We start from the raw sequence: 40,509 nt of genomic DNA, 5'->3' as shown, positions 1-40,509 counted from the left end.
TCGCATCTATTGGCATACGTTTAATAGTGGTGTCCTCCGGTTGCAAGCGCTTGCACGCTGGATATAAGAAAAGGGGTCTAATGACCCCCTCAAGTATAATACCTAGCCAGTGTTTAGACAATCATGGTAATGGGTACGTCTCTACAGTAAATATAAGCTCGTCAACTATTACGCTAGTGTTTGCGTTTTCTTGCGTCCATAGTACTGGGAAAACTTTGTCCCCCTCCTTGGCACCTATAACACCTGTCTTACTAACTGGGTAGTACGGTGTCTGAAAGGTAACCTGTCTGGTATTCCCTTGACCCCTAGTATTATCGTAGAACCTAGACAGATATGTACCGTCTGGTAGCACCGCTGTAGACGTCCCTGCCATACTTGGCATGTTAGCTGGGTCACCTATACCCACCCCTAGGACTACGTTAGAGTTAGACGCAAACCTAGCCGTACACATTGACGTAACCGCAAGTGCCAGTACATCCCTGTTAACTGTTATGGTTCCGTCTCCGTTAGCCGTTAGACTGTCCCCCTTAAACTGGTCTGGTACGTCGGCTATAGTCACGTGCACGGGCGTAATGGCTACTAGTGGGTCTGCTGTTGCCACTAGGGTTATTGTCCTCTCTAGCTCTGTTAAACCAGTCGGCAAACTGATACCAGCTAGTGAGTCTTTGCCCCCGTATTCAACACCCCCATATCGCATAAGCTCTAAAAGCTCCTGCTCTATCTCACCACTATCGCTACCTCTGCGACCGTGTAGGCGCTCTTTAATAGCTGCTACACGGTTTAGGTACTCTGTTAGGTTGCTTGGTACTGCCATACTAACCACCTACACGATAGCGCCACGTCGGATTATCTTACAGTACCAACCGTTAACAACCACTGAACACGGTGCGTCAGACTCAATAATAAACTGAGCTGGATTGTCTAGTGTGTTGCTGTCACCCATGTAAATACCATTAAATCGGTTTACAGGGTGCGCCTTAGCCGTCTTATAGTTGGCACCAGTTAGGAATGGTATGTCATACTCACTACCCGACCCGATAGCCATACGCAAAAATGCGTTAACCTCTTGGTTTGGTTGGGTGGTGGTTACAACTATATCAAAACGAATATCGACCATATCACCTAGCTTTAGCTCTTGCCAGTCGAATTGGTCATTGATATTGTCCCACACTCCTGTCATACCTTGCGGTAAATACCCTGTGTTAGTAAAGGCACCGCCAGCGTCATTAGGTAACACTGTCTCTGTGCTTGCTAGTACGTTTAGTGGCGTTGTAGCCGTCGCTAAATCGTTGTAGTCCACAAAACCGCCATGGAAAATATCCGTTGACGGTACAGCTAGTGCTCCGGTGTTCTGGCGGGTATATTCCATTAGGTCTTTTACTTCCGTAAATATCTCGCCTTGGTCGCTGCCTATCTTGGCTTTTAATCGCCCTTCTAGGACTGCTAGCCTTGCTAAGTACTCGGCTAAGTCTATAGGTACAGCCATAAGTTACCCCTTTCGGTTTATGCCGCGTTTATTTCCTGCTTAGCGCCGTGCCCCATACGATGAGACATAGCGCCAGCAATAAGTGTGCCACCTTGTTTAGGGTCTACCCCGTAATAACGCCACACTTCCCTACGTGATGATACCACATAACCAGACGGTGACACAGCGTCGAAAATATCGTTTTTAGATACCTGCGAGTGGTCTATTTTTCCGGTCTCTGGGTCTCGTTCTAGGCCTTTTATCTCCTCAAATAGCTCTTGGTTGTTCGGTATAGTCCAGCATCCGTCATAGATAAGCTCTTTAAAGAACATAGGTACCCGTGGTGTGGTCACCGTTGATACTGCACCCACTATAAACCCAGCCTTGTAGAAACGCTGCAAGGTTGAGGTAGACTGGTATGTATCGGCGGTTATGAACTTGATATTTATACCACGCGCCTTTAGCTTGAATACCATTGCTTCAATCGCTGCGTAGTCTATCTCCCCGCCCGTCGGTTTCTCTACCCGTACTGCCAGCTCGGTTACTACGTTAGGCAACATTACTAAGTCCCCATCCGGTCGCTTAACCTGCCTAAACCCAGTTACCACACTCATTGCTAGGCCTGTCGCGTCACCTGTTAATGACAAGTCAATATGCACCGCCCTTGGTACATCTTTAGGTGCTGCTAGTTTGGTCATATCAATTGTTAGGCGTTTATCCCCGAAGTTAATAACGTCTGAGTTAACTTGGAAACCACAGTCACGTTCCATTGCTTCGCGTACTAAGTCAGTACGTAGAATGAATGGTGTAGAGCCTCGTGAGTTAACACCCGCTATTTCACGCAATGAGTTGTTTATGTCTCGCTCGAAATCATTTTTAAAATCCTGCGGTACATAGATTATTTCTGACGCTCGTAGTATGCCCTCTTTCGTAAGCAGATACTTTGGAGGATTAAGTAGTTCTGTATCCGTGAGTAACTTAGGTTGGTGCAGTTCATTACCTGTGAATACCGCGAAATATTCCTGTCCAAAAGAGCCTTTAGGTTTGACCTCCCACACTCTAAAATCATACACCCCAATACTACTATCTCGCTTAGCCATTTCCTCAATTTCGTCCGTGAGCTGCCCATCATAACAACGAGACGAAACGATACATAAAATCCCAGCGTAATGCCCAGTACTAAAACGAGACTTGATACGACGAGTAATAGCCTCGTAAATAGCGCGGGCTTGGTCATACTCGCCAGAATCACCACCGATAATTTTCTTAGAGTCCTTGACGCGAGCCATGTAGTTAACCTCATCAAGAATCCCGCCAACCACGTTCTGACCGATTGACGCATGGCTACCACCCCCTACTGGTACCAGTTCTAAACGATGCGGGAACACCATTTTATTTTTAAGGTTTTGGTCAAACATAAAATATTTTTGGAAGTACGGCGACCTCTCTATCATTGCCCGTAAGCGGTCGTAAGATACTTTCTTGGCTAGCTCTACCGTTTTATTGATAAATACTATCTGTATCTCTGAGGACTTATCTAGGTTGTATGTGGCCTGTGGACACTTTAGACAACTGATTAAATATGTTTGGTAAGCCTGTATGTACAGTGCACTAGTTGTCTTTGCCGAACCGATACCACCAGTTAGTACTAGCGTCTGGTACCCGCCCGTGCACATGCGTATGATTTGGTTTAGTACCTCGTCGTACAACTCCGCCCCTGCGTCCATGTATTCTTTTGAGGTTAGGAAAGTGTGTATGTCCACTGGGAACCTTTTAAACTGGGCGCATTGTTTTAAGTCTTTTAAGTTGCCCGTTAACTTGTACTCTCCTAACGCTGCACGTACGAACATCCTAAAGCTAGGATTTTCTATTTTGCGCAGACCGTACTCCAAGTCCTGCACAATTTTATTGCTCATTACGTTAATCATGTTAACCGTTCCTATAAACGACGAAATCCCCAGTTAAGGGGATTCGTTATTGTTGTTTGTATTTTGCGCTTTAAGGTTAGCACTTTCTCGGCATTAAGTCAGCCCCATTTTTATAGGCGTCATATAGCTCTATGTAACACTCTGGGTTTAGTTCTGGGTTAAACCCCTGTGGGTATGTGTCATACGCTATTACAAACTCAATGCGTTTAATTGTAAAATCTACGTCGGGTTCCCAATCGGTACCAAAAAGGAAATCCCATACCACCTCATTACTGCCGTAGTAAATGTCTGCATTTGGGTCTAGCCAGAATACGCGGGCTGTGTAGTCCATCCACCCCTTACTGTTGCTTGGGTCTAGTAACCCTGACCCTTCCATGGCACTAAAGCCAGCTAGACACATGCTAGTACCACATGGGTGCTTGCCGTGGTTACCCCGTACTATCGCTAGGGCATCTGGTAAAGCGTCGCCTAGGTTGTGCCCTTCCGAGTTAGTACTGTTACCGTGGTCGTAGAACAACTCATAGTCTAGGTGCTTCTCTAGTATGTCGCGCTTCTTTTGGATTAGTTCTAGCAAGGCCATTAGCGCGTAGGTGTTCATGCGCTTTTTAACTGGTGTTACTTTCTTGGTTACTTTGCGTTTCATAATTAGTCCCCTAGCCAAGGCTGGTCATTATCGAACATGTCTAGCTGCTTCTCTGGTTTAACTAGTGCTGCTTCCAATGCTTTGCAGCATGCTGGGCACACGTCCGCATACACGTGCGGGTTACTGAAATCCGCAGTTACTCGCCAGCCAGCGGCTACTAGGTCGCGTGAATCATCTTCTTGGCTTTGGTTTGCACTGGTAACTTTGACTGTTTGTGGCTTCTTACAACGGTCGCACGTAATGGTTATCACGTCGTATTCACTTGGTGTGTGTTCTTTATTCCCCATGCTGGTACCTCCCGTAATATGATTCTGGGTAGCATAACTTTATCTCGGCACTCTGGGTCTTACTGTCAGTGTAGAAAAATCCGTAGTCGTCGTCATCTTCCCCTACAGAGAACCCGAGCGCTAGCATAGTATGGGCTGATACGTAGGCAATCCCGCGCCCGTGCTCACCGTCCGGCGGTAGTATCCCCGTAACCACCACCATTTTAGGTAACTTAATTCCACACATGCCAACATAGCCGCCATTTGATACTAGTAGTCCGGTTGACAATCTTTTATGTGACGCCATATTAAAGAACCCCGTTGCAGCCGTGCTCGGATACCCCGAATAGTACCGCTTTTTTAAGTTTCATCTGTAACCACTTAATGTAGTCCCAGCGTCTTTGGGCATATAGTGACCAACCCCACATATAATTAGCCCTAAACTCTCGTTTATCCTTGCCACGGTGTAGATAGTAGGCATCACGTCCCGAGGTTTTACGGTCACCACTTGGCACTGGGTGTAATACCGAGGTCTCGCAATTTGGGTATAGTTCTGCCATTAAGTCTGCGTACATTTCACTATAGGCATCTAGAGTTACGTCCCAAAATATTAGGTTTGGGTTAGTGTTTGACTTGTCTATAACGTAGCAAACACCGCATGTCGCTGACTTAGACGCTATTAAGCCCTTAATGCCCTGTGGCTCAATGTTTAACATAGTAGGTAACACTCGCATAGGGTCGTTTCTAATCTGCGTCTCTTGGCGCAGTAGGCGAGTTACTACGGTCAGTATATGACGCTCTGCTCGGTAGGCTAAAATACTACGGTCGTGGGCGATACCTAATGCGTCTAGCTCGTCCATCTTTGCTGGCTTATTGTTCATCGTTCTTGCCTCCGTTAATTTCCCTGCTTATCTCCTGCACGGATAGGATACATAAGCTAATACTTTCTTTTGCTAGTGCTTCCGTAGAGTGGCTAACGGCGTTTCTAAGATTGTAAGTACACCACTCTAGTTTAGTCCTAGTCTCCTCGTCCACCGCCTCAATACCCACTAGGTCTGCTAGTTCGGTCTCGGCGTCCTGTACATTGTCCTGCACCCACTGGCTCTCGCCGTGAGTACGTAGTACGTTCTGCACCGTTTGTGTTATATACAGTGCAGCCCGTACCCGTTGGTCTAAGGTCATTTATAAGCTCTCCATTGTCCAGCCTTCTACGTCCACGATATTAGCCATGTCTGCTAGCTCGGCTTCTGTTGGGTCGCACTCTACGCAAGTAAAGTCACCGTCAAGAGTAAATAGAACATAAGCAAATGGGTTAGCTTGGTTGATGTATTTGTAGTCGTACATGGCTCGGTTTCCTTCCGGTTTGTTTGAGGTCAGCCCCTTGGCTTGAATAAATTATCGTCTAACTTTGCTAGTTCGTCAACCCATTTCAATAAAAAAGGGCGAAATAATCCGCCCAGTTTTGCAAACGCTTGCACTAGAAAACCATGATGGTACACGTAGGCTTGTAAGCAATAATAATTCTAGCCTGTAGCTTACCCCGCATGGTAACTGGCATGGCTATTGCAAGGTAGTCGCCTTTTTCTTCGTAATGGTCGGTATACAAGATAGCCCCGTAGCGCTCGCAGTGTATCGCGTACTTCTTGTCCTGTCGCTTCATTTCGTAGTCTAGCTGTGGCACTGGTTCCGTGAGTGTTAGTTCTTCGGCCTGTGCATCTTGCATACCCCACATATAAGCTACGGCTAGTGCTACTAGCAATAGTAAATATTTACCCATAGCCGCTCCTTAGTCTTCACCAGACCCTAAATAATCCACGGCATCGTCTTGCGACGGTAGCACGTAGTAGGCAATGAACGGTAACGCGACGTTAGGGTAGTTAGTGTCGTAATTGCCCCCTGTTTCTACGTCAATGTCCACGTTAGTGATACGGAAGTCACACCCATCCCACACTAATAGCTCGCACCCTACTGGGGATTCTTCTAGGCTATCAATAGTGGTGAAATTGTCCATAAAGTCCGAGTCATAAGTTTTAGTCATAGCCCTACTCCTTGTAGTACTGTTTCGCTTGGTAAATGTCGTCTGACAAGCTGGTTAATAGTTCAGCTAGTCGTACGTGGTTCGGCTCGTAAGGTACCGCCTTTAGTTGTAAAGCTTCGCTAGGCTTGTCGCAGCAATCGATAGTTAGGTGGTTGCGCCCGCGCTCGTTAGCCATGCTGTAGACCTTAACGTACTGGTCTGTGCGTGCGTTCTTGAACACGTAGTAAACTTGCTTACTGTCCATGTGCCATACCCTCCATAAAGGTCTCAAATACTCGCGGTACAATCAAACCGTAACGTCTAGCAATACCGTGCACCGCTTCATGTAGCTTTTCAGCGTCTACCCCAGATAGGGCTATCTCGTACTCTACATCATGTACTGCTTGTAAAGAGCCTAGTAATAATTTAGCGTCTTCGTCTAGGCTCCCTACTGTACACTCGATAGCGTCTAGTACGTGCTTGCTATGAGCTGGTTTAGACTCTAGGTCTACTGAGTATTCCGAGTCCGCGATAAAGTAGCCTACAGCACACTTTGTAGCATTATCGCCCCTGTATGAGCACAGGCCTCTAAACATGCTGGCCTCGTTCTGGCGTACTAGGTGTTGAATAGTCATGTTAAATAGTGTTTGCAGTTCCATGGCCTAGGCCTCCGTGATTTTGCTTAGGTGTGCTTCTAGTCGGGCTAACTGCTCCCATCGTTGGTCAGCGTACTTGCCCTCGCCCCACATTTCCTTAGCGTTGGCAGAAAAATACATGTCCCCGTTAACGCTCTCTGTGTTTTCCCCGTACTTAACTGGGAATGTATTAGCCCAACCTAAAGCACCGTGGCGGTCATGTAGTTCCATTTTAGCTGCGTAGAGTTCTTCGTGGGTCTTGAAGCTGAGTAGGTAACTGCACCAGCCTGATAGCAAGTCGAAACTACCTAGCCCGTCAATATCAGCTATGGAATGGTTGGGTATAGCCTCACATGCTGCCTGTCTAATCTCCGACTCTTTAGCTAATAAGTCACGGGTACGATTTAACAGGACGATACGTAGTTCTTTGGTGTTCATATGGCGATTCCTTCTCGCTAAGTGGTGGTTACTGGTTGGTTTAATCTAAATCTACTCTAACTTTGTGCGTTCGTCAAATAGAAATAATAAAAAAGCCTACAAAATAATGTAGGCTAATACTAGGGCACCGATAACGCCGCCCAGTAGGGTTCCGTAACTGAATCCCCACCAGTAGTCTTTATGATTCGCCATTGGTTACCCCCTGTTCTATGGCTAGGTCTTCCTCGGCTTTATCTAGTAGGTCTGCTATTAGGTCGAGCGATTCTCGCGCTTTGTATATAATCTCGGCACGCTTCTTGACGTCTATCTCTAACCAATCTTTCAGTATCCCGATACCAGTTTCAAATAGTACGTCTCGGCTCTCGTCTTGAACTGCCGCCATAGCTACCGCAGCCCCGATACTCTTAACCGTCTGCTTGTTCATGATTCTTCTCCCATGCTTTGGCGCAGTCTGGGCACAAGGTGATATTCCAATGCGCCTCCGGCACCGTGCTCATTTTATTCGGTACATCTACTCGGATTCGTCGCCACCCTAATACTTGAATGACGTGCATAACCTCATCACTATCTAGCGCTCGGTTTAGGTTAACGTAGTTATAGCAGCACGTATTATCGCAGTAGAGCGCTACTGTTCTTAACTTGGTCATCGTAAGTCCTCCAAGCGTGCTGCCCATTTAGTCGGTGGGAATCGGAAGCGGCGTAAGTACCATGTATCCCACATTGCCCAGCCCCATACTAGACCGTCCATACCGTTGTGGGCGTATCTGGCAATAACTGGTTTTACTAGCTTAGTTCTAATGCGGCTGGTCTTCTCGCGCTTGCGGGTAAATGAGTATGGTAGGTCTTTTGACATATTACGCTCCATTCGTACTACGTGGGGGAATGTGGCGTCCGGTATGGGATTTGAACCCATGACCTACGGCTTAGGAAGCCGTCGCTCTATCCTACTGAGCTAACCGGACGTGGTGCGCCCTGAGAGTTTCGAACTCTCGACCAATCGGTTATGAGCCGACTGCTCTACCACTGAGCTAAGGGCACTAATTGGTGGGTAGCCGTCGGCTTCGCGTTAAGACAGGTCGATACTTGGCGTAGGGCTTAATACCTAGCCGTTGTCTCCTCCCCTATGTCTCACTACCCATAATAGGTGCCTAGGTGGGCGGTGGGGTTCTGCGGACGGGGCTATGAATATGTCACAGTCACCCTTGTGTCCCCACCCCCTCCTAGGGCTTGTTCTTGGCTTGTTGCTATTGCCTTGGTGTACTATAAAGTTAAACTAACTTTGCTGGTTCGTCAAACTATTTTTTAAATTATTTTTTCTTTTTACCCGTCTCGTCTGTTAACTGGCCTTCTAGCTTTAATAGTTTACCACGTAGCTTCTTAAACTCTGTAATGTACTTTCGGAAGTCCTTAGCAAATAGCGAAATTATCTCGCTAAACTCCTTGTCGTACTTATTCTGCAAATAGTCACAGGTATTAAGCATTAGGTTGTCCACGCTGATACCCATATCTGTTTTAAGGTCGTCACACTCGCCTAGCAAGTCTTTACGCAACCTCGCAATATCTCGCTTTACTGCTCGAATGTCCGCTTTAAGCTTCTTAACTTTCGGTGAGTCTGCCATACAGTCCTCCTTTTTGCAATCGCTTGCACTGTGGTAACTAGAAAAATAGCCTAGGTCTTAGCATGTCGTGCGCTTCCCCTAGAACCTCTTTGATGCGCGGTGCTCCTGCCACCTCCACATATTTCCTAGCTCGGTAGGCTTTACGCTCGTCCATGGTCATGTTACGAAAGCTCCACGCGTTCTGGTCTACTACGTCCTCAAACTTGCGTTTACCTTTGGCACACTGTTGTACGTCATAGCTCCAATCGGGCTTGGACGAATAGAACCCTATAAGGGCTACGCGCACTCGTAGACGTGACCCGTCCGGTAGCTTAAATGTCTTCTCATGTGCTATGTGCATGGTCTACTCCTTTTTACCGTCTAGCTTATGCTCGGTCTTTTTACAGTCGTCCAATGGGATAAAGCCCGCTGGTGTAAAGATAGCTAGCCATGTGTGGTTACAGTTAGTGCACGTACGTTGGTCTGTACCATCTTCTAGTGGCTCCGTGTTAATCACGTTACCATCACTTTCCCACATTTCGCAGTTAGGGCAGCATGAGTCACACCCGTGCTCATCTAGATAGTCTGGCTTCGATAGTGTGCCTCGGCAATCATACCATGCGAACGCCCCTACCACTAACGCGGCTACAAACCAGATTACCAAATCAATATTATTCATAAGTGTCTCAAACATAGTTAGTCCCTCAATGTGTATCGGTGTGCATTATCGCAAACGAACTTAGTAAAGTCGTCATGGTCTTGGATGTGATGGTATAAGGTGCTACTCACTCCAAAGTATAGGCGCTTCATTTCGTCTATAAAGGCCATGTACTGCCACATCGGGTGCCCCTTACCATGCGCCTTAATAAACGCACTGTATCGAGGTTGTACCCTGTGCTGCTGCTTATAGGTTATAGCCATTTACTATATCCTTATCGAATTTGTCTAAAAGTTCTTCTAGGGTTTGGCCTAGGACTGAGTAGGAGCTACCCTCATGGCGCACTACGGCATGGTACCCCCACACTTGGTAGTTACCACCGCGTCGGCTCGGGTAGTTAGTGTATGTCACGGACACCACATCTACGCCCATGTCCTTGGCTTGCCTTGCTAGCTGCTGCTTGTTCATTAGTCAGCGTCCTGTGCTGTCGGTATCTGGGTGGTGATGTGGTGTACGTCGCGTAGGAAGTCCTGCAACTCTTGGACGTCTAATGCGTCTGGTAGGATGCGGTTAGCGAACCTTACTAAATCCGCCCCGTCTGCTGGCTGTACTGTTCTAGCCGCTAGGATAGCCTGTACGGCACGTGACGCGCCATTAGCGCTATGTGGTACGTAGGCCTTTTTTGTCGCCGCTTCTTGGCACTTGCGAAGCTCTGACAGTACTAGGTACATAGTTTGCATATCCATTGCGTGTCCCCTTACTAGTGGTTATGGCTAGGGATGGGGTCTAAGCCCCAGTCTCCATAATCCAGTTAGCGTGTAGCTCACGTGCGCGAGCGTTGTCCGCTAAGTTAATAGAGCCACCGTGCTGCTTTGACCACACTCGCACCCCATTAACATAAGCGAATGACCCGTATTCACCGTCGTTCACCTCGTAAGATGACCCGTACTTTGTTTGCAACCATTCGTTAAAGTAGTATGAAACTTGCATAGTGATTACCCCTCGTCCTGTCTATTAAAAGTATACGTTACCGAAAGTAGCTAGGCCGTCTTCGTCGTGGCCTTCGTATGTTACGTCCTCGTTTGCTTCTACTACTGGGCGTAGTTCCTCGGCTACCACTTCCGCAGCGTATTTAACCATGTCCTGTACACGCGCCTGTAGGGCTTCATTACTTGGGTACTGCGCTACAAGTGCCTCTACGCTAATACCTGTGTCTTTGCTGATTAGCATTAGAGCGTCTGACGTAGCGATTACTAGAAAGTCAGCGTTAGTTAGTAGAGTGTGTGCGTTCATGGTCATTTCCTTTGTACTGGGTGGTTTGTCTCTTGGTGTAATAAGAGTATCGCCTAACTTTAGTCGTTCGTCAACTAAAAAACGAAAAAAAGGCAACTAAATAGCTGCCTTTCTTCCCCCTACCACCGCCTCTGGTCTTACGTGGGTTCGGGTATATCCTCTAATTTGTTCTGCGCCCGCAAGCGTTACCTTACCTAATCGTTTCTCACTAGGGCGGTTACCCCTACCACAGCCGTGGGTAGGTTCTTTACGGTAACCAGCTCGGTTGGGCTTATTGGTGTGCCAACTTTCAAAACCATGGTGCCCTAGCCCATCGGGGAATCAGCCCTTTGGGTGCCTCTTTCTCAACGCTGTACTGCCAATGTGAGTTAACAGTACCAGAAAATGGGTATAGGCTTGGATTTAACCTCCTTAAAGTAGTTGTGCTTTAACTTCGTCTAGAAGTTCTTGAACTGTGTTAGCTTCTAGGTAGTACTCTGTACCTTGGTAAGCTACTTTCAAGTCCCAACACTTAAACATCGTGTTACGGCAATGTGGGTAATAGATAGCTGATACGAAGTCAAAGCCTAGTTGCTCGATTGCTGTTTTAAGTTGAGCCTTAGAGTTAACTTTGTTTAACATGCTATGTACCTTCTGTCCGTTTAAGTTGTTCCGTCTTGGTATGATTAAAAGATAAACTAACTTTAATCGTTCGTCAACTAAAAAAATAAAAAAAGGGTAAATTATTTTTTACCCCTTCTTCCTGTGCAAGCGTTTGCAATTTACAGCCTATGCTAGCTCCTGACCACGGTCTGTGGTTCTAGGTACTATCCGGTGCTGCTCTGGACTAGGCACCTTCGTTAGATGTACGGACGCAGTTAAGCGTCCAAAGTGCATGGCCTTTCGTGGGTTGAGTGTGTATACGGCCTTGCCCTGTTTCCACCCTTTAAAGCACCATAGGTTATACGCGATTAAATACCATGTCTTCATAGTAAAGCTCCTTCTAGCTATCGATTTATCGTAATGCGTTTAGTATGTCGTTAAATAGCTGCGCCGCCCCATACCCAGACAACACATATAATGTACCATAACATGCCTTGCTAATGGAAATGCTGGTATCCTTCTTTGGGCACCCGTTCTCGGCGTGCCACCTATCCCAATCCTCACCGCAATGGCTGCACGCTGGGTGGTATGGTAATTCCGCTGGGTCTGGTACGTCTGGTCGTTCTTCCCCAACAAGGGTAAACCGCTCCTCGAAGTACTCTACAGGCTTAGCCCATACCCTACCATCCTTGCCCATGTACACTACTGTAGGGTGCCATCCCTCCCTAGTAGCGTCTTTGTTAGCCACGTAAAGAACTAGGTAAACCTCACCGTTTGATTTCTTCGTGTAGTTCATCTTCTCTTTTATATTCATACTGGTTCTCCTACTGGTAACTTTAGGTCGCCCATTATCTCGTCAAAGCTCTTACCCTTCGGCGGCAGCTTCCGTAAGGCGGTCTCGTTCCACAGGTTGTTAAAGTTATGGCTCTCTACCCCCGCGAGCGTGTATGCCCATATGACGGTACGGGTGTTGTCCTCTTGGTTCCACCATTGGGTCATACCATCTATATAGTAAATGCCGTTCTTCTCTGGGTAGTCTTGACTAACTAGGCGCACTCTCTCCCCTAAGCTAAATTTAGGTTTTATGCTCGGGTCAATAATTGCACTGTCCATCCTGTGTCCTCCTAAAGTTTATGGTACTGCGTGGCTAGGTCGTTAAGCGCTTCTAGGTGGCTATCGTCCTCGCCCACTATATCGAATAGGTCTTGCTCTTTGTTCAGCTCATTAGCTACCACACTCATGCGGGCTTTAAATATCGCCTTGTCCGCTTCCTCTAGCAAATGGTGCCTAACCAATAATCGTGCCAAGCATGAGGTAAACGCCTCATATAAAGTAATCTGCCTTTCTCGATTAATCGGCCTCTTGTTCCATTCGTAGCGGTACTTCGATACCTGCCCCTGTGTTAGTGCCTCCTTGGGCGGTAGCTTCATTATCTGGTTAACGCGCGTGCATGCTGCGGTTAAGTTCTTCTCGAAGGCGACCTCACCTCGGATAGCGATAACATAGGACGTACCCTGCATGGCCTCTTGTCGGCGCTCGTGCACCATGATACCGATTATCGCCTTATCGCTGCGTAACTCTTTGCGCGTGCGCTTTAGATACTTGAAGCGGTCACGGCATAAGCCAAGCGACTTTAGACATTTGGTCAATGATGGGTAGACCTCTCCGCCGTACTCGATAACCCTAGCGGTTGGCACACTTCTTGCCTTAGCAGAATCCATGCCAGCTTTTTTTATCTGGGCTGTGGGCGCGGGTTGGGAAACGTTCGACAAGCACGTTATGTTTTCCTCGCTACTTACCCCGTAGTTGTTCTCTATCTCTGATAGGTCATCAAATAGATTATTGATTGGAGCAAATGGAGTAGCACTATCGTGCGGTTGAGTTTCTATTAGTTTATTACCCTGTGTTTCATTATCGGGCGCGAGCCTAACCCCCTGTTTTTTGGGCAGCGCCACCCTTATTGGGGTGTTGTTGGTATAAGTAATGGTCATTACGGGCGTCTCATCTGTTGTATTTATTTTGTCTTGTCTGGTGCAAGCGTTTGCACTCCCGCTCCTTGGGTAATATGCCGTGGTTGCATGCCTTTTATTCTAGTCCGCCTCGGGGTAATTTGTCAATAATACCTATTTTCGGGGTAATTCCCGTACACCAAGGCCTAGCGCCCTATTTTCTCCTCTAATCAATACTCGCGCCGTACTACCTATCTATCGGGGTAACAATTGAAATATAAGGGTTTTCTTTCCTTACACCCCCACGGCATATTTTAGGCATAAAAAAAGGCACTACCCCGAACTGATTACAGGGTAATGCCTACTGCATAAACATTGAATAGCTGACCAATGGGTACCACAAACAAATGAACACCACAAGCTATACAACGCGTGCACAATCTACAGTATGCCAGTACAGAATATCTAGGTTAGTACCACTGGCAAGGTACGCCTTTGGTTAATACTCAAAATGCCAATATAACTTTTTACTACTGTAGTACAGGTTAGGGTTGTCCTTAACGTACTTTAACATGTTCTTGTTGTATGCACGCCAGTTATTAATCATGACCATTAGTGGTAGCTTATAAGGTAAATAACCCTCGTCTACTTGATTTTGTACCAGTTTGTCGGCGTCAAATACTGTCGTTAATAAAGTGCCACACTCGGACAGCTCCACCCTTGTTATCGATGGGTCTTGCTTACGCATGTAGTCTTTGTCCACATGCTCTTGGGTTAAACGCCCTCTGAGTCTAGTAACGCGTGTTAGTAATAATCTAGGCATACTGCCCTCCTATGATTAGTTAGTTATAAGCCATAGCGCAAAGTAGACGCCGAAGCATAACCCAGCACCCCACCCCAAACCTTTAAAAAACTCGTCAAACATATTACCCCCTAGGCGTTTGCCGTGAACTCGTTAACAATTTCAATGGTCACCTTTTCGCCGTCTTTTAGTGCCTTACTAATCATCGGGTATAGGTGGCGGAATGTTGAACGGCTGGACAGGATAAAACCGTTACCCTTACTACGTATAACCTTAGTACCCACTAGAATACAGCCGCTAGTGTCCGTGGCCTTATTACCATGGTGAATGTACACGTACGTGTAGTTAGGTACATCCTTTAGTTCTAGGTGGAAATCAAACATCTTGCCGTAAATACTTCTGTACCTTTCGGTCATGTGACTTACCACCTTACGCTTTTTAATTTCGTAGGTTCCTTCTGGTATGCACGTGGTGTGCATGACCTTTTTATCGCGTGGTAGGTCTTCTAGGGTCGCGCAATACTTCTCCCAGCTACCATGTTCATTGCGAATCATCAGGGTGCCGCAACAAGCATCCCCCATTAGGTGCGTACGGATTAATCGTAATTCCATGCTTTTACTCCTGTGCAATAGAATGAGTCGGATAGCAGTCCACTGGTGCCGTACACCACAATAGTGCTACCTACTGGGTGGTTCTGCCATTCGGTCGATGGGATACGACACTTACCGTCTTTGGTTGCTGCATACCATGCTTCCTCGTAACACGTAGTGCTAGGTATCATAACCTGACCCGACATAATCATAGTGGTCGAGCAATAGGCTGGGGTATGCGAATAGCCTACCAGCTTAGTTGGTCTCGTATCGGTTGAGCCTAGTACACCATCAATTAGCACCACAAAGGTAAGCACTAGTATTAGGTACAACCCAACCAAGAAAACCGCCGCTATCTTACTGGCTCCACCTATGTCCCATAATTCAATCGGTAGCTCATAAAGGTCTCTAAATATTTTCTTAATCATCTTCATACTTCTAGTCCTCCGGCGGGTGCTGCGCCTCGTGGGCTTCTTTCATTGATTTGTAGGCCTCGCTAGGCTCTACGCTTAGGTCAATAGTGTCAGAATTAACCATACCCTCGCCCATACCTGCTTTATCTGGGTCAAAGCGATAATCTACCATGCGTTTGGCCTCGATAGGGTACCCCGCTTTTAAACGGGTTATTTGGTAGTATTGGTCGTGGTAGGTCATTGGGTGGCCTTGCTCTGTTACTGCTGGGACTAGATACGTAACGCCCTGCCACTCATATTCTAATGGCTCATTTTGGCGCTGTACGTAACTTACGAGGTTATCTTTTTGTGCCTGTTCTTCGTCTAGCTGCTCCTGTACCAAGGTGGACATTTTGTCCACCTCTGCTAGTTTGGCACGCTTCTTGCCTATTAGGCGGTCAGCTCTTTTACTCATCTAAATCACCTCCCTGTGCTAGCTGCTCTAGCAACTTCTCAAACTGTGCGCCGTCGTCCTGTAGTACAGTACTGTCACTGTTCTTAAACAGTCCTGACTTATTGGCGGTGTTCATTTCAAAGTAACCAGCCTCTTTACGTAGGGTCATAATGGCGCGTGCTGCCTGTACTGCCCTAGCCAATGCCGTGGACTTTGACTTAGCTGACACTTTGGCACCTTCCGCCCCTAATGCTATCCGCATCTGCTGCTCTACTATGGTACGTAGGCTAGCAAGCTCGCTACCTATGTCGCTGGCTACTGATACATTTAGCACGGCCTCGGCCTTTGACTGCTCTATCTCGCGGCGGTCTGACATTAATACCCACAAAGGAAACCTAGCTTGTAACGCGGTCTCAAGTGGGCTAATGGCTAAGGAGTCCTGTATACCCTGTTCCACCACTCGGTTAACCATAGTGCGTCGTAGGTCTACCTTCTTACGCTGGTTCATACCATCCTCGTAGACGTATCTTAGGTCGGGCAGCTCTACTACTTGTGGGGTCTGTGCTCGTTCGTTAAGTAGCTTTTGTGAGAATAGCCTAGTACCTGTCACACGCAGTTTAGGTGGTGTCTCGTGCTCGCCTTCTGTGTAGCGTAACCACAGTGGCATGTCGTTTGCATAGTCCGGCTTTGGTTCGGGTTCCCACATAGTAGAGGCTGTGGCCTTTAACTTTCCTAAGTCATCCGGTGGTGTATGGTCGCCCATAATAGCGCACCACACCTCAAGGCCTAATGGTGACGTACTATGCTCTAGGCTTAGTGTATTGGCTAGTAACGTACGCGCTTCTGCCATATCACTAATACCAACGCGCATAAGATACCCTGTGGCCTTGTCATAAGTGAACCACCATGAGTCATCGTACGGCTTGATGCCTATTGGAAAATGCCTTTCGTCTTCCGAGGCAAGAACCGTACCACGCACAAATTTATACTCACCAGACCCTAGTACTTTGCCTAGTAGTACATCCATCTGTATTGGGGTACCAGTCAATGCTTGTAGACCTAATTTAATATGGTGCGGTCTTGCTTTAGCAATCGCATCAAATTTTAACGTCCTGTTCTGCCTATTAACTATGGTATCCATTTGGTAAACACATGCCCCATAAAACTGTGCGGCTGATACCGTGGTAGAAAATCGTTTTTGACCTATATAGATAAAAGCAAACTCGATAGCTAAGGCCATGTGCGGTGTACTAGCTATACCGTCTACAAAGTACTCTACTATTTCGTCCACCTCATCGTACCCTGCCCTCTCTAGGTCATCGTATAAGTGCTCTAGGGCTACCCCAATTGGTACCAGCGCCTCTAGCACCGTGCGGGGTACTAAATCTGTTATCTTCACTAGTACACCTTCTCGTCGTTCTTAGCCTCTGCACATGTTCGGCTGTTAAAATACTGGTCGGCTTCTTCTTTGCTACACGGTTCTGCCTCGTACCAAATTTCCATAATACTAACGCCGCTGTCAGTGGCCTTGTTACCTGCGTACGCAATAAACGGGGGCATTTGGTAACCCCTAACGGAAGTATCTAGGCCTCGCACCGTGTAAAGTTCACGGTCACCCGTGTTGCGTGAGCGATGTACTAACCCTAGCTTGTCCGCTGCGGCCTTAACGTCTTTGGGGTGTACGTTCTCGTATACCTCTCGACGTCTTTTATATGGTTGTACATCCGAGCACCCGCCCATAAAAACATAACTAGCTGTAGTAGGTGTTAGTTTCATGGTTATTCCCCTTGATAGTTCTGTTTAACCCAGTCGTATAACTTTCCGTGTTCGTCAACCTCTAGTAGTGTCATACCTGTTATGGATAACGATAGGTCGGCTAACGGGTCGTTTGGGTCTGTTGGTGTTGGTGGTATGAAATTTGAGTCACCCATATGTGTTAGGTACCACTCTTGCTTAATGAGTGTTTCCATTTGTAATATGGTGTCTTGGCTAATAAACCCATGGAACTTACCCACAGTAAAACTAGTGCGTATGGTTCTGTCCGTTAGATTTATTACTGAGAAACTTATGTGATAGTGTCGCTCTAGCACTTTGCTTGCATCTGCCATGGCCTTGCCTTTTGTTCGAGGGTTAACTTTAGTCTGAGTATTACTTAACTTTAGGGCTTTGTCAAACACTAATAAGAAAAAACCCCAGCACCGTAATAGTACTGGGGTTATGATAAGGCGCGCTAGGTTGCGCACAAGCCGTTTGTGGTACGGCTCATCCTCGTAATTCATTAACCTAACTGTAGTGCACCTCTAACTCAATTGCAAATACTACGTTTTATCATCAAATTCTGCCTCTTTGATACCTAGCGCCTTAGCTATAGCGCGTACCACGTCGGCTTGAGACCCGTGTTTCTCCAATTGTTCTGCTTCCCAGCGGTTAAACTCGTCTCTGTGTACGAATAGCTTATATTTACCAACTGATACCCCAACACGTCGGCCTCCTACCACGTGCACCCCTGCTTCTTCTGACAGCTCATCAGCCACTCCGTCTAGGTTAAGCTCACCTATAAGTCCTTTAACTTCATCCGTAGCAAAACCTGTTAGGTTAAGGTCAAAACCAGCATCACTTAATATAGCTAGTTCACCTGCTAACAGGTCTGAGTCCCACGCTGCTAACTCAGCTACCTTGTTGTCAGCCAACCTAAAGGCACGTACTTGTGCATCAGTTAAATGTAGTGCCCTAATGGTTGGTACTATGGTTAGCCCTAGCTTTTTAGCCGCTTTTTTACGGGTATGTCCGGTTATGATAACGTCATCTTTGTCTAGCACGATTGGTACCACAAACCCAAAGGTCTTAATCGATAGTGCAACCGCTGACACCGCTTTATCGTTAATGCGCGGGTTATTTGGGTAGTCCTTACACTCATCCACATTACGCAGCTCTAAACCCTCTGCCACATTTATTTTACTTTTAGCCATAAGGCCTCCTTCTATGCGTCTTTTGATTGGTATACCCTAACGAAAGTCCTAACCTGCGTACCCCAGCCCCAGTCTATTTGGTGGGCACATTGGTAGCACTCGAACTGGTGAACCCGTTGCATGTCATCAGTTAAGAATAGGCATAGGCCTTGGTTATCGTCGTCAGTTAGTACCGTAATCATTGGGTTATGATGTTTCTCAATGTCCCATTTATCACCGAACTTTTCTAGTTTATCTTGGGCTTTTTTTACGTATTGGCATACATCTTGTATATATGCCTCTACTACGTCGTGTCCCACCTTATCGGCGGCGATACCCAGACCTCTAAAGTCTAGCACCATGTGCGGTGTAACCCTGTCCACTGGTAATAATGCCTTGTACGCGTCCATGTCGTGGTTTTGCACTAAATAGCGCTCGGTAAGACCTTCCACGTCGTCGTCTAGGTTCTGTAAAAAGAATTGAGCGTTTAGCGCTTCTTCCGCGTCTGTCGTATTACCTGTGAACCAAAGAGGGAAAAAGTTACAGTTTAATAACCATTCTAACACTACCTGTGGGTGTCTAACAAAACGCACGTAATGGGTATAGTTCATGCTAGGCATTTTTAGGTTTTTAATGTTGATATACTGCTTTAGAGCACTTAGACCCATCATGGCCTCGGAAGTATGTAGCGCAGTAGCTAACCCGCTCCAAGGTTTCTCTTTGTTGATTGTTTCCTTAACGTTATTAATGCTCATTAATTAGCCCCTCTTTCCTTAGCTGCATGCGGTGGTTATATAATGCCTCCACCGCAGCCCTAGCGCTGGTGATTCTTTCAATACCATAGCTCTTTTGGTTAACCGTAAAGCCACAGCATGCCCAATTTTTATGCTCAACCTCAACCACAAATCTAGAGTCACCTACTCGTTTAACCGTGCCCAACTCGGTGCGGTTCGGGTAGTCCTCGTTATGAGCAAATACCCTGTAGTGGTCTCTAAATTCGCTTTTAATTGGTGTAAGCGTAACCCCCTCACGTAACCCCTCTGGGTCTTGCCTAGGGTCATTGTACTTTATCTGTATCGCCATTAGATAAGCCCCATATTTGTGCGTCAAACTTCATTATTTCTGATAGTTCTTTACACTGTAAACTCACCCTAGGGTAGAAGTCATTACCTAATAGGTCTTCTTTCCTAACCCCTGTTATCTGGTAATCTTCACCGATTATTAAAGCTAATTGGTGTTGTTCCCCATGTTTGGTATCGGTAACTAGAAACAATGCGGTACCCTTATTGCCTTCACGGCGCGTAAATGGGATAAACTCCGCCTCGTCCTTTCCTACTGGGTGCCCACGTTTGCCACGCCACACAAGCTCTCTATGGGGGTTATGCTCTGGGCTTTGCTCCCAATAGTCCCAAACCTGTTTACCGCTTTGGGTTGAGTGTCTGGTGATTAGTACTACTTTCATGTGTACTGGGTCTAGCTCCATAACCTTAGCGGATATGATTTTTATCAGTGTCTTAATGCGCTTCTCGCGCTCACTTATTTTTAGGTGTCGCGTCATTACGCCCCCTTAAACAAAAAAAGCCCCATACCGAAAAGATAAGGGGCTTTTAGTCAGCCCTTTATAGGCTGTTGTTACTTTGAGTTTACCGTTACTTCTAGGTCTACGTGCGGGAATTGTTTTTCAAATTCTTCTAGCACTTTTTCAAAACCTACCGCTGCCATGGAGTCGCCTAGGTTGGCTGCTTTACCCGTGCCAGTCTCACCAGCGTTGAAACCATCACAAATATGTGTAATAGCCACTGCTGGGTATTCCGTGCCGATTTGTTCCATACATGACTGTACAGCGGCATCTACTGATAGCTTTTGGTCTTCATGTAGCTTAAAGGTGTACGGTTTTACGTCTGTGACGTTAGGGTTAACACCGTCGCCGTCGTCATTGCCGCCCGAGCCACCTGACTGCATAGCTTTTACGTATTCCATTAGCTGCTTGAGTGACATTTCGCGCGCACGTTGTAGCCACTCCTCGTAGTTGTCCGGTTTAAGCATTTTAGAAATTTCTTTAAGCTTAGACCATCCAATATCCGCCACGGCTTCGAATGGTACGCCAGCCTTGATTAGGTCGTTGTAGATAGCAACCCAGTACATAGTAGTGCGGTAAGACTGTCCGCACTCCTCCTCCACGTAATCACGGAAGGATTCAAAGCCAGCGTCTTTCCACCACGACTCCTCATGCACACGTGCCATGATGCCACCAATAGCAAAGTAGGTGTTATCTACACTGTCTAGTAGCTGTGGTAGTACCTCTAGGGCTTTTGCTGCTGTCAGATTTTCTACTGACTCTGACACCGTAGCGAACACGTTATCACCACCAATAGCTAGGAGCGCCTTTACTGCTTTAGTTGCTTGTGCAGCGGTTGGCTTTTTGGTCTTTGGTGCGTCGTTAGTTTCGACTACTTCGTTTGTTTCTGTGGTTTTTTCTTTAGTTCCTGCCATTATGATGGTCTCCTTTTACGAGGTCTATTAATCAGGCTTGTTTATTGCATGGTTTAGTCTGGTGCAGTTTTGGTAGTTTGTCAAAACATTTTTGCAAGCGTTTGCACCGACTAATCAAAGTTTATTGTTGCGTTTAGGGCTTGATTGTAATCAGCGTTAAACACCTTGTCTAGTACGTCTTGCTCGTATTTGGTACTGACAAAACAATTAGGGTCTGCAAAACCAAGAGCCATACGGGCTAAAACATAGGCGTCGCACTCGTCGTCCGTCTTAAATTCTTTGCGCCATTTTTTGTATAAGCCTAGACGTATCTCGTCCTTACCCCCGACACCCTTACCTAAGCAAAATTGCTTCAATTGGCTTGGCTTGGCTTCGTACCAACGTATACCCCTACGCCATAGTACGTGCCTAATAGCTTCCCCGAAACGGCACTGTACTATGATTGAGTCAACGGATTGCTTAACTTTACCGTGTAGGTTAAAGCCGTAGCCCTCTAGGCAGCAAACCTCCACCTCATAGCGGTCTAAAACCTCCTCTAACTGCGTTATGGCTGCTTGTAACCTGTCATACGGGTTGCGCTTCTGCTTAACCTTGTTTCGTGTCCTGTCCGTAGCCTGTTTTAAATTCACTGTTTCAAGTTCTTCGCCGGATTCAATATCTAAAACTGATAAGCCGGACTTAGTGCTAGGGTCTATGCCGACCACAGCTCTAATACGTGAGGTTACTATACCATCTGACTTATGCGTTATGGTTATCATGTGTAAAGCTCCCATTTAGGTGCCACTGGGTCTGCATATTTGGGGGGTATTGGTTACCCATGCAGACGTGGTTAAACTTACATTTTTCGCACGCGGGGTCGTCTATACGCGGTGGCATTATCCCGTGTTCTAGGAAATTTTTCATAGGTATAGCACGGTTAACGTAAAAATCTGTCTTGCTATCATTACGTGTAACCCAGTACTCCTTAAACGGGGTCATTTTATCGCTAATAGGCTCTTTATCTAGTTCTGGGTCTTTGTACCCATAGCCCTTAGTCATATAGAAGACCATAGCATTTTTAACGTCTATAAACTGGCGTAAGTTGTTCTCGCTGTTCTCTATTAGGCGCATGTACAGATTAGTCCTTAACCCGTGCTCTGCTAATGGTGCTTTTAGAGTTACAAAGTCGGGTGTACTAGCGGCTTCTGACTTATGAATGATACTTTTAAGCTCACATACCACTAGCTTTGGTTTGTTTGGGAATTTTAAAAGGCAGTCAATAGCACCGGACGCCCCCGTAACTTTACACTTAAACCGTACCTCAACGTAGATAAACTGGAATGGTGTTGTGTGACAGTTATAGCAACTCTTGGGCTGAAAACCTATTGTACTGGTGGTATGTTTACAGTGCGGGCACTTCCAGTAACCCACCACGTAGTCCTTTAAAATCTTACACCGTGCCATTTCGTGCATTTGCTCACCTAACTCAAAGGTATAGGCTAGACACGTATTTACGTATCGGTCTGGTGGTGGTTTATTTTCAAGCAAACATAACGCATTTAGCCTAGGACAATACGGCTTTTCTTCGTAGGTTAAATCCGAGGCGTGAATGTTATGTAGTGGCCTTTCTGATTTGTACCCACCCATGTGCGCGTGCAATAGTTGCCTTAACGAGGGTAGTTGGTGCTCTAGCTCGTTTTTAATATGGCCTACAAAACTAGGTTGCATCGTTGAAAATCTCCCTAAATAGCGACATTGGTATTAATACCCACTCGTCGGAAGGGTACTTAGTGTTACCGTGGTCGTCAGTGAAAGAAACCACTAGCGCTGGGTGCTGCATATAACCTGCGGCTTCCGCGTGTATTTTGCGTAACCACTGTTGCTTTAGAGACATAGACGCGGCTTGGGTAGACTTACACTCAAGCCGGAATTGATAAGAGTTAGGGTCATAGTTCTCCTTGAGGTTCCATGGTTTGGTCTCAAGGTCGCCCTTATCACGCTCACTAGCCCCAGACGCTTTAGTTAGGCGAGCCGCTAAGGACTCCCCTACTCGCTTCTCCGATTGACGCCCCGCATAGCCTATATCGCTACTACCGTCATCGACGTTAACCATAAATGGGTTAACTCTAGTGCGTTTATTTTTCATTAGCCTACTCCATATAGTGCTTTTGAAACATTTATTAAATAAGTTTTTAAATGTGAAAACCACAGGGCATTATCTGGGTCGTACATTTTCTCCTTTAATAAATCTTGTGTTTTGAAAAACTCTAATTTGCTTTCGGCGTTAGGGTTACTTCCTTGGTCTAGTACCCATTGCTTACCGTCTTCTGACTTACGTAATAGGTTAAGAGTTTTTAAGGTAGACATTACTGGTTTTACGTCGTCAACAAAACCTATGTCGCGGATAACCTCTCCGGTACTGGTGTCTATCTCTGGGCGCATACGCATAAAATAATGTAGCTCACGCTGTAGCACAGGCATTTTCCATTTTTTGAGTATGAACGTAGTTTTCTTCCATTCCTCAATAATAGATGAACTACTATCTTTCTCGTTAGACCCATTAAAGCGGACTATTAACGATGACATAAACTGCACCGCTTTACCCGCTGGCATAGTCTCTGGGTTACCCATAACAAAACCGATTTTAAAGCGAATCTGGTTTATACAGATAACGGCTGGCATATGCCCCTCCAACTTACAAAGGGCTAACCTAGCTGTGAACTTACGCAGCATCTTAGTGACTAGATTTGCGTTACCACCCACCTGCACTTTTTCTGCACTAGACTGTACCTCGTTTTCCGGTGACAGCATAGCTACTGAGTCAACCACCATTAGGTTTACTTCCCTAGCCATTAGCAATGCTTCGGCGCGGTCTATGTACTTCTCGGCGGTGTCTTCTGTAACTACAATCACTCGGGATAAATCCGGTATAAAATGCTTAGCCCAGTTAGAGTCCCAAGCTTGCTCAACGTCTACCACTATTTGGTAACTATCAGGCTCTAGTAACTGGGCTTGGCCTATAGCACAGTACGTAATAACCGATTTACCGCTAGATTCCATACCATACACAGTGGATATTTTACCGCGAGGAAACCCACCCCCAGTGGCGTAGTCAAAGGGGAAAATCCCAGACGGTATACGCGCTATTTCTACGAATAGGTCGTCTGCGCTCCTTACGTTCTGGGAATCTTTGTCCTTCTTGCGCATCTGTTCTAGGACGTCGGATAAACTTACGCCTACCCCGTTGTCCTTATTAACTTTTACACCCATACAAGCCTCTGCTTTACATAGGAGGTGGTGGCGGTAAATCGCCCCCTACCTTCGGTGGTTCCATCGGTTCTGGTTTAGGTGGCTCCTGCGCTACTGGTAGCTGCTCGGATACCTGTACATCCGCTTGGTCATAAAGTTCCTGTAGTCTAGTGTCTACTATCTCTACGGCGCGGTTATAAGTCTTGCTTATCTCTGCGTCTTCTGGTAGACACGGTAGCTCTACGGACACCTCCGCCCTAAACGAATTAAACTCGCCAACATTTTTAGTAAACCCGCAAGAATAACGAACTTTAGCCATTTCCTTTATCTGGCCTACTTGTGCTGGTAACGGTACCATTTCGGTTTGGTGTTCACTGGCTATCAGTTTGCCATGTGACGACATACTCTGGTCAGTGGTAACCGCTGCTTTTGCTACCGCTTCACTGTCGTCTACTAGTTCGTCAGTACAAACGCTTTCTACTTCCGACCCCGTTTCTTGGGCTGGCGTTTCAACCTCGCTGGGTTCTTCGCCTTGTCCGTCGCCTTCCGCTTTTGCTGCTTCTGTTTCTGTAGGTTGGCTAGGTGCGTCATTTGCTCCTTGCCCGTCTGGGCTAGTGTCGGTGTCGTCCCATGGCACGTCATCATAGGCGTCAAGTGGTGGCGATTCTGGCAAACCACTAGAGTTACTGCTGTCGCTAGTAGGCGGGGCTTCTGGTAGTCCACATGCCCCACTGTCCCCACATTCACTTGGGGCTTGCTTCTTGGGAACTTCTCCCTTTGGTTCTGCTTCTTGGTGTCCGTCATTTACTGAACCCTCCGCCTTCCATTCTACGTCTTTGCCTACTATAGGTGCGTCCTGCTCTTGGTCTACTACAGGCTCATGCCCCATGTCCTCGGTTTTTGGTAGCTTAACTTTAACAACCATTATCCCACTCCTCGTCAAGGCTCGCGCGCATATCCTCGTCTGACACTTCGGACTGCTCGAACGCCTTTTTAATCAGCTCTAATTGTGGTTGTGTAACATACACGTGTTTACCTTCAAAGCTGTGCTGTGGTAAACGCCCCCTTGCGAAGGCGCTACGTACACGGAATACGGTTACGTCACAGTGCTCTGCAATTTCACCCATTTTATAGACTGGCACCATAGCTCCGTTAAGCTCTTTCATTAGGCGACCCGTCTCGTCGTATTTCTTAGCCCGCTGGTCTGCGGCTCTTTGTTTCTGTTCATCACGGTATGTAGGGTCTTCCGCGTACCGTGTTCTGCGTCGTTTATTGTGGTCTTTGTTGTACTTAGAATCCCAAGCCATAAAATCACCTTAGTTTGCAAGATGACAGCAACCCTAGGTTACCCGTAAATGGTGTACCTTGTTTTTCGTAGTACTTCAAACGCCCACGAAAATACGATTTAAACACTGTGCTGTCGTCGTCCACAATGTCGTAAACCACTGGGACTTTATATTTTAAGTTACCGTGCTCGTCCTTCTCCTTGGCCTCCGGTGCAGTGGCACAAACCTTGCTCTCGTACTCTCGTAGAATACGCCCGCAAATCTGGTTTACATCACTCCTAGGTGTAGCTAATACTGCGGTATCCCACCATGGGCAGTCTACAGCTTTAGCCGTGGCCTTGTATGTCGTTAGCACTACGCGCCTAGTAGACCCGTATTCCCTCTGCTTCTGGGTCATACCACCCGTATACCTACCAATGTCAGCGGAAGGTATACCTATGCTAACTAACGCATCGTGTATCCTATCTAGGTGGTAGTCCTTTAAATCACTAAATATTACGATGTTCCTACCTACCTCGTAGGCTTGCTTGACAAAGTTAGCAATCATCATGTTACGGTCATGGTTGCGCGCTAGAGCCTTGTTAACGTGCATTGTTTTACCAGCCGAATGTGGTAGCTTGACCACCTTTTTAAACCCGTACTCATCGGTACGAACCGTGCTAGGTACCACCCATGGGGACTTAGCTAAAATAACTTTAGGTACTAGCGGTGTTGACTCGGATTTAATCCTAACCTGCCCTAGACACCCGAATATTAATTTATGCTTACCATCCTTGCGCCATGGTGTGGCGGATAGCCCTATACGTATACGTGCCTTTAATAGGTACATAGCGTTTTTAAACTGGTCAGCCGCACATACATGCACCTCGTCAAATATAGCTAACCCGAACTCGTCGTAGATGTGCTCTGGGTATCGCCCTATTTTAGAGATTGAGTGTAGCATGGCTATTACCACTTTACGCCCTTTGGTCTGGCATATATCACCCTGTATAATCCCTATTTCTTCTTGGTGCATGCCTAAAACTTTCTGCAACATGTCTATCCATTGTTGCATTATGTTCTCTTGGTCAACCACTATAATAGTTTTGCGGTTCACCTCCGCCATTATGCGACCTGCAAGTACCGTCTTACCAGTACCAGTACCAGCGCATAGCACGAATGACTCTAGATTCCTAACCATGGGTAAGGCTTGGGAAATAATAACCTTTTGACGCATGTTACGTGGCTTAAACGATAGCTTAGCCGCATAGTCTACGTGCTCACCCATAGACCTAAAGTCCGTTTCTTGTGTAGGCTCTGGGGCTAACATACGTGGTATGCCTATTAGCCCCTTTTCAGTAGGGTGTTGCATCCATGCCTCAACTTTATCCCCAAATGTGGACATAAAGGTATACGCGTCTCGTAGTTGCTGTGAGTCCGCATACCACGCTAAGGAGTCCACTTTTACAGCGGGTTGTGTCATTTGAAGCATGAATTTTTACCCTATAGTTGTCCGGCGTAGTTAGTGTTAGTGTCCGGTGCGTCACAGTCGTTAGGCGAGAAAGGCATATTAGGTGCTGGTGCCTGTTCTGGCGCTTGCTGCATAGGCGCTGGCGCTGACGCTTGTTCTACCCATTGCGCTTTACCCTTAGCTACTAGCATATCATCTTGCCACCCAGCGTCCTTATATTGCTGGTGTGTAAAATCCGTTGCAATCATTTGCAATACCTTTTTAACTTCTGGTGCTGCTTGTTGCATTGGTGCTGGTGCTACTGGCTCCGGCTGCACCCATCGTGCTTTACCTGCCGCCACTAGTTGGTCTTCGTTCCACCCAGATTGTTTGTACTGGTCTAGCGTGTAGTCAGTAGCTAACATTTCAAATTTCTTCTGTGGTGGCACCTCGTGGTTTTGGTTTAGTAGTGGTGGTGCTGCACTGTTTGGCATTTGGCTCTGCTGCATTGCTGGTTGCATCTGCGGCATACCACCTGCCCCATTTTGGTGGCTGTACTGCTGTTGCTGCGGTAGGCCTGTTGGTTGTCCGTTTGGTGCTCCGCCATTCGGTAGTCCGTTACCCATACCTAGCATACCGCGTAGTGTATTAGCGTCAAAATACGTTACTTCCTTGTCGTAGTTTAGAACACCAATTTTACTGTTAGGGTCTTGTTGTTTGTAGTAGTTAATTAGGTCTACCACGTTGTACTGACCGACTGGTACGTAAATGTCGCCTACTGCTGCTGACTTATCGCTAGAGCGGGATACTTTAAAGCTCATACCAGCTAGCGTGCCGCTGTTCTGTGCCATTTTTGTAAGTAACTCGATAGTCTTACGTTTAGCTGCATATAGTCGGATAACGTCGGCATGTTGCACCCCGTTGTTATCTACATAGCCTGTATGGTCAATCACTGTTAGATAACCTATAAACGCCGAAAATCCGTAGTCCTGTGAATTGGATTGCTTAGCCATGTCACATAGTGGGCAAGCCTCGTTAGGCTCGGTACACGCGATATTCTCGTAGCTACCATTAACCTTAACTCGGTGCTCATGGATAAACGGAATATCTAGTAGTCCGTTGGCGTCTAGGTTGCCGTCTAAAAACGTAATGGTGCGCTCCTCGCCATGTTTGACGTAAAAGCGGTAGGTACCATTAGAGCGCATATCTGCCTTAGCTTGTTCCTGCTGCATAGCTTGCTGTGCTGCTGCGCCTTTGATAAATGGTGCTGTCATGCCTATTTTCTCCTGTTTGGCTACAACCACCCGCCAGTTAGCTGCTGTAGCTGTTGGGCTATAAGCTCGTGCGGGGTTTCCCCTGCGTCGTCGTAGCCCTCTTTAGTAAGCGGGTGTAAATGGTATACCTTGGTGTACTTGCTTTTAAGCTCCATGATACGCTGCCGTGCTAGGTCTCCACCTGTACCAACGTCGTAGTAGGATACTAAATACCGTGCGTTCTTAATGCGATTAAACATTGCGGCTGATATTGACGCCGAACGACTAGCAAGCACATTAGGGTGTGCTTTATATATTTGGGTTTGGTCGAATTGACCCTCTGTTAAAACCAATAGCTCATTAACGTCTACTAAGTTTTCGCCCATCCAGACTTGAGGGTTACGCCCCCCATCCTCACCTACAAAAGGATTAGCATAGCTATAGTACCTTAGTGGTGCTTCTGGGTCTGCGCTACCGTCTGGTAACGATGGTGGGTTGTATGTTAATCGCCCATGACACCCTGCCAACTGCCCATCGAACGTCCGGTAGGGTTGTACTAGCCTTTGCTGTTTTTGGTCGTACTTTATCTCGAATAAGTCTATTAACTCGTCCGTTAAACCACGTTCGTACGCATAAAAACTCAAACGACCGTCTAAAAACCTAGTTAGGTAGTTCTCACCCCAAGGTCTAAAAACTTTGTGGTCGTGTGATTGCATGTGCCCAAATTGATTAATTTCGTTAGCGGCTATTTCTAGTGGGTCTGGTTTATGCTCCTCCCACCAAATAGCTATATTTCTCGCTGCCGATAAATCAATAGGCACCGCCTTTGGGTCTGTTGCTTGGTAATTACCTATCCGCATAACCAGCTCTAGCAACCCTATAGACTGTTGACAACACGTAAAACAATTAAATCGTGCATCATTATGGTCTGTTAGTATTGCCGCTGACGGTTTTGAATCGGTACCCTTTGCATGTGTCCACGGTGCTAAGGGGCACTGTAACGCTACCCCATTATGCTTGTTAACCGTTGACTTAGCCCCTAGGGCGGTAGCCAGTGCTAAGGCTGTTTGGTTGTCCATGCCTTACATTTTAAATTTAAGGCCGCGCGTATTTCCGTAACCTTCGCTGTAAATAGTACCCACGTTTCCTTTAACAGGTACATAGTTTTTAGCGTCGGTAACGCCAACCGAGGACAACTCAAAAAATAGGCCTTCTTGGCTTTCTTCCAGCGCGTGGTACAGCGCTTCTTTGTCTTTGATACTGGTTGACTTACGTAGTGCACCGACTTCAAGAGTAGTACCAGTGTCCGACGTAAGGATAAGCTTTTTAGTCGGTGGTAAATCTGCGTCTTTTAGTACGGTTTGGATAGCGTCTTTGATTGGGTTGTAATCCGACTCTAAAGCCTTAACTTTGGCCTTTAGTTCTTCCATTTGGGTAAAAAGCGTAGCCGCCTCATCCAAATTAGCCGAACCGATTAAGGCCACTAATTGGTCTTCTAGGGTCTGTTTTTTGTTGTTCTGTGCCTGTGTTGTTTCTACAGCTTGTTTTTGGGCGTCCTTCGCTCCTAGATTAATCTTTACTGGCATTAGTTCTCCTATTTTGAGAAGTTGGTAGTTATTTTAGATTGGGCACATCCTTTGCATCCGAGGGTTTTTTGTACGCTTCCAGTATCGTCTAACTTTAACGATTCGTCAACCTTTATTTAAAAAAAACCCCAACCTAAAAAGTGGTTGGGGTGTTTGCCATGTCTCGGTTAAATAGGAAGAACAATACATATATTAGTGCAAGCGCTTGCAACCGTCAACTATATTGCACCCATTGTTAAATTAGTCGGGTCTGGTATGTACTCTGAAAAGTTCATACGCCTAAAGTCCCAGTTAACCTCAAAGCCTCCGGTTTCACCGTTACGACCTTTTAGTATGTCCACCCATCGGTGGTACAAGCTAGACACGTCCGCATTTTTCTGGACAGCCAATACTAGTGAGGACAACTGCCCTATCTCGTCCGAAAAACCAATGTCTTCTAGTCCCGCCTTGTTGTCCCCCTTCTTCTGCTTCATCTTCTTAGCAGCGTCACGGTTAAACTGGTAGGTTAGATTTAGTGGTATCTTCAAATTAGTAGATAATTCCGACTTAAACAGACGGGCATTTTCAGCCACCCTAGAAAACCTGTCTAGGCGTTTATTAGAGTTACCAACTAGGTAAGCACCATCTATGTATATCGCGTCTGGTTTTAACATCAAGGCATAGTGCCATATGTCCTCAACTGTCGCCGTCAAGTTACCATCTACCACAAAAAATGGTGCGTGCTCGTTAGCCATTTCTACCACGCCGTCTTTAAATTTCTTTAAACTCGGGCTAGGTAATTCCGCCTTCATTAGGTATTTAAAAGCGGTGCTGGTGTACATTGACGAGACCCGCTGGGCACATATTAACGGTAACATTTCCATTGACACAAACATAACCCGCTTTTTCTGGTTACGCCATGCGTGTAGCGCTTGGTATAACGTCATCCACGATTTACCATCTGCTGGCCTACCCACGAATGAAATAACATCACCGCCTCTACAGCCTCCGGTAAATGAGTCGGGTGTTTCCCATCCAGTCATCACCGCCGCGTCTTCTGGGGTGCTCAACTGCTGCGCATAGGCGGACAATAGTATATCGCCAGATTCGCGCATATCTAGGATAGCCCTAGGGCTTGCGCCCATGCTCATAGCCATTACTCTGTTTTGCACCATTTGTAGTGCTGCCATTGGGTCGTGCTTGTCAGTAACTAGGGTTTTGGCCTCTAGTAAACAGTCGCGTATTTGGTCGGCTATAAAGCGGTCGCGTAGCTTCTGGGCATAATAACTAGGTGGCTCGGTGGTGTCCGGTAGTGTGTCTATTTCCACATGCTGAAAAAACACCTCTTGTGCTGGTACCTTACCATGGGCTTTAGCATGCTTTAAAAGTTGCTCAAATAGTTGAACCTCAAAGCCGTTAAAAAGCTCTGGGGTAACATTGTGCTCCATTAAAGACGCTAGTTTACCCTCTTTTAGTACTGACGCTATATATTGCTCACCTAACATATGTTGGGTGCCTACAGCCTGTACACTCTTTGGTACTTGCACTGGGGACATTTTAGGCATTTGGTCTGGTGTTAGCTTAGGCACGACCCCGCCCGTTTCGTGTGGTTTTGGTGCGTTTGGTGGGTTTATATTAACTGCCATGGTTACACCTCAACTGGGTAAAATTGCTCTTTGAGCAAATCATGCAATAATTGACCGCCGTGACGCTCCGAAAATAACCCAATGTCATGGGTATACACTATAGCCCGTTGCCCTTGTTGGCGCATCTTAATAAGAAACGAATAGGCGTTAGTCTTATGTCGCATAAATGGGTCATGTGTTTTGTTCTCGCACACCTTGGTAAAAAAGTCCGGTACCACTATTACTTGACCCTGTAGGTCACCTTCTAAGAACTGCTCTACCATGTCATTTACAGTGTAAATCCTAGCGTCTATAAAGTTCCTAACTAGTGCCGCCGTCATTGCCTCCATGCGTTTGTACACGTGTGACACCTCCCCGTAGTAAATTAAACCTTTTGGGTTTTGGTGCCAGTGCACTAAGGCTTTTATTTCCTGCTCGCTGCAAACGTCCTTAGCAGACCCACAAAGGGCGTCAATAGACACCCCTGAGTTAGACAACACCATATCAAGATTTAGTAAAATCTGTTCCATATTGGAATTATAGTGCTGACACTGCATAAATTTGGTTTGCATGGCATTACATCGAATATCCGCGAAACCAGCCTCATAGGCTTGCTTCTTTGGTATCTTACCGGACTCCACAGCGTCCTTTATCGCCTGTGGTGCGTCCGGCTTAATGTCAAAGTGCTGCGGTTTATTAACATTAATCATTAATCAGCTCCCAACTTAGCCCCGCTGTATCTTTGGTAAATGCTTTGCCCTCTAGCATCATCCTACCGTTTGAACTTAGTTCCCTAAACCTTGCGGTTTCCTCGAACCATTGAAACTCATTCTTTAAAGTAGCCTCACCTATAGTTAGGTGGTACTTAGCCTTGTCCACTAGCCTACCGTCGTCAAAGCCCTTAGACGGTGCTGGTTTGGTTTTCTTCGGGTCTTTTTCTGTGTCTGGTCTTTCAAGCAGTTCCCAAGTCACATCGGCGCGCTTAGCAGAAATAGCACTAGCCGTAGTGATACGATTACCACTAGAGGTGGTCGGGATAAACATGTTACGACTCTCTTTGAACTGGTAGTTATAAATCATATTAATGTCACCCACCTTCACTGTATACCATGAGCCGTCTACGGGTTCATCTGCTGGTGTGAAGGTAACGCCAGTGGTTAATACTGGCTCTTTCTTTGGCGCTGCCACCTTACGGTATTTATACACTGAATCTGGTGTAACGCGTTCGTCACCACGGGTAAACACGGTACCACTCCAAATATAACCAGTGTCGTATTCATCATCGTCTAAATCTCGGCGTAGGTTATAAGTACTACCAATCTCTAGCTGTGGATACTGGTCTTGGTCTTTGTGTTCTTGTTCTGTACAGCCGTCTCCGGAAACAAATATGTCATCGTCAGCGTCAACCAACGCCGAGGCCATACCAGCTAGGTATTCTAACCCTTCTTCAACACCACTAACCGTACTTGGTTCAACTGGTGTAACGGTGGCCTTAATGTGCCCCACTTTAAAAGCTTCATCGTCAAAGCCTAGCACCGCTTTAGATACCACCTTAGTTGGAACCTCTAGGGCATGGCAAAACATACACAGGTTAGCCAAATCTACAAACATGTTAGAACCACTTTTGTTTAGTACATTTGATATTAGCTCGGCTAGCTCCTGTGGTTGCATCAACTCCCAACCCGTGCGGCCTTCATTGCGCTTCTCGGTTAGTCTGTTACGCATCACCACCATAAACTCGTCAAGTGTCGATACATCTAGCTCACGGCTGAATTTAATAATTCTCTCTAGTATTTTCGCTTTGCTCATGTTGCCCTCCTAGTCGTTCCAAATGTTCTTAATTGCACTGCTGTTAGATTGCTTAACTTCGTCGTCAGTTTGATAAGCCGTCTTGCCTTCGTCTACATCCTTGTCACCGGACTTCATAGAGTAAAATTCGCTCATTTCATCGGCTAGGTGTAGCAAAATTCCCATGTTAGGCACCTTGCAATCCGGTTCCCAGTTACGTTCCTCTTTCACGTACGCTAGAAATTCGTCCCAGTTATCTAGGCACGTTTGCATAGTGCGGTAAACCTTGTTCTCACCCAGTCTGGTTATTAGCTGTTTTAGCTGCCCAAACGCTTTAGGATTTAGGGTAACGGTCTTACCGAAATGCGCCTTTACTCGGGTCTTAAAGTAGGCACCTAGTGCCGAGGTTGACGGCTTGTGTTGTAACTTGTTTTCTTTTACTTGTGCTTGTTGCGCCATACCTTTTTTGGCATTTGCTACGGCCTCGCTTAGGCTGGTAACACCTTTGATATGGTTCTGTGATTGTACTTTCATGTCGTCGCTCTCCCCAACTGGTACATGTTCCTCGTCAATTATTTTCATTTCGTCAATGATACCACCAAGCACCTTACCACTACCTTTAGACACAGACCCGCCTATACTGAGTGCTGCTTTGCTAAACGACTCGGACATAGCGTCCATAGCCGCTTTAGCCGCTTTAGCTTGTGACCCAGTTAATACCATAGAATCTTGCACTTGGTTAATGTCCATGCCCACCGCTTGGGTAAACTCGCCCATAAGCTGGTCACTAGCTATAGCTTGGTTAAGAATCTGGGTTAATGGCATAGAGTTTTTACAATTAACGTGCTCCGGTAAACCACCAAAGTTAGCTGGTTTTGCAAAATTGTGCGGTGTGGCGTTGCCTGTAGCCCATAGCACTTTAGTGGCTTTTATGTCCACCATATCGCATGCTAGCACTTTATGAATATAAGACGCATCATACTCGACATTCTGCAAGGTGGTACACTTTTTGCCACAGTATGACAACCCGTCCAGCATAAAAGAAATTTCTACAGTCTGGTTATGTTTATTAACCTCATAGGCATACCTAATGCGGTGTACATAGTTAGAGACGCCTTTAGTCCCATCTAACAGGTTATTAGTCACCACACACCTAAGTACCATGTTAGTTAGCTGTGTTTCATTTAGGCCTATATTAGCTAGGTCTATGGCCTGTGTTTCCGTACCCATAGAGCCAGTGCAGTCGAATACAGGAATAACTAGACCATTAACGCCTGTTACCGCACCCTTGTACTCACCGTTATGGTCTCCCAATACACCACTATACACTACATTTGGTGATATTTCGGATAAGTCGAATACTACTGTGGCCTCTGGTGCGCTAACCCTATAAACCCTTATCATTACGGGGCTTATTTCACCACTAAGTGGCTTAGGGTGCCTAATAGATACATCCATGCTGTGTACACTACCATCACCTGTGTGGTACGCGTCGTTAAAGGCTACAACACGCATAGTGATAATCTGTTCAAGCGTAGCGTGGTCTGTCTCTACGCATATATTTAGTATCTTGGCGCGTAGCTTTGGGTAGGTTAGAAAATAGTCGTAGTCAGTTTTAGCGACATAAGCACCAATAGCCGTGGCTAACAATCGTGTAAACAAATGCGAATACTGATTTTCTAGGTAGTGTGCGTGCGGTAAGCACTGTAAAAAATAAACCAACTTATCTAAGTCAATTAGCATATCCGGCTCTGTATTTTCGTACACATCGGGTATTACGCCTAGTGCCCCGTCTTCCGGTAATGTAATGGCTGCTTTTGGTTCGGTGCCGTCTACTAGACTCATCGGGAACCATAAGTAATTAACGGCTGCTTGTGTTTTGGTTTTTGTCTGATATGGCATTTACGAGTCTCCTAGTCTTTTTCAGTCCGACTAAATAAAGTGACCTGTTGCAAACGCTTGCACGTCCGCCCCTAAATTATATTCTAACTTTAGTAGTTCGTCTATGTATATTTTCCCCTGCTAACCTAGCGTAGCGGTAGAGTATTTTACAACCGCAATAAGCGTAGCGTTTGCTTATTATTACGTATTTATTATTACGTATTAACAAGTGGACAATTTGTCCGCTTCCAACTGGACAATCTGGCAAGTAGACAAAATGTCCACATGGGGATTTTCAAATACTTAGCAAAGCGTCGTAATACTCACAATATGATACCATTTTGCACGGTCATACGACTGCACCTGCTGGCTAACAATCAAACCCAAGTCTTCAAGAGCCTTTAGTGACCTCCTCAAAGTCTTTTCTTTGCCTAGTGTCCACCCTAGTTGGGATAGTATGAATCCGGTCTGTCCCTTCACCCATATATTCCCGTCAGCGTCCACCATCTTATGTTTGTTGTTAACCCACTTACTTAGGCTGTATAGCATCGAATAGGTTAAAGCCTCATTGCTGTTCAAACCTAGATGACCTTCTAGCCCCGTTAAATAATGTAACTCAAAACCCTCCTTTATCTTAGTTACCGTTATCAAGGTCTCCGGTTCCAGCTTCTTTGGCTCCATTTCCTTGACAGTATTTAACAAAACCATAGTTCCTCCTGTAGAGCTATGTATTAACGTTTACAAAAAAATGGGGTAACGGTATTCTAACGTACCATTTAACCCCACCACGTCGTTATTAGGGCTATTTAAGGCATAACCCTTGGCCTGTTTTCTTTTCGATAGATTCTTTAACGTTCTTAAAGTGCCTATTCGCTAGTGTGTAGTTTAAAACCACATTATTTAGCAAGTCCTGCCCCATAGTCTCTAGTCGTTCCCACGGGATTACACAGACCGGACTAGACCCTAGCACTACCACGCTACATGCTGACTGAGCACATGGGATAATATCAAACGTGCAACTAGCATTACGGGCTACGGTCATCTTACCGAACGCGTCAAAAAATGCCTGTTTTAAGGTCTTCTCTGCCCCCTCTAAGTACTTGTACAGGGCGTTTAACTTCTCTAGGTCATTAAAGTCCGGTACGTACCACATGAGGGGGGTATACGGCGTGATGTGCTTATCACCGTGTAACTCTAAAATCTGTTCCGGTGTGCTCAACGGTAATCCGCCGTCCGTAAGGCTTTTTCGCACTAATGATTGCACGGTAGCTACCCTATCTAGGTACTCTTGCTCATACTCGTCCTTGTTAAGAATACACTTAACTTCGAACGCCTTTTTATACCCGCGTAGTGTGTAAGCTTCGTGAAACGCTAGGGCGCACGTCTTGGTGACGCTAAAACGCCCTTTAAACAACACACGCACCCACGCTTTAAAGGTCTTAAACCCATGCCCGCATAACTCATCATGAGTGTCTGACATACCGTCGCAGACGTGATAGAAAATCTCTACTAGTAGCTCTTTTAACTGGCTTAGTTTATTTAACATTCGTTGTTCTCCTTAAAATACTTCTCGTAGTTAGCTCGCTCTGCTTTGGCCTTCTCGTAGGCCTCTCCCAAAACGGCACCTTTGCGCTTGCCATCCCCGCCATAAAACTGCTCAAACGGGATAATTAACACTGGTTCGGTACTGAACATGCCCTCTAATTGGGTCTGGTCTTGCTCGTAATCTGGGTGCGGTGCAAAGACGCACAAGCACGCCGCCATGCTCCACATTTCTACCGAATACTTGGTCACGCCGTCGTTCTCGCACATCACATCAAAGTACGAACCTAGGGCATGATAGAAGTCTACCACTTCATCGTCCCAACTATACTGCAAGTCCGACATATCATCGCATGATTTAATGAGGTCTTCGTGGTACTGGCTCTGAATAGGGTACACCAGTTTGCGGCTACCATCTGTTAGCGTCTGGTTGTACTGGTTCAAATTGTTCATTAGGTCAAAGATGCGCACGGGTACATACACGGTGCACTCCCCGTCTAGTTCGGTATCTTCGCCACTAAGTGTCTTTCGATAATACATCATTTCATTAAAATGTGACGCTTCCGGTGTGTCTAGGTCTCGGCAATACTCCGCCGAAAAATCTAGTTTACGTGATTCCTTAGCCGCCGAAATAAACGTACACGTCCTAACCTGCTGGCATGCTAACTCCAATAGCTGACCGCTAAACAACCAACGCATAGGCGCGCCCATAATGCTGGTGTAAGTGTTACGTAGCCCTCTGTCTAGCCCGAATACCCAGTCACGCCACGTACCCTGCACAGGCTGATATAGGCTACGGTCTGGCACCTGTGAGTCCACCTTAGCTTGGTACGCGTCCATAGTGCTAAAACCTACTGTGTCCTTATTTGCTTTCTTCATTGGTACCTCCTTTCCTGCTTGCTAGGCGGTGTTTAAAGTCTTGCGAACCCATCACACGCCCCTGTTCAATATCCAACTCTGCCTTAGCTATGTTCTTTTCTAGCTCCAACTGGTCGATATAGTCTGCCGCCACCGTTAGTACTCGTTCAATGACTAGCTCATCGTCACTTAGAATACTTGTTAGCGAGGCCTGTAACGTCATTTCGGTACTGGTTCCACCTCGGTAAAACTCTACAGTACATTCGGCACGGTCTATAATCTCCACCTTTAGGTCATATGCTGGTAACGCGGCGTACTTGCGCAACTTCGCTACCGCTGTGCATAGCTTATCTACCTTCATACCTATAGCCCCATCGTTTTTAGTAATTCATCGTAGTCTAGCTCGCTAACATCGGTTTGCATTGCCACCAGTTCTAGTCGGCACTGTTTGGCAATGTGGTTAACAAACCCCCTACCGAATACGTCAGCCTTGTCCATAAGGTTATCGACATAATGCCCTAGGACTATCACGGCTTGCCCGCTAAGTCCTTTATAGGTGGCATATACGGTCTTGATGGTCGTACCCACAACTTCAAAACTAATCCCGCTAGCGCACGCCACGCTAGACATATCTCGTAGCTCTTGTAGGCGAGCTAAAACCTGTTTGTTAGTGTATGCCATTAAAAATACCCCGCTTCTTCGTTATGGTATTGCGGCTCTATCTTACCTAATAAGTATTGGATACCCTTGTTAGTGTGGGCGCGCAACTCCTCGCCATACTCTGGGTGCCACGTAAAGTCCTCTACACCGTTAAGGGTAATTACTTGGATAGCAAAGCAGTGGCTACCATAACCCCATGGTGCTTGGTGCCTTAACGAGTCTGCCCCTAGGTCTGGGTCGTATACTGGTCGATTATCGCACCCTAATACATAGGCCTGTATGCTACCTGACCAAGCTAGTACAGGATTAAGGCTGCGCCAGTTCCAGTCGTAGACCTTCTCTAGCTGCTCGTAAATCAGTAGCATGTTACGTGCGTGTCGTTCCTCCTGCTCCTGCCTTTTCATTTCCTGCTCGTGGGAAAAGTAACGAAACACTCTATTAACCATGCCTCGTAGGCTGTCACGCTGCTTAATTACTTTTTTAAGCTCTATAATATGCGCTTCCATAAGCGTGCCCAACATAGGGTTATTGTGCCTAACCGCGTCCGCCCTAGTGTGTTCCTCTAGTAGCTTCTCTTTGCGCGCCATTGCGTCGTAAAGCACGCCACCTACCCTGTCATAGTGCTTGTAGTAACTAATCGCTAGTTTGGTGTGAGGCACCTCTATGTCAATATGATGTAACTTACTCATTTCTGTCTCCCTCTTGCCATGCTACCCGAGCGGCGTATAACTGTGCTCCACGCTCGCGCGCCTTCTCGTCTATTACTTGGTGCTTGGTTAAGCATGCGGCGCTCACCACTTCGTACAAGTCTTTACACTGACCGTACCGCTTAACGTAGCGGTTAAACTGCTCTATGCCTACACCTTTAGGGCGTTTAAGCTGCTTCATGTTCTCGCTCCCTGCGTCCGGTTACTTGAATATCGCGCATGTCCGCTAAGTGCTGCATACGCTGCTCCGACAACTTACGGGGTATTTGCTGCTTACTTAGACAGGACGCACTTACTATTTCTTCTAGGCTGGCGCACCCGCTGTATAGCCTCTCCCATCGTCTACGGAAGGCTACACCCACGCCTTTACTACTTTTGATAACCATAACTAGTCCTTAGTCGGTGGTGGATTAACTTTGTCTGGATTGAACTCCGGTACTAACCGTAGGGTGTAGCGTGTTGACTTGCCCTTAGTAGCGTGTAGTAAACATCTAAGGTCATGGTTCTTTAGTTCTTCTAGGGAAAACGCACGTATGTTATTACGGTCGTCCACAAATCCTACACCAGAATCGTGCCAGTAATAGGTCTTACCTTCGAAGGTTTCTTTGATGTAATAGCCCGCTGGCTTAGGTGGCTCGCCCATCATGCTTAGTAGTGTCCCAAAATCCATCGTATTAGCGCCCTCCCAGCGTATTGGCATTTGCTTGCATAGCGTACTTATTCGCCTTAATCCAGCGCTTGTGTGCTTTGCTACCATTGCTTCTACGTACTTTTCGTGGCATAGCCGACACCCGCCAGAATCCCTTATGGAAATACAAGTGCGGTTTTTTATTAGATACAGTCTCGGCCTGTATAAATCGGTCGTATATTCCCATGGTTACTCTCCTTTACCATCAACACGCTTAGGTAACTGCAAGGTCTTGCGCTTCTTGACGATTACCTCTACTTGGTCTTTTTTGTCTGATTGGATAGGGAAGTTTAGGCCTTTACCCGCACGCTCTAGAATCGCCCTCTGACGTATTGTGGCTTCGCTAGGGCTTAGTACCGTACGTTGGTTACGGTTATGGCTTCTTGACGTCCTAGGGGCTTCTTTCTTGCGTTTTAGGCGTAACGCGGACTGGGCGTATAGTCGCTCCTCGTCCGTGATTGGCTCTGCAAAGGTGCCGTCTAGGTTCATGCGACTAGGGCATGCTATGGTAGCTGATAGGTAGCGGTCACGCCTAACCCAAAACATTAGAAATTTATTAATAACGCTATTGGATAGCTCCGGTAACGCTGCTTTGATTTGCTCTTTAATGTTTTTGGTTAGCACACTAGGCTTTCTCTGACTGAATAGCTTAGGGTTAAGTGCCTTAATTTGGTCTGCACGTCGTTGGAAATACGCCTTACTGCGGTCTTTGTTGTGCTTCTTTTTGCTTTCTTGCATTTGGTAATACCTCCGGTTGGGGTACGAAGGGCGACTAGGTGCCGCCCACTAATTTTATTTATCTTGAATCTTTTTGCTGATAGCGCCCATAAGCTGGTCAAAGCTCATGT

Annotated in this window: 46 protein-coding genes and 2 tRNA genes (1 of these 48 only partly in view); all 48 read right to left on the bottom strand. The window is 46.4% G+C overall.

The genetic code is table 11. The annotated features are described in order from the left end of the window. Positions 1–121: 121 nt before the first annotated feature. A complete protein-coding gene (locus tag ACRXC1_RS00550; RefSeq protein WP_433655706.1) occupies positions 122–814 on the bottom strand; it encodes a hypothetical protein in 693 nt (230 codons plus the stop codon). Between the two features lie 9 nt (positions 815–823). Further along, on the bottom strand, positions 824–1,486 hold the full coding sequence (locus tag ACRXC1_RS00545) for a hypothetical protein (RefSeq protein ID WP_433655704.1): 663 nt from the start codon (positions 1,484–1,486) through the stop codon (positions 824–826). 17 nt (positions 1,487–1,503) lie between these two features. Then, positions 1,504–3,381 (bottom strand): hypothetical protein, encoded by a 1,878-nt coding sequence (locus ACRXC1_RS00540; RefSeq protein ID WP_433655702.1) that lies wholly within the window; start codon positions 3,379–3,381, stop codon positions 1,504–1,506. 88 nt (positions 3,382–3,469) lie between these two features. Then, a complete protein-coding gene (locus ACRXC1_RS00535; protein ID WP_433655700.1) occupies positions 3,470–4,036 on the bottom strand; it encodes a hypothetical protein in 567 nt (188 codons plus the stop codon). 1,448 nt (positions 4,037–5,484) lie between these two features. Further along, positions 5,485–5,646 carry a hypothetical protein gene (locus ACRXC1_RS00530; RefSeq protein WP_433655698.1) on the bottom strand — a complete coding sequence of 54 codons (162 nt, stop codon included), beginning with the start codon at positions 5,644–5,646 and terminating at the stop codon, positions 5,485–5,487. A gap of 133 nt (positions 5,647–5,779) precedes the next feature. Continuing rightward, a complete protein-coding gene (locus tag ACRXC1_RS00525; protein ID WP_433655696.1) occupies positions 5,780–6,079 on the bottom strand; it encodes a hypothetical protein in 300 nt (99 codons plus the stop codon). 9 nt (positions 6,080–6,088) lie between these two features. Further along, complete coding sequence (locus ACRXC1_RS00520; protein WP_433655694.1) at positions 6,089–6,340, bottom strand: hypothetical protein; 252 nt, start codon at positions 6,338–6,340, stop codon at positions 6,089–6,091. A gap of 233 nt (positions 6,341–6,573) precedes the next feature. Further along, positions 6,574–6,978 carry a hypothetical protein gene (locus ACRXC1_RS00515; protein WP_433655692.1) on the bottom strand — a complete coding sequence of 135 codons (405 nt, stop codon included), beginning with the start codon at positions 6,976–6,978 and terminating at the stop codon, positions 6,574–6,576. 3 nt (positions 6,979–6,981) lie between these two features. After that, entirely contained in the window at positions 6,982–7,392 is a 411-nt protein-coding gene (locus ACRXC1_RS00510; RefSeq protein WP_433655690.1) for a hypothetical protein, read from the bottom strand. A gap of 178 nt (positions 7,393–7,570) precedes the next feature. Continuing rightward, positions 7,571–7,816, bottom strand: a complete 246-nt coding sequence (locus ACRXC1_RS00505; RefSeq protein ID WP_433655688.1) for a hypothetical protein — start codon at positions 7,814–7,816, stop codon at positions 7,571–7,573. A 461-nt stretch (positions 7,817–8,277) separates the two neighbouring features. Next, positions 8,278–8,354, bottom strand: a tRNA-Arg gene (locus tag ACRXC1_RS00500). 1 nt (position 8,355) lies between these two features. Beyond that, positions 8,356–8,430: transfer RNA gene (locus ACRXC1_RS00495), tRNA-Ile, on the bottom strand. A gap of 269 nt (positions 8,431–8,699) precedes the next feature. Next, on the bottom strand, positions 8,700–9,011 hold the full coding sequence (locus ACRXC1_RS00490) for a hypothetical protein (protein ID WP_433655686.1): 312 nt from the start codon (positions 9,009–9,011) through the stop codon (positions 8,700–8,702). Between the two features lie 343 nt (positions 9,012–9,354). Continuing rightward, positions 9,355–9,684: a hypothetical protein gene (locus tag ACRXC1_RS00485; protein ID WP_433655684.1), complete on the bottom strand. Its 330-nt coding sequence runs from the start codon at positions 9,682–9,684 to the stop codon at positions 9,355–9,357. 750 nt (positions 9,685–10,434) lie between these two features. Further along, on the bottom strand, positions 10,435–10,638 hold the full coding sequence (locus ACRXC1_RS00480; RefSeq protein WP_433655682.1) for a hypothetical protein: 204 nt from the start codon (positions 10,636–10,638) through the stop codon (positions 10,435–10,437). Between the two features lie 24 nt (positions 10,639–10,662). Then, positions 10,663–10,941 (bottom strand): hypothetical protein, encoded by a 279-nt coding sequence (locus tag ACRXC1_RS00475; RefSeq protein WP_433655680.1) that lies wholly within the window; start codon positions 10,939–10,941, stop codon positions 10,663–10,665. Positions 10,942–11,352: 411 nt separating this feature from the next. Beyond that, positions 11,353–11,562 carry a hypothetical protein gene (locus ACRXC1_RS00470; RefSeq protein WP_433655678.1) on the bottom strand — a complete coding sequence of 70 codons (210 nt, stop codon included), beginning with the start codon at positions 11,560–11,562 and terminating at the stop codon, positions 11,353–11,355. 373 nt (positions 11,563–11,935) lie between these two features. Continuing rightward, positions 11,936–12,337: a hypothetical protein gene (locus ACRXC1_RS00465; RefSeq protein WP_433655676.1), complete on the bottom strand. Its 402-nt coding sequence runs from the start codon at positions 12,335–12,337 to the stop codon at positions 11,936–11,938. Further along, positions 12,334–12,636 carry a hypothetical protein gene (locus ACRXC1_RS00460; RefSeq protein ID WP_433655674.1) on the bottom strand — a complete coding sequence of 101 codons (303 nt, stop codon included), beginning with the start codon at positions 12,634–12,636 and terminating at the stop codon, positions 12,334–12,336. The genes ACRXC1_RS00465 and ACRXC1_RS00460 overlap by 4 nt, the downstream gene beginning before the upstream one ends. Before the next feature lie 11 nt (positions 12,637–12,647). After that, positions 12,648–13,514 (bottom strand): hypothetical protein, encoded by an 867-nt coding sequence (locus tag ACRXC1_RS00455; protein ID WP_433655672.1) that lies wholly within the window; start codon positions 13,512–13,514, stop codon positions 12,648–12,650. Positions 13,515–14,405: 891 nt separating this feature from the next. Further along, on the bottom strand, positions 14,406–14,885 hold the full coding sequence (locus tag ACRXC1_RS00450; RefSeq protein ID WP_433655670.1) for a DUF5675 family protein: 480 nt from the start codon (positions 14,883–14,885) through the stop codon (positions 14,406–14,408). A gap of 417 nt (positions 14,886–15,302) precedes the next feature. Beyond that, positions 15,303–15,731 (bottom strand): hypothetical protein, encoded by a 429-nt coding sequence (locus tag ACRXC1_RS00445; protein WP_433655668.1) that lies wholly within the window; start codon positions 15,729–15,731, stop codon positions 15,303–15,305. After that, the gene (locus tag ACRXC1_RS00440; protein WP_433655666.1) at positions 15,724–17,109 is read right to left on the bottom strand and encodes a hypothetical protein; all 1,386 of its coding nucleotides are present in this window, start codon (positions 17,107–17,109) and stop codon (positions 15,724–15,726) included. Before ACRXC1_RS00440 ends, ACRXC1_RS00445 begins: the two co-directional genes overlap by 8 nt. A gap of 379 nt (positions 17,110–17,488) precedes the next feature. Further along, complete coding sequence (locus ACRXC1_RS00435) at positions 17,489–17,680, bottom strand: hypothetical protein (RefSeq protein WP_433655664.1); 192 nt, start codon at positions 17,678–17,680, stop codon at positions 17,489–17,491. Between the two features lie 348 nt (positions 17,681–18,028). Then, positions 18,029–18,679 (bottom strand): ParB N-terminal domain-containing protein, encoded by a 651-nt coding sequence (locus ACRXC1_RS00430; RefSeq protein WP_433655662.1) that lies wholly within the window; start codon positions 18,677–18,679, stop codon positions 18,029–18,031. An 11-nt stretch (positions 18,680–18,690) separates the two neighbouring features. Then, entirely contained in the window at positions 18,691–19,413 is a 723-nt protein-coding gene (locus ACRXC1_RS00425) for a hypothetical protein (RefSeq protein ID WP_433655660.1), read from the bottom strand. Positions 19,414–19,715: 302 nt separating this feature from the next. Beyond that, a complete protein-coding gene (locus ACRXC1_RS00420) occupies positions 19,716–20,216 on the bottom strand; it encodes a hypothetical protein (RefSeq protein ID WP_433655658.1) in 501 nt (166 codons plus the stop codon). 74 nt (positions 20,217–20,290) lie between these two features. Beyond that, positions 20,291–21,151: a hypothetical protein gene (locus tag ACRXC1_RS00415; protein WP_433655656.1), complete on the bottom strand. Its 861-nt coding sequence runs from the start codon at positions 21,149–21,151 to the stop codon at positions 20,291–20,293. Positions 21,152–21,261: 110 nt separating this feature from the next. Beyond that, positions 21,262–21,909, bottom strand: a complete 648-nt coding sequence (locus ACRXC1_RS00410; RefSeq protein WP_433655654.1) for a crossover junction endodeoxyribonuclease RuvC — start codon at positions 21,907–21,909, stop codon at positions 21,262–21,264. After that, a complete protein-coding gene (locus tag ACRXC1_RS00405; protein ID WP_433655652.1) occupies positions 21,890–22,603 on the bottom strand; it encodes a hypothetical protein in 714 nt (237 codons plus the stop codon). Before ACRXC1_RS00405 ends, ACRXC1_RS00410 begins: the two co-directional genes overlap by 20 nt. Positions 22,604–23,275: 672 nt before the next feature. Next, positions 23,276–24,400 carry a hypothetical protein gene (locus tag ACRXC1_RS00400; RefSeq protein WP_433655650.1) on the bottom strand — a complete coding sequence of 375 codons (1,125 nt, stop codon included), beginning with the start codon at positions 24,398–24,400 and terminating at the stop codon, positions 23,276–23,278. Between the two features lie 13 nt (positions 24,401–24,413). Then, complete coding sequence (locus ACRXC1_RS00395; RefSeq protein WP_433655648.1) at positions 24,414–25,304, bottom strand: hypothetical protein; 891 nt, start codon at positions 25,302–25,304, stop codon at positions 24,414–24,416. Beyond that, a complete protein-coding gene (locus tag ACRXC1_RS00390; protein WP_433655646.1) occupies positions 25,294–25,545 on the bottom strand; it encodes a hypothetical protein in 252 nt (83 codons plus the stop codon). Before ACRXC1_RS00390 ends, ACRXC1_RS00395 begins: the two co-directional genes overlap by 11 nt. Positions 25,546–25,690: 145 nt before the next feature. Next, complete coding sequence (locus ACRXC1_RS00385; protein ID WP_433655644.1) at positions 25,691–27,136, bottom strand: DEAD/DEAH box helicase; 1,446 nt, start codon at positions 27,134–27,136, stop codon at positions 25,691–25,693. A gap of 11 nt (positions 27,137–27,147) precedes the next feature. Beyond that, positions 27,148–28,368 carry a hypothetical protein gene (locus tag ACRXC1_RS00380; protein WP_433655642.1) on the bottom strand — a complete coding sequence of 407 codons (1,221 nt, stop codon included), beginning with the start codon at positions 28,366–28,368 and terminating at the stop codon, positions 27,148–27,150. Between the two features lie 20 nt (positions 28,369–28,388). Beyond that, positions 28,389–29,426, bottom strand: a complete 1,038-nt coding sequence (locus ACRXC1_RS00375) for a hypothetical protein (protein WP_433655640.1) — start codon at positions 29,424–29,426, stop codon at positions 28,389–28,391. 3 nt (positions 29,427–29,429) lie between these two features. After that, positions 29,430–29,933 carry a hypothetical protein gene (locus ACRXC1_RS00370; RefSeq protein WP_433655638.1) on the bottom strand — a complete coding sequence of 168 codons (504 nt, stop codon included), beginning with the start codon at positions 29,931–29,933 and terminating at the stop codon, positions 29,430–29,432. Positions 29,934–30,151: 218 nt separating this feature from the next. Next, positions 30,152–31,558 (bottom strand): DnaB-like helicase C-terminal domain-containing protein, encoded by a 1,407-nt coding sequence (locus ACRXC1_RS00365; RefSeq protein WP_433655636.1) that lies wholly within the window; start codon positions 31,556–31,558, stop codon positions 30,152–30,154. A gap of 2 nt (positions 31,559–31,560) precedes the next feature. Then, positions 31,561–32,247 (bottom strand): hypothetical protein, encoded by a 687-nt coding sequence (locus ACRXC1_RS00360; protein WP_433655634.1) that lies wholly within the window; start codon positions 32,245–32,247, stop codon positions 31,561–31,563. Further along, positions 32,240–33,346, bottom strand: a complete 1,107-nt coding sequence (locus ACRXC1_RS00355; protein ID WP_433655632.1) for a hypothetical protein — start codon at positions 33,344–33,346, stop codon at positions 32,240–32,242. The genes ACRXC1_RS00360 and ACRXC1_RS00355 overlap by 8 nt, the downstream gene beginning before the upstream one ends. A 9-nt stretch (positions 33,347–33,355) precedes the next feature. After that, entirely contained in the window at positions 33,356–35,227 is a 1,872-nt protein-coding gene (locus ACRXC1_RS00350) for a hypothetical protein (RefSeq protein WP_433655630.1), read from the bottom strand. 282 nt (positions 35,228–35,509) lie between these two features. Beyond that, complete coding sequence (locus ACRXC1_RS00345) at positions 35,510–35,914, bottom strand: hypothetical protein (RefSeq protein ID WP_433655628.1); 405 nt, start codon at positions 35,912–35,914, stop codon at positions 35,510–35,512. A 94-nt stretch (positions 35,915–36,008) separates the two neighbouring features. Beyond that, complete coding sequence (locus ACRXC1_RS00340) at positions 36,009–36,752, bottom strand: hypothetical protein (protein WP_433655626.1); 744 nt, start codon at positions 36,750–36,752, stop codon at positions 36,009–36,011. Beyond that, the gene (locus ACRXC1_RS00335; RefSeq protein ID WP_433655624.1) at positions 36,746–37,627 is read right to left on the bottom strand and encodes a hypothetical protein; all 882 of its coding nucleotides are present in this window, start codon (positions 37,625–37,627) and stop codon (positions 36,746–36,748) included. The genes ACRXC1_RS00340 and ACRXC1_RS00335 overlap by 7 nt, the downstream gene beginning before the upstream one ends. Next, positions 37,611–37,967 (bottom strand): hypothetical protein, encoded by a 357-nt coding sequence (locus ACRXC1_RS00330; protein ID WP_433655622.1) that lies wholly within the window; start codon positions 37,965–37,967, stop codon positions 37,611–37,613. The genes ACRXC1_RS00335 and ACRXC1_RS00330 overlap by 17 nt, the downstream gene beginning before the upstream one ends. A 319-nt stretch (positions 37,968–38,286) precedes the next feature. Continuing rightward, entirely contained in the window at positions 38,287–38,955 is a 669-nt protein-coding gene (locus tag ACRXC1_RS00325; protein WP_433655620.1) for a hypothetical protein, read from the bottom strand. An 895-nt stretch (positions 38,956–39,850) separates the two neighbouring features. Next, on the bottom strand, positions 39,851–40,399 hold the full coding sequence (locus ACRXC1_RS00320; RefSeq protein ID WP_433655618.1) for a ProQ/FINO family protein: 549 nt from the start codon (positions 40,397–40,399) through the stop codon (positions 39,851–39,853). A 54-nt stretch (positions 40,400–40,453) separates the two neighbouring features. Next, a protein-coding gene (locus ACRXC1_RS00315) for a hypothetical protein (protein WP_433655616.1) crosses the window boundary here: on the bottom strand, positions 40,454–40,509 show its 3' portion. Its footprint extends 715 nt past the window's final position; the window shows 56 of its 771 coding nt (coding positions 716–771); its start codon lies off the right edge, out of view; its stop codon occupies positions 40,454–40,456.

This window comes from Halobacteriovorax sp. GFR8 (genome assembly GCF_050955245.1).
Classification (GTDB): domain Bacteria; phylum Bdellovibrionota; class Bacteriovoracia; order Bacteriovoracales; family Bacteriovoracaceae; genus Halobacteriovorax_A.
The sequence above is the reverse complement of the archived record's forward strand: the minus strand, read 5'-3'. Positions and strand labels throughout refer to the sequence as shown.

Bases quoted from the DNA above. Each gene is read 5' to 3' on its own strand.
- ACRXC1_RS00350 (WP_433655630.1), bottom strand. From the start codon at position 35,227: ATGCCATATCAGACAAAAACCAAAACACAAGCAGCCGTTAATTACTTA.
- ACRXC1_RS00395 (WP_433655648.1), bottom strand. From the start codon at position 25,304: ATGGTTGTTAAAGTTAAGCTACCAAAAACCGAGGACATGGGGCATGAG.
- ACRXC1_RS00540 (WP_433655702.1), bottom strand. From the start codon at position 3,381: ATGAGCAATAAAATTGTGCAGGACTTGGAGTACGGTCTGCGCAAAATA.
- ACRXC1_RS00390 (WP_433655646.1), bottom strand. From the start codon at position 25,545: ATGAAAGAGCTTAACGGAGCTATGGTGCCAGTCTATAAAATGGGTGAA.
- ACRXC1_RS00410 (WP_433655654.1), bottom strand. From the start codon at position 21,909: ATGATAACCATAACGCATAAGTCAGATGGTATAGTAACCTCACGTATT.
- ACRXC1_RS00345 (WP_433655628.1), bottom strand. From the start codon at position 35,914: ATGGTTTTGTTAAATACTGTCAAGGAAATGGAGCCAAAGAAGCTGGAA.
- ACRXC1_RS00355 (WP_433655632.1), bottom strand. From the start codon at position 33,346: ATGAGCAAAGCGAAAATACTAGAGAGAATTATTAAATTCAGCCGTGAG.
- ACRXC1_RS00385 (WP_433655644.1), bottom strand. From the start codon at position 27,136: ATGCTTCAAATGACACAACCCGCTGTAAAAGTGGACTCCTTAGCGTGG.
- ACRXC1_RS00515 (WP_433655692.1), bottom strand. From the start codon at position 6,978: ATGGAACTGCAAACACTATTTAACATGACTATTCAACACCTAGTACGC.
- ACRXC1_RS00430 (WP_433655662.1), bottom strand. From the start codon at position 18,679: ATGGCTAAAAGTAAAATAAATGTGGCAGAGGGTTTAGAGCTGCGTAAT.
- ACRXC1_RS00490 (WP_433655686.1), bottom strand. From the start codon at position 9,011: ATGGCAGACTCACCGAAAGTTAAGAAGCTTAAAGCGGACATTCGAGCA.
- ACRXC1_RS00475 (WP_433655680.1), bottom strand. From the start codon at position 10,941: ATGAACGCACACACTCTACTAACTAACGCTGACTTTCTAGTAATCGCT.
- ACRXC1_RS00450 (WP_433655670.1), bottom strand. From the start codon at position 14,885: ATGGAATTACGATTAATCCGTACGCACCTAATGGGGGATGCTTGTTGC.
- ACRXC1_RS00380 (WP_433655642.1), bottom strand. From the start codon at position 28,368: ATGACAGCACCATTTATCAAAGGCGCAGCAGCACAGCAAGCTATGCAG.
- ACRXC1_RS00370 (WP_433655638.1), bottom strand. From the start codon at position 29,933: ATGCCAGTAAAGATTAATCTAGGAGCGAAGGACGCCCAAAAACAAGCT.
- ACRXC1_RS00525 (WP_433655696.1), bottom strand. From the start codon at position 6,079: ATGGGTAAATATTTACTATTGCTAGTAGCACTAGCCGTAGCTTATATG.
- ACRXC1_RS00420 (WP_433655658.1), bottom strand. From the start codon at position 20,216: ATGACGCGACACCTAAAAATAAGTGAGCGCGAGAAGCGCATTAAGACA.
- ACRXC1_RS00435 (WP_433655664.1), bottom strand. From the start codon at position 17,680: ATGGAAACACTCATTAAGCAAGAGTGGTACCTAACACATATGGGTGAC.
- ACRXC1_RS00470 (WP_433655678.1), bottom strand. From the start codon at position 11,562: ATGTTAAACAAAGTTAACTCTAAGGCTCAACTTAAAACAGCAATCGAG.
- ACRXC1_RS00400 (WP_433655650.1), bottom strand. From the start codon at position 24,400: ATGGGTGTAAAAGTTAATAAGGACAACGGGGTAGGCGTAAGTTTATCC.
- ACRXC1_RS00465 (WP_433655676.1), bottom strand. From the start codon at position 12,337: ATGAATATAAAAGAGAAGATGAACTACACGAAGAAATCAAACGGTGAG.
- ACRXC1_RS00330 (WP_433655622.1), bottom strand. From the start codon at position 37,967: ATGAAGGTAGATAAGCTATGCACAGCGGTAGCGAAGTTGCGCAAGTAC.
- ACRXC1_RS00375 (WP_433655640.1), bottom strand. From the start codon at position 29,426: ATGGACAACCAAACAGCCTTAGCACTGGCTACCGCCCTAGGGGCTAAG.
- ACRXC1_RS00485 (WP_433655684.1), bottom strand. From the start codon at position 9,684: ATGTTTGAGACACTTATGAATAATATTGATTTGGTAATCTGGTTTGTA.
- ACRXC1_RS00445 (WP_433655668.1), bottom strand. From the start codon at position 15,731: ATGAGTAAAAGAGCTGACCGCCTAATAGGCAAGAAGCGTGCCAAACTA.
- ACRXC1_RS00405 (WP_433655652.1), bottom strand. From the start codon at position 22,603: ATGCACGAAATGGCACGGTGTAAGATTTTAAAGGACTACGTGGTGGGT.
- ACRXC1_RS00340 (WP_433655626.1), bottom strand. From the start codon at position 36,752: ATGTTAAATAAACTAAGCCAGTTAAAAGAGCTACTAGTAGAGATTTTC.
- ACRXC1_RS00415 (WP_433655656.1), bottom strand. From the start codon at position 21,151: ATGGCAGGAACTAAAGAAAAAACCACAGAAACAAACGAAGTAGTCGAA.
- ACRXC1_RS00535 (WP_433655700.1), bottom strand. From the start codon at position 4,036: ATGAAACGCAAAGTAACCAAGAAAGTAACACCAGTTAAAAAGCGCATG.
- ACRXC1_RS00550 (WP_433655706.1), bottom strand. From the start codon at position 814: ATGGCAGTACCAAGCAACCTAACAGAGTACCTAAACCGTGTAGCAGCT.
- ACRXC1_RS00480 (WP_433655682.1), bottom strand. From the start codon at position 10,638: ATGCAAGTTTCATACTACTTTAACGAATGGTTGCAAACAAAGTACGGG.
- ACRXC1_RS00545 (WP_433655704.1), bottom strand. From the start codon at position 1,486: ATGGCTGTACCTATAGACTTAGCCGAGTACTTAGCAAGGCTAGCAGTC.
- ACRXC1_RS00325 (WP_433655620.1), bottom strand. From the start codon at position 38,955: ATGAGTAAGTTACATCATATTGACATAGAGGTGCCTCACACCAAACTA.
- ACRXC1_RS00365 (WP_433655636.1), bottom strand. From the start codon at position 31,558: ATGGCAGTTAATATAAACCCACCAAACGCACCAAAACCACACGAAACG.
- ACRXC1_RS00335 (WP_433655624.1), bottom strand. From the start codon at position 37,627: ATGAAGAAAGCAAATAAGGACACAGTAGGTTTTAGCACTATGGACGCG.
- ACRXC1_RS00455 (WP_433655672.1), bottom strand. From the start codon at position 13,514: ATGACCATTACTTATACCAACAACACCCCAATAAGGGTGGCGCTGCCC.
- ACRXC1_RS00320 (WP_433655618.1), bottom strand. From the start codon at position 40,399: ATGCAAGAAAGCAAAAAGAAGCACAACAAAGACCGCAGTAAGGCGTAT.
- ACRXC1_RS00360 (WP_433655634.1), bottom strand. From the start codon at position 32,247: ATGATTAATGTTAATAAACCGCAGCACTTTGACATTAAGCCGGACGCA.
- ACRXC1_RS00520 (WP_433655694.1), bottom strand. From the start codon at position 6,340: ATGACTAAAACTTATGACTCGGACTTTATGGACAATTTCACCACTATT.
- ACRXC1_RS00460 (WP_433655674.1), bottom strand. From the start codon at position 12,636: ATGGACAGTGCAATTATTGACCCGAGCATAAAACCTAAATTTAGCTTA.
- ACRXC1_RS00425 (WP_433655660.1), bottom strand. From the start codon at position 19,413: ATGAGCATTAATAACGTTAAGGAAACAATCAACAAAGAGAAACCTTGG.
- ACRXC1_RS00505 (WP_433655688.1), bottom strand. From the start codon at position 7,816: ATGAACAAGCAGACGGTTAAGAGTATCGGGGCTGCGGTAGCTATGGCG.
- ACRXC1_RS00530 (WP_433655698.1), bottom strand. From the start codon at position 5,646: ATGTACGACTACAAATACATCAACCAAGCTAACCCATTTGCTTATGTT.
- ACRXC1_RS00510 (WP_433655690.1), bottom strand. From the start codon at position 7,392: ATGAACACCAAAGAACTACGTATCGTCCTGTTAAATCGTACCCGTGAC.